This is a genomic window from Salinispora vitiensis (genome assembly GCF_000378825.1).
Lineage (GTDB): Bacteria > Actinomycetota > Actinomycetes > Mycobacteriales > Micromonosporaceae > Micromonospora > Micromonospora vitiensis.
Genome location: NZ_KB900388.1, coordinates 1,951,365 through 2,007,148, shown reverse-complemented (window position 1 = coordinate 2,007,148; position 55,784 = coordinate 1,951,365). Strand labels below are relative to the sequence as shown.

Sequence of the window (55,784 nt, the reverse complement as noted above, 5' to 3'; positions counted from 1 at the left end):
CGGACTGCTGGACCTGGTCCTCACCGGAACCCTGGTCAGCTTCTTGGCCACGGTCGCGTTGGCCCGTCTGGTGCATCGGCGGCGGCCATGATTCGAATGCTGGTCGCCTCCGCGCTGCTGGTCATCGGCGCCGGCCTGATCGTGATCAGCTCCATCGGGCTGATCCGACTGCCCGATGTTTACAACCGGATGAACGCCGTCGCGAAGTCCGGCAGCCTGGGCCTGATCTGCGTCCTGCTGGCGGTGTTGGTGTTGCTGCCCGACCCCCGGACGGTGCTGGTGGGTCTGGTCGCCATCGGACTGCAGCTCGTCTCGGCGCCGGTCGGCGGGTACGCCCTGGCCCGCGCCGCCTACCGGGCGGGTAGCCCGCTGGCTGACAGCACGCGCTACGACGAACTCGGCGGACGGGTCCAGCGGCACGCCGACGACCGGGGTCCGGGATGACCGGTCTGGCCGACGGGCCCGGGGGGATGACCAGCTCGGGTGGCCGCGGGCGCGCTCCCGGGTGTCGGCGGGGTACACTCCGGGGCATGGCCGGAGTCTTCGTGCTTCTTACCGGGCCGTGCTGATGCGCTGAACGCGCGACAGCACGGCGGCCCCTCCTGTGTGAGGGGCTTTTTTGTGCCCGTCGCCGGCCCGGTCCCGCCGGCGGGTGGCGAGCACCAACCGACACGCACGAGACCATCCGCGCCGACTGAAGCGAGGAGAGCCATGACTGAGGCAGCCGCACCGGCCAGCGAGATCCCCCCCTTCCGCTACACGGCGGCCCTGGCCGACGAGATCGAGCGCCGTTGGCAGGACACCTGGGAACGCGAGGGCACCTTCCACGCTCCCAACCCGACCGGCCCGCTGGCCGACCCCGAGCATCCGCGGGCGGGAGCGGAGAAGCTGTACGTACTGGACATGTTCCCGTACCCGTCGGGTGCCGGGCTGCACGTCGGCCACCCGCTGGGCTACATCGGCACCGACTGCTTCGCCCGCTACCAGCGGATGGCCGGGCGCAACGTGCTGCACGCGATGGGCTTCGACGCCTTCGGGCTCCCCGCCGAGCAGTACGCGGTGCAGACCGGCACCCACCCGCGTACCACCACCGAGGCGAACATCGCCCGGTACAAGGCGCAGCTGCGCCGGCTGGGGCTGGCGCACGACGAGCGCCGCTCGGTGGCCACCATCGAGGCCGACTTCTACCGCTGGACCCAGTGGGTCTTCCTGCAGATCTACAACGCCTGGTATGACAGCGAGGCGAAGCGGGCCCGCCCGATCACCGAGCTGATCGCCGAGTTCTCCGGCGGTTCCCGGCGTACCCCCGACGGGCGACCGTGGGGTGAGCTGACCGCCGCCGAGCGGCGGGCCGTCGTCGACCAACACCGGCTGGCGTACGTCTCGCAGGCACCGGTCAACTGGTGCCCGGGGCTGGGTACCGTGCTGGCCAACGAGGAGGTCACCGCCGACGGCCGCTCCGAGCGGGGGAACTTCCCGGTCTTCAAGCGGAACCTGAAGCAGTGGATGATGCGGATCACCGCGTACGGTGACCGGCTCCTGGACGACCTGGAGCAGCTGGACTGGCCCGAGCCGATCAAGCTGATGCAGCGGAACTGGATCGGCCGCTCCATCGGCGCGCACATCGAGTTCCCCACCTCGGCCTCGGATTCTCACCCGGGCGGCGAGCAGCGGATCAGCGTCTTCACCACCCGGCCAGACACGATCTTCGGCGCCACCTACCTGGTGCTGGCGCCCGAGCACGACCTGGTGGACGAACTGGTACCGACGGCCTGGCCGGCGGGGGTTCCGCAGGCCTGGACCGGCGGGCAGGCCAGCCCACGGGCGGCGGTGGCGGGCTATCGCAAGGTGGCCGCGGCAAAGACGGACCTAGAGCGGCAGGCCGAGACGAAGGAGAAGACCGGCGTCTTCACCGGGGCGTACGCCACCAACCCGGTCACCGGGGCCCAGATTCCGATCTTCATTGCCGACTACGTGCTGGCCGGCTACGGCACCGGCGCGATCATGGCGGTGCCCGGTCAGGACGAGCGGGACTGGGCCTTCGCCGAGGTGTTCGACCTGCCCATCGTCCGTACCGTCCAGCCGGCCGAGGGTTTTGCCGGCAAGGCGTACACCGGTGAGGGCCCGGCCATCAACAGCGCCGTGCCCGAACGCGGCCTGGACTTGAACGGCCTGGGCGTCGTCGAGGCCAAGGCCCGGACCATCGCCTGGCTGGAGGCGGAGGGCCACGGCTCGGGTGCGGTGACCTACCGGCTGCGGGACTGGCTGTTCAGCCGGCAGCGCTACTGGGGTGAGCCGTTCCCGATCGTGTACGACGAGACCGGCGCCGCCATCGCCCTGCCGGAGGAGCTGCTGCCGGTCGAGCTGCCCGAGGTGGACGACTTCTCGCCCCGCACCTTCGATCCGGCGGACGCGGATTCGAACCCGGAGACGCCGCTGTCGCGACGTCGGGACTGGGTCGAGGTGGAGCTGGACCTGGGCGATGGTCCGAAGCGCTACACCCGGGAGACCAACGTGATGCCGCAGTGGGCCGGCTCCTGCTGGTACGAGCTGCGCTACCTGGATCCGACCAACGCCGACCGCTTCGTCGACCCGGAGACCGAGCGGTACTGGATGGGTCCGCGCGGCGAGGGCGACTGCGGGGGCACCGACCTGTACGTCGGCGGCGCCGAGCATGCCGTACTGCACCTGCTCTACGCCCGGTTCTGGCACAAGGTGCTGTACGACCTGGGGCACGTGTCGAGCTTCGAGCCGTTCCGCAAGCTGTTCAACCAGGGCTACATCCAGGCGTACGCGTACACCGACGCGCGCGGGGCGTACGTGCCGGCGGAGGAGGTGGTCGAGCGCTCCGGTGCGTACTACCTGGGCGACGACCAGGTCAACCGCGAGTACGGCAAGATGGGCAAGTCCCTACGGAATGTGGTGACACCGGACGAGATGTGTGCCGCTTACGGGGCGGACACGTTCCGGGTGTACGAGATGTCGATGGGCCCGCTGGAGGTCTCGCGCCCCTGGGAGACGCGGGCTGTGGTGGGGTCGTTCCGGTTCCTGCAGCGAGCCTGGCGGGCGATCGTGGATGAGCGCAGCGGCGCGTCCCGGGTGGTGGACACCCCGGCCGACGAGGCGACCCGTCGACTGCTGCACCGAATCGTGGACGGGGTCCGGGGCGACATGGACGCGATGCGGTTCAACACCACGATCGCGAAGCTGATCGAGCTGACCAACGCGGTGACCCGGCTACCGGCGACGCCGCGCGAGGTGGCCGAACCGCTGGTGCTGATGCTGGCGCCGTTTGCTCCGCACATCGCCGAGGAGCTGTGGCGCCGGCTGGGTCACGAGACCTCGTTGACCTACGTTGACTTCCCGGTGGCCGATCCGGCCCTGCTGGTGGCCGAGTCGGTTACGTACCCGGTGCAGGTCAACGGCAAGGTGCGGGGTCGGATCGAGGTGCCGGCCGACGCGGCGGAGGAGACCGTCCGGGCGGCGGCGCTGGAGGCGGTCACCGCCTCGCTGGCCGGCAAGGAACCCCGCAAGGTCATCGTGGTCCGGGGTCGAATGGTCTCCGTCGTGGTCTGAGGTCCACTCCTCAGCCCACACCGCCGATCACGGAGTTGTGGTGCCGGGTAGGTGCCGGCCCGGGAGAGCGCCGCCCCACCACAACTCCGTGCTCGATGTGCATTGGGCAGTCCTGCTGGTCGATCTGGTCAGCGCCGGCTACGAGTCCGTCCTGGGCTGCCTGCCCCGCTCGGCGCGCCACCAGCGGTGGAGGAGCACCGCGCTGGCGATCAGGCCGAGCCCGGCCGGGGCGGCGGCGAACCAGTTGACCTCGCCGGGGGAGGTGACCGCGGCGCCGACGGCGGCGTATCCGAAGGCGGTCGGCGCGGAGGCGACGACGCTGCCGACCAGGAACGGCAACACCCGCGCCCCGGTGGTGCCGTAGCCGTAGCTGACCAGGCCGAAGCCGGCGATTGGCAGCAGCCGTACGGTAACGACACCGAGCACGTTCTGCCGGGTGAACCAGCCGTCCAACCGGGCGAGGCGACCACGAATCCGGTCGGCGACGAACTCCCGACCGAGGAACCGGCCGATGGTGAAGCCGATGGCGGCTGCCAGCAGTGCCGCGCCGAGCGCGTACGCGGCCCCCTCCACGGCGCCGAAGAGCGCACCGGCGGCCAGGGTGATGAAGGTACGGGGGACCAGCGCGACGAGCAGGAGCGCGCCGCCGCCGATCGCGGTGATCGGGGCGTACCCGCCCAACTGGTCGGCTAGGTGGGGCAGGGTCGCCGGGTCCGGGCGGGGAACCACCAGCAGCGCCACTCCGAACCCGGCGAGCAGGAGCAGTAGCAGGCCAAACCGGCCGGCCGCCGGGTCTTTCCCCCGCCACCAGCGGGGCTGGACAGCGGGGGGGTCCCAGCGGTGGGGGGTGCTCGGATCGTGGTGGCCGCCGCGGGGGGTGAGGTCGCGGCGGCCGTCGTGGGTCATGGTCGGGCGGCGGCAGCCACTGCGGCGTGGCGTTCGGCGCGGAGTCGGTTCGACCAGGTGTCGTCCAGCGGGGGGAGCTGGTTGACACCGACTGCCCAGCGCAGCAGCAGGTCGGCCAGGGCCGGGTTACGAGCCAGGGCCGGTCCGTGCGAGTAGGTGCCGAGCAGTTTGCCCCGCCAGGCCCCTTCGGTCCGGGTGTCGTTGCCGATCCCGGCGGTCACCTGGGCCAGCGGTGACACCTCCGGGCCGAGGCGGGTACGCCCACCGTGGTTTTCGAAGCCGGACAGCGGTGGCAGGCCCAGCCGCGGGTCGATGTTGCCGGCCAGTTCGCCGATGGCGCGGGTGGGGCCTCGGTCGGAGGAGAGGTCCAGTAGTTCCAGGCCGGCGTACTCGGTGCCCTTGGCGAAGAAGGAGGAGCCGAGGAGCTGGTAGCCGGCGCAGACACCGAACACCACCGCGCCCTGCGCGGCGGCACGGTGTAGGCCGCCGTCGGCGATGAGCCGCTGTGCCCCGAGCGCCTGCGGTCCGTCCTCGCCGCCACCGACCAGGTAGATGTCGGCGGTGGCAGGCAGCGGTTGGTCGGAGCGGACCTCCAGCACCTCGACCGGGTAGCCGCGCCGCTGGGCGCGGCTGGCCAGAATGAGGGCGTTGCCCCGGTCACCGTAGGTGGAGAGCAGATCCGGGTAGACCCAGACGATGCGCAGGCTGTCAGAGAACACGGTCCAACTCCGCTCGAATGTCCTGGAACGCGGTGTAGTTCGCGATGACCTCCAGTCGGCCTGGTGGGACCGACTGGATCGCCTCGGTGAAGGTGCGTACGTGCTGGAACGGCACGCCGTTCACGTCGAGTCGGACGGCCAGGTCGAACGCTCGGTCGCCGGTGATGAGCACCTGCCGGCCCCGCAGTGGACTGAAGTCGACGTCAAAGAGCCAGGAGGTGTCCAGCCCGTCGGGATCGCGGGCGTTGATGGACAGCAGGGTCGGCGCCTCGTCGGCCATGTCGAACGCCTCCAGCCAGCTGGCCGGGTTCTTCGCCAGCAGCAGGCGGATCAGCCGACCGTCTCGCTCGACCTGCGCGTACCGGCCGGCGATCGAGGTGACCGAGCCGAGCTTGAGTACGGCGTCAACCGGTCGTACGCCGAACTCGGCCGCGACGGCGAGGGCGGTGGCGGCGTTGCCGAGATTGACCGTGCCCGGGAGTTGGAGCTGGACCTTGTGCCAGGCACCGGTCGGATCGATCACGCCGTCGTCCTCGACGGACCACTGCGGCTGTGGCCGGCGCAGCGGGCAGCCGGTGCACCACCACTGGTTGTTCTGCCGGGCGATGGTCGAGCCGCACTCGGGGCAGACCCAGGAGTCGTCGTGCCAGCGTTGGCCCGCGCTGAACCAGGTGACCCGGGGCGGGGTGAGGCGCTGATCGTGATTGGCCGGCGGGGTGGCGGCCCAGACCACCATCGGGTCGTCCGCGTTGGCGATGACCCGTAGCTCGGGGTGGCGGATCAGCGCCGCCCGCCAGAGCTGCGCCATCATGGCGACCTCCCGGGCCCGGTCCAGCTGGTCGCGGGAGAGGTTGAGCAGCGCCACCACGTGGGCATCGGTGGCGTCCAGCACCTGCGCGAGGTAGTGCTCGTCCACCTCGAGCACCGCGTACGGGGTGCTGCCGGCCTTGGCGAGCGCCGAGGTGTGCCCGGTGGGCATGTTCGCGCCGAACGAGTTGGTGGCGACCTTGCCGAGTACGCCGACCGCGGCGGTGGCGAGGCGGGTGGTCGTGGTCTTGCCATTGGTGCCGGACACCAGGGCGATGGCGCGGCCCGCGGCGAGGTGCGCGAGTAGCTCCGGGTCGATCTTCAGGCCAATCCAACCACCGATAACCGAGCCGTCCCCGCGGCCCGCGGCCCGCGACAGGGCCGCGGCGGTCCGCGACACAGAGCTGGCCACCTTCGCCCGTAGGGGCATTCTCGCGTCCGTCACGCGAGCGAGGTTACTCCACGCCCGGGCTCCCCAGATCGCTGCTGGCGCGGAACGCTTCGACTCGTTGCCCGACGCGGCCGAGCCGATCGGGGCTGGGAGTTGAGTCGATCTATGTCGGACGGTTGGCGGCTCCCGGCGTGGTACTGCCCTCCACTCCGCTCCACCCGCTTTGACGTGCGGTTTTGGTGGGACGGTCGCCGCGCCGCGCGGGCGATTCTGGTTGCAGGTGGAGGGAAGTGGAGTAGAGTGGGGCCCGATGGTGCGGCCGGGAGGGCCCACCGGCCCGGGGGTCAGCGGCGCCGCGAACGCCGCTTGAAGGGGCGAGGGGGTTAGGGCCGTGTTCCTCGGCACCCACACTCCGCGCCTGGACGACAAGGGTCGGCTGATCCTTCCGGCGAAGTTCCGGGATGAGCTGGCGGGGGGTGTCGTGATCACCAAAGGGCAGGAGCGTTGCCTCTACGTATTTCCGACGCCGGAGTTCCAGCACATCGCGGATCAGTTACGCGCGCAGCCGATGACGCACAAGGCGGCCCGGGCCTACAGCCGGGTCTTCTTCGCCAGCGCGCACGACGAGGTCCCTGACAAACAGGGGCGGGTGACCATCCCGGGCCATCTGCGGGAGTACGCCGCGCTCGACCGGGATCTGGTGGTGATCGGTGCGCACACCCGGGTGGAGATCTGGGACCGGGTCGCATGGGAGAGCTACCTTGCCGAGAGTGAAGACGAATTCGCGGACATTGAGGAGGGGGTGCTGCCCGGCCTGTAGGCGCGACGGCGCCTGGCGTACCGCGAGATCTCCAGCCGCTTTCGAGTTCCTGGCATCCCTTCCCCGGTGCCAGGCGCACGATCCGATCGGGGGCCGTTGCCCGAAGGCGGGCGGGAGCGGATGGGGATCTGGCGGTACGACGACGGGGCGCCGTCCGAGGACAGGCACGGCACGACAGACGGGACGGGATCAGTGGGGGGCGACATGGGGGAGTTGCGCGGCGCGCACGTGCCGGTGCTGCTGGAGCGTTGTCTCGAGCTGCTGTCTCCCGCGCTGGACCGGCCGGGGCAGACGGTCTACGTTGACGCCACGCTGGGGCTGGGTGGGCACGCCGAGGCGATCCTGACGGCGCATCCGCGGACCGTGCTGGTGGGGCTGGACCGGGACACCGAGGCGCTGGCGCACGCCCGCGTACGACTGGCCCGCTTCGCTGACCGGGTTCACCTGGAGCACGCCGTATACGACGAGTTGCCCGAGGTGCTCGATCGGCTCGGCCGTCCGGTGGTGGATGGGATCCTCTTCGACCTCGGGGTCTCCTCGTTGCAGCTTGACGCGCCCGACCGCGGGTTCGCCTATGCGCAGGACGCCCCGTTGGACATGCGGATGGACCAGAGTCGGGGAGTGACCGCCGAAGAGGTGGTCAACACCTATTCGCATCCGGACCTGGCCCGGGTGCTGCGGGTCTACGGCGAGGAGAAGTTCGCGCCGCGGATCGCCTCGGCGATCATTCGGGAGCGGGACCGGGCCCCGATCACCTCGTCGGCGCGGCTGGCCGAGTTGGTCCGGCAGACCATCCCCGCGCCAGCCCGGCGTACCGGTGGGCATCCGGCAAAGCGAACTTTTCAGGCGCTACGGATTGAAGTGAACCGAGAGCTGGCGGCGCTGGAGACGGCACTGCCGGCGGCGCTCGACCGGCTCACGGTCGAGGGCCGGATGGTGGTCCTGTCCTACCACTCGTTGGAGGACCGGCTCACCAAGGTGGCGCTCGCGGACCGGGTTCGTAGCAAGGGCCCGATCGACCTTCCGGTCGAGCTACCGGGGACCGGCCCGACCTTCCGGCTGCTCAGCCGTGGGGCGGAGCTGCCCGGCGAGGCGGAGGTCGCAGTGAACCCACGGGCCGCCTCGGTGCGGCTGCGGGCCGCCGAACGGCTCGATCCGACCACGCAGCAGCGCCAGCGTACCGACCGCGAACGGTACCGGGGGCGGGTCCGGGCGATGCACCAACCGGGGACGGGGTCGGCCGTGCGGCGGTCGGCCTCGGGGGATGACGGGACAGGGGCGGATGACGAGGGGGAGGGACATGACGATTGACAAGCGCGACCGCCGGAACGGGGCCGGCGGCGGGCAGCGCGCACCGCGGTCGGGGGGCCGGATCGCGGCGGAGCGGGCCACGCGCACCGGCACCCAGCCGCGGCCGGGGGCGACCCGCGCGCGGGGCACGCGTGCGTTCCCGACCCAAGGCACCGCGGCGCTGCGCCCGAGCGCGCGGACTGCCAGCACCCGAACGACCCGACTGCGGGTGGCGCCACCGGCTCCGGTGTCGGTGCCGCGCGCACCGTTTGCCACGTTGGTCGTGGCACTGGTGGTCGGTGGGGTGCTCGGCATCCTGTTGGTGAACACCAAGATTAACGAGAACGCGATTCGGCTCAATGAGCTCCGGCAGGAGCAGACCACCCTCAACCTGCAGCAGCAGCAGCTGAACCAGAAGATCACCGAGGCGGAGGCACCGGGCAATCTGTTCGAAGCCGCTCGCAAGCTTGGCCTCGTCGAGCTCAAGCCGGGTTACATCCAGCTCCCCGACGGCGGCGCGGCCATCCATGTGCCGCAGCCGGGCAGCGGGCCCGCGTCGGGGGCCGGCCAGCCGGGTAGCGGGGGGTAATCGTGCCGCCTAGATCGGAGGAGCCGCGCCGGGACGCCAAAGGGTCCCGGCGCGGCCCGTCCCGCGCCGACAGTTCAGCCGACCCCCGCCCGGCGGAGTCGGGTGGTGGCATCTCTGGTGCCCGGGCCTACACCCCCCGCGGCCGTAGCATCGGCGAGCAGCGGCTGGGGGAGGCCCGCGCCGGTAGCGCCGAGCCCCGCCGGGCACCGCAGGGAGGTCGCGGTCGCTCCGGTGACCCGTTCCGTCCGGCACTCCAGGTGCTCAGCGGTGGGCGGGCCGGCGCTGCCCGGCGGGCGAACCCGCCGCGTCGCACCTCGGTGGTGCGCACCGTGCCCCGGCGTCCACCGGCGGAGGAGCCACCGCCACGGCGACGCCCGCCGCGGCCGACCTCAGCTCGACCGAAGCGACGCCGCCGACTGAGGCCACCCCGCCTGGCCGACCCCGGCCGTCGGCTGCGGCTCGGCACCGCGCTGGTGCTGACCCTTTTCACCGTCATCGGTATCCGGCTCGTCGTGCTGCAGGTCGTGGAGAATCCGGACTACGCCGGTGCCGGAATCGACGACCGGCTGAAAGTCGTGGTTCTGCCGGCGCCTCGTGGTTCGATCCAGGACCGGAACGGGGAGGTGCTGGCGCACAGTGTCGAGGCTCGGTACATCTTCGCCGACCCGACCCAGATCGACGATCCGGTGGCCACCGCGCAGGCGCTCTCCGAGCCGCTCGGTATCCCGGCGTCGGAGCTGGCCGATCGGATGCGGAAACGCGACGGGCCCAACGGCAACGCACTGCAGTTCGTATACCTCAAACGGGGGGTGGACATTGACCTGGCTGAGCAGATCGAGGACCTTGAGCTGAAGGGCATCGGAAACCACCGAGATGAGCGACGGGAGGTCCCCGGTGGGGACCTGGCCGCCAACCTGATCGGCATCACCAACCAGGAGATGAACGGGCTGGAAGGGCTCGAGGCCGGCTATGACAAGGTGCTCGCTGGCAAGGACGGCCTGGAACGCTACGAGGCGGGGTGGGGTGTGCAGATCCCCGGGGGCTTCAGCGAGACGACCGAGGCGAAACCGGGCAGCTCGCTGTGCCTCACCCTCGACCGGGACCTGCAGTACATGGTCCAGGCCAAGCTGGCCGAGGCGATGGAAGCGGTCAACGGCTCGACCGCCACCGCGGTCGTCCTAGAGGTGGGCACCAGCGAGGTTCTGGCCCAGGCCTCCTACCCCACCTACGACGTCGCGAACTGGGGGGAGAGCGACCCGGCCGACCGGGACGACGTGGCGACCACGTTCGTGGTCGAACCGGGGTCGGTGCACAAGGCGATCACGTTCGGCGCCGCCCTCCAGGAAGGCGTCATCAGCCCGGACACCACGCTGCCCGTCCCCAACGTCGTTCGCCTCGGCGGCGTCCCGTTCACCGACACCACCAAGGCGGACGGTCAACGGATGAGCCTGGCGGGGATGATGGCGCACTCCTCCAACGTCGGCACCATCGCCATCGCCGACCAGCTCGGTCCGGACCGGCTCATCGATTACCAGAAGCGCTTCGGGCTGGGTGAGCCGACCGGTGTCGGGCTGCTCGGCGAGGCGAGCGGCGCGCTGCTGCCCGCCGACGAATGGAGTGACTCGTCGTACGGGTCGGTGCCGATCGGGCACAGCGTGGACGCCACCGCGATCCAGATGGCTGCCGTGTACGCGACCATCGCCAACGACGGCACGTACGTCGCGCCACGGCTGGTGAAGGAGATCGTCGGGCCGGGGGGAGAGCGGACGACGCCGGAGGCGCCGACGACCCGGGAGGTGCTGACCCCGGAGACCGCCGCCGAGCTGCGTACCCTCATGGAGGCGGTGACCACCGTTGACGGCGCGACCGGCCGGGCCGCGGCGGTCTCCGGCTACCGGGTGGCGGGTAAGACTGGCACGGGCTGGCGGCTGGTAGACGGGCAGCGGCAGCCCGGTGACGTGGCGTCGTTCATCGGGATGGCCCCGGCCGAAAAGCCCCGCTTCGTGATCGCTGTCTTCGCCCACACCCCAAATGGCGGGGGTGGCGACATCGCCGCGCCGGTGTTCGCCGACCTGATGCGGTTCACCCTGCAGCACTATCGGGTGCCGCCGTCGCAGGTCCCACCGCCCAACTTTGACGTCTTTCCCCGGTGAGCAGCGTAGACGGGACATCATCGGTGCGTGCCGACGAACCACCGGGGCGGCTGTTCGGCCGGAACCGGACGACCGGGTAGGGTCTGACGCCGTGTCCGGCAAACCTCGCCCTCGTAGCGTGACCGGAATCCGGCTCGGTAACCTCGCCGCTCGGCTCGCCGCCGAGTCCGGCGCGGACGCCGTTGAGCTCCGGTCCGGTTCAACGGAACCGACGGTCACCGGGGTGACGCACGCCAGCCAGGAGGTCCGCCCCGGCGACCTGTACGCGGCCCTGCCCGGTGCCCGGCGGCATGGTGCCGAGTTCGTCTCGGCCGCGGCCCAGGCTGGTGCGGTGGCCGTGTTGACCGACCCGGACGGCGCGGCAGCGACCGCGGAGGCCGGGCTACCCATGTTGGTGGTGCCGGACCCGCGGGCCGTGCTGGGGGACCTGGCCAGTGTGGTGTACGGCGATCCGACCGCCGGGTTGACGGTGATCGGGGTGACCGGGACCGCGGGCAAGACCTCCACGGCGTACCTGGTCGAGTCGGGGCTGCGGGCGGCCGGGCACACCACCGGCCTGATCGGCACCGTGGAGACCCGCATCGGCGATCTGGTGATCGACAGCGTCCGGACCACGCCCGAGGCGACCGACCTGCACGCCATGCTCGCCGCTGCCCGGGAGCGCGGCGTCACCGCCGTGGTCATGGAGGTGTCCAGCCACGCCCTGGCCATGGGGCGGGTCGGCGGCGTCCGGTTCACCGTCGGCGGCTATACCAACTTCGGCTCCGACCACCTCGACTTCCACGCCGACTCCGCGGACTACTTCGCCGCCAAGGCGAAGCTCTTCGACGGCCGCTGCGCGGTGGAGGTGCTCAACCACGACGACCCGGCGCTGATGCCACTGCGTCGACCCGCCACCGTGACCTACTCCGCGGCGGGTGACCGCTGCGCCACCTGGTGGGCCGACGAGGTCGGTGGCGAGGGGTACGCGCAGCGCTTCACCCTGCACGGCCCGGACGGGCTGACCCTGCCCGCCGGGGTGGCCCTGCCCGGTCGACACAACGTCGCCAACGCGCTGCTCGCCGTCGCCGTGCTGGTGGCGGCCGGGGTGGCGCCACGGGCCGCCGTCGCGGGGGTGGCCGACTGCGGCGGCGTTCCCGGTCGGCTGGAGCTGGTGCCGTCCCCCGGCCCGGTGCGCGGCGTCGTCGACTACGCGCACAAGACCGATGCGATCGTCGCCGCGCTGGCCGCCCTGCGGGAGTTCAGCACCGGGCGGCTGATCTGCCTACTCGGCGCCGGCGGCGACCGGGACCGGGGCAAGCGGCCCCTGATGGGCCTCGCCGCCGCCCAGGGAGCGGATGTGGTGCTGGTGACCGACGACAACCCGCGGACCGAGGATCCCGCCGAGATCCGGGCCGAGGTGCTCGCCGGCGTGCGGCGGGCCGACACCGAGGTGCAGGTCCTGGAGGTGCCCGGTCGGCGTACGGCGATCACGGAGGCGGTCGAGCTCGCCGAGCCCGGGGACGTGGTGGCGCTGTTGGGCAAGGGGCACGAGCAGGGGCAGGAGGTTGGCGGGCAGATGCATCCCTTCGACGACCGCACGGAGCTGGCCGCCGCACTGCGGGCCCGCTTCGGCGACCGGCCGGGGCAGTCGTGATCCGGCTGAGCCTGGCCGAGGTGGCGGTAGCGGTTGATGGCCGGTTGGTCGCCGCCGACCCGGGCGTGCTGGTCACCGGCTCGGTCGAGTTCGATTCCCGCAAGGTAGGCCCAGGCGGGCTCTTCGTCGCCTTCCCCGGGGAACGGGTGGACGGGCACGACTACGCCGACGGGGCGATCCGGGCGGGCGCGGTGGCGGTGCTCGGCACCCGGGTGCTGCCCGGCGTGCCGATGGTGCTGGTAGCCGACGCCCAGCTGGCGCTGGGGCGACTGGCCCGCGCGGTGACGGATCGGCTGCCCGAGCTGACCGTCGTCGGCCTCACCGGCTCCTCGGGTAAGACCAGCACCAAAGATCTGATCGCTGCCCTCACCGCTCGACTCGGGCCGACGGTCGCCCCGCCCGGCTCGTTCAACAACGAGCTGGGGCACCCCTACACGGCACTCCAGGCCGACCCGGGCACGCGTTACCTCGTGTTGGAGAAGGGGGCCCGCGGGGTGGGGCACGTCAGCTACCTCTGCGAGGTGGTGCCGCCGCAGATCTCCGTGGTACTCAACGTGGGGGTGGCCCACATCGGTGAGTTCGGTTCCCGAGAGACCATTGCCCTGGCGAAGGGGGAGCTGGTGGCGGCGCTGCCGGCGGAGGGGCTGGCCGTACTCAACGCCGACGACGACCTCGTCGCCGCGATGGCGTCGCGAACCCGGGCCCGGGTGGTCCGCTTCGGCGAGGCCGCTGATGCGGAGGTGCGCGCCGTTGACGTGGTGCTGGACGAGCGGGGCCGGCCCTCGTTCACGCTGGTGACTCCGGAGGGGCGCGCGCCGGTGCGGCTCGGGCTGACCGGCCGGCACCAGGTGTCCAACTCGCTCGCCGCCGCCGCGGTCGCCCGGGAACTGGGAATGCCGGTTTCTGAGCTGGCGACCGCCCTGGGTGAGCTCGGGTTGGTCTCGAGTCGTCGGATGGACGTCTTCGAGCGGGTGGACGGGGTCACCGTCATCGACGACTCGTACAACGCCAACCCCGCCTCCATGGCCGCCGCCCTGCGGGCGCTGGCCGGGTTCGAGCGGCGGCGCACCATTGCGGTGCTCGGCTACATGGCCGAACTGGGGCCGTACGAGCAGGAGGGGCATGCCGAGGTCGGGCGACTCGCCGCCGACCTCGGGGTGGACCGGTTGCTCGTGGTGGGCGAGGCGGCGGCCCCGATCCATCAGGGCGCAACATCGGTACGTGATTGGGAAGGAGAATCGGTGCAGCTCACCGATCAGGCGGACGCCGTCGAGGTGCTGCGGGGAGACCTGCGGCCCGGTGACGTCGTCCTGGTGAAGGGCTCGCGGTACCGCACCTGGGAGGTGGCGGACGCGCTGCGCGCCGACGCTGGGACCGATCGGGGCGCGGGAGCGGACGGTGACCTGGCATGAGGTCAGTCATCGTCGCGGTCGGGGTGGCCTTCCTGGTCTCGCTGTTCTGCACCCCGATCGCGATCAAGGTCTTCACCCGGTTGAAGGCCGGCCAGCCCATTCGGGCCGAGGGGCCGGTGATGCACCAGGGCAAGAAGGGCACGCCGACGATGGGTGGGGTGGTCTTCATCCTGGCCACCGTCATCGCGTACGTCGCCGGCCACCTGGCCCTGACCACGCTGCCGGACGCGCAGATCGCTCAGGTCGAACCGACCATCACGGCGCTGGTGCTGCTGGGGCTGATGGTGTTCTCCGGCGCGGTGGGTTTCATTGACGACTTCCTGAAGGTCCGCAAGCGGCACAGTGGTGGCCTCAACAAGCGCGGCAAGCTGCTCGGCCAGATCCTGGTCGGCGCGGTGTTCGGGGTGATCGCGCTCTACTTCCCGAGCACCATGACCGACTCTCAGGGCACGTCGACCAACACCGAGACGGTTGGCAGCACGACGTTGAGTTTCATCCGGGACATCCCGGCGCTGGAGCTCACCAAGGTCGGTGCGGTCATCCTCTTCATCTTCGTGGTGATGGCCGCCACCAACGGCGTCAACCTCACCGATGGTCTGGACGGTCTGGCCACCGGCGCCTCGGTGATGGTGCTCGCGGCGTACGCGCTGATCGCCTTCTGGCAGTACCGGCACTGGTGCGCGGACCCGAACTACACCCAGGAGTACTGCTACGCGGTCCGGGACCCGCTGGAGATCGCGTTGATCGCTGGCGCGGCGGCCGGCGCCTGCGTCGGCTTCCTCTGGTGGAACACCTCGCCGGCCCGGATCTTCATGGGAGACACCGGGGCGCTGGGCCTGGGTGGTCTGATCGCCGGGATGGCGATGTCCACCCGAACGATCCTGCTGCTGCCGATCATCGGCGGACTCTTCGTCATCATCACGATGTCCGTGGTGATCCAAATCATCTCGTTCCGGACCACCGGTAAGCGGGTCTTCCGGATGTCACCGCTGCAGCACCACTTCGAGCTCGCCGGCTGGAGCGAGGTCAACATTGTGGTGCGGTTCTGGATCATCGCCGGCATCGGGGTGGCGATCGCCCTGGGCCTGTTCTACAGCGAGTTCCTCGCCAGCGTCGGTTGACCGGACCCAGCGTTTCGACACGCCGAGGAGACGGTTGCGAGGGCCACGCGTCCCCCACCCGCGATGATGTGCGGGTGGGGGAGGGACCAGATCAAGAGGACAGCCCGGGGGCGGGGCGGCGCCGGCCGTCGGGGGGTACGCGTACCGCCGAGGCCCCGCCGGTGGCGCGGGCACCGGAGGCGCCACCGGACGCTCCGCCCCTGCGCGGTCTGAGCGCCGCCGGCGGGTTGGCCGCGCTGCGTGGCCTGCTGGACCGGCCGCTGGCCTCCTACTACCTTCTGATGTTCAGCGTCGGCCTGCTGCTGCTGATCGGTCTCACCATGGTCTTCTCGGTGACCAGCGTGGAGGACTTCGCCGAACGCGGCGATGCCACCGCCTCCCTGACCGAGCAGGCCATCTTCGCGGTGTTCGGGATCGTGGCCTTCTGGGCGTGCCAGCGGCTGCCGGTCCGTACCTTCCAGGCGGTCGCCTGGCCGGCCCTCGGGGGCGCGGTGGGGTTGTTGCTGTTGCTGAATCTGGTGCTGGTGCTCGGCTCGCTGGCCGGCGTCAACCAGATCGGCCCGTTCGCCGCGGACCGGAACTGGTTGTACCTCGGGCCGTTCCAGCTCCAACCCTCCGAGCTGGCGAAGTTCGCCCTCGTCCTGTGGGGGGCGGACGTGCTCGCCCGAAAGGGCGCCCGGCTCGGCTGGTGGCGAGAGTTGGCCACGCCGCTCTTCCCGGTGCTGGGGCTGCTGTTCGTGCTGGTCGGCTACAACGACCTCGGCACGCTGCTCTGTCTGCTGGCCCTGGTCATCGGGCTGCTCTGGGCGGCTGGGGTGCGGCTGCGGGTCTTCGCGGTGTTGGGCGCGATCGGCCTGCTTGGTGTCGGTCTGCTGGTGGCGGTCGCCTCGTACGGCGCCGGGTCGAAGGGGTCGGGCGAGAAGGGCGAGGGAAATTTCCGGCTGGAGCGGCTGACGAATTTCTTTGACCCGCCACCGCTCGACAAGTGCAAGATCGACGAGTGTTACCAGATGCTCCAAGCTCGGTACGCGATCGAGCACGGGGGCTGGTTCGGCACCGGGTTGGGCAAGGGTTCCCTGAAGTGGGGCGCGCTCCCGGCGGCGGAGAACGACTTCATCTTCGTGATCATCGCTGAGGAGTTGGGTGTTGTCGGGTCCGGCGTGGTCGTGGCGCTCTTCGCGGTGCTCGCGTACACCGGGCTGCGGATCGCCCGCCGGGTGTCCGGTCGGTTCCGGCAGCTCGCCGCCGCCGGGGCGACCGCCTGGCTGATCGGCCAGGCGGTGATCAACATTGGGGGCGTGATCGGGTTGCTGCCGCTGACCGGCGTGCCGCTGCCATTCATCTCCGAGGGCGGGTCCGCTCTGGTCGTCACGCTCGCCGCGGTCGGCATGCTCGCCTCGTTCGCCCGGGCCGAACCTGATGCGGCGAGAGCCCTGCATGCCCGTCCGCCGGCCCGATGGGTCCGACTAGTCTGGGCCCCGTTGCCGCCGCTCCCCGGCCGGCGCCGCCCGGGTTCCCCACCAGCTCCCCGGGCCCGGGTGCCCCGGGGGCGGAATGAAGACGACCAGGCCGCACCGCGTGCCGTCCGGGCGAACCGGGCCCGGCGTGGGTCGGCCGAGGAGAGGAGACGGTGATGGGTCCGCTGCGTTCGGTGGTGCTTGCGGGAGGTGGCACCGGGGGGCACATCTACCCGCTACTCGCCTTCGCCGACTGCCTGCGCCGGCACGACTCCGGTGTCCGGATCACCTGCCTGGGCACCCCCAAAGGGCTGGAGAACGAGCTGATTCCACCCGCCGGGTACGACCTACGTCAGATCCCCGCGCACCAGCTGCCCCGCTCGATCAACCTGGACCTGGTGAAGACCCCGGGCCGGATGTGGACCGCGGCCCGGGCGGCTGGCAAGGTCATTGATGAGGTGCAGGCCGACGCGGTGGTGGGGTTCGGCGGGTACGTCTCGGTTCCGGCGTACCTCGCCGCCTGGCGACGTGAGCTGCCGATCGTCATCCACGAGGTCAATGTGCCGCCGGGGGTGGCCAACCGGCTGGGCATGAAGTTCACCAAGCACGTCGCGGTGGGCTTCCCGCACCAGCCGGCGCAGGCCGAGTCGCTGCGCCGGGCACGGGTGGTGGGAGTGCCGCTACGCCGGGGTATTGCCGGTCTGGACCGAGCCGCCATGCGTACCGCCGCCCGCGCCCACTTCGGGCTCCGGCCGGACCTGCCGGTACTTTTCGTCGCTGGCGGATCGCAGGGCGCCCGCTCGATCAACCTGGCGGTTGTCGGGGCGGCCAAGGAATTGGCCCGGAACGGAGTGCAGGTGCTGCACGTGGTCGGTGCCCGGAACGAGGCGGTGTCGGTGCCGACCGACCTGCCCGCACCGTACGTGACGGTGCCGTACCTGTCGCAGATGGAGCTGGGGTACGCCGCGGCCGATCTGATGCTCGGCCGGGGCGGGGCGATGACCTGTGCCGAGGTAGCGGCGGTCGGGCTGCCGACGGTCTACGTGCCGTACCCACACAGCAATCAGGAGCAGCGACGAAACGCGGTGCCGGTGGTGGAGGCCGGGGGCGGACTACTCGTTGACGACGCCGAGCTGACACCGGCCTGGGTGGAGAGTACGGTGATCCCGCTGATCCGCGACCCGCAGCGGCTGGCCACGATGGGGAGTGCCGCGGCCGCTTACGGGCATCGGGACGGCGATGAGGCGTTACTCAACTTTGTTTACGAGGCGGTGGCCCGGTGAGCGGGAACAGTACGGCGAAGTCCTCTCCGGCCGGTCAGCTGACGGCGGAGGATCTCGGCGCCATCCATTTGATCGGGGCCGGTGGCATCGGGATGAGCGGCCTGGCCCGGCTCTTCCTCACCCGCGGAATCTCGGTCTCCGGCAGCGAACTGCGCGAGTGGCCATCCCTGGCGGGGCTGCGGGCGCTGGGTGGCACGATCTACATGACTCACGAGGCGGCCAACCTCGACGGTGCGGACACGGTTGTCTACTCCTCTGCGATCCCGCCCGACCACCTGGAGCTGGTGGAGGCGCGTCGGCGTGGCCTGCGGGTGCTGCACCGTTCCGAGGCGCTCGCCGCGGCGATGACCGGCCGCCGGACGGTCGCGGTGGCGGGCACCCACGGTAAGACCACCACCACCTCAATGGTGACCATGGTGCTTCAGCAGGCCGGGGTGGATCCGTCCTTCGTGATCGGCGGGGAGATTTCCGAGGTCGGTTCCGGTGCGCACCATGGCACGGGTGAGTACTTCGTGGTGGAGGCGGATGAGAGTGACCGTTCATTTCTGAACTATCGACCGTTTGTCTCGATCATCACCAATATTGAGGCCGACCACCTGAACACCTACGGTGACCTGGCCAATCTGGAAGCGACCTTCGCTGACTTCGCCCGCCTCACCGACCCGGACGGCTTCATCATCACCTGCGCTGACGACGCGGGTAGCCGGCGACTGGCCGAGACGCTCCGCGCCGAGGGACGGCCGGTGTACACGTACGGCACCTCGGCCGACGCGGATCTACAGCTGACCGAGATGGCCTCCTCCACCCGCGGCATCCGTTACCTCGCCGAGATCGACGGCCGGTCGCTGGGCGAGTTCCGACTGCCGGTGCCGGGGCGGCACATGGGGCTCAACAGCGCCTCGGCGGTGCTCGCCGAGTACCTGTTGGACCTGCCAGTGGAGGCGGCGCAGGCCGCGCTGGCGGCCTTTCCTGGTGTTCGGCGGCGCTTCGAGCGGAAGGGCATCGCGGACGACGTGCTGGTCTATGACGAGTACGCGTATCACCCGACACCTATTGAGCTGGCGCTGCGGACGTTGCGGGAGGTGGCCGGCGACGGACGGTTGCTCGTGGTGTTCCAGCCCTATCGGCTTTACCGCACCCGCGACCTGCAGGCGGAGATCGCCGAGGCCCTCGCCATCGCCGACGAGTTGGTGCTGTTGGAGGTCTTCGGGCCGGGGGAGCTCCGGGGGCCGGGGGAGGGCTCGGCGGAGCTGATCGAGGCGGTGCCGCTGCCGGCCGACCGGAAGATCTTCGTGGACTCCTGGGAGGCGGCGCCGGTCGAGGTGGCCCGCCGGGCCAGGTCGGGCGATGTCGTGGTGACGATGGGCGCGCCACCCAGCTCGCTCCTGGGCGACCAGCTACTCGACGCGCTGTCGCAGCGGGGTGCGGCGGGTGCCGCCGGCGCCGTTCCCGGCGGTGACGTCGGGGGTGCGACGACGATTGGGGGCACGGTCCCCGACCTCCCGGGTAGCTCCACTCCCGGTGCTACCGCCGGATGACCTCGCGGCCTAGGCGTCGGCGTACCTCCGGGGTGGAGGGGGGAGCCGGCCGCCGAGGGCCGGCCCGCCGCTGGCAGCTGGTTCAGGCCGGCCGGGACGCGGTGCCCGCCTCAACCCGACGGTTCATGGCCCGGGCTCGGCGGCGTCGAATGCGCGCGGTTCTGCCCTGGGCGCTCATGGCTGGCGGGCTGGCGCTGGCGGGGCTGGTCGGCTGGGTGCTGGTCGGCACTGGCCTGTTCGGGGTGCGTGAGGTGCGGGTGGAGGGGGCCGAGTTGGTGACCGCGGTCGAGGTGCGTGCTGTCGCTGGTGTGCCCGACGGCACGCCGCTGGCCCAGGTGGACCTTGCAGCCACCGCGGAGCGCATCGGTGGCCTGCCGGCAGTGGAGCAGGTTGACGTGACGCGGGACTGGCCGGATGTCCTTGTGGTCCGGCTGACGGAGCGGACCGGTGCGGCGGTGGTGCCGCAGGAGGGCCAGTTTCTCGTGGTGGATGCTGCTGGGGTCGTCTTCCGTCGGCTGTCGGCTCCTCCCGACGGCTTACCGGTGATTCGGCTGGCGACGCCGGGCCCGGCCGATCCGGAGACCCAGGCCGCCCTGGCGGTGCTCGCCGAGCTCACCCCGCAGCTGCGGGCCGAACTCGTGGACGTCACGGTGGAGGGGCTGGCCCGACTCACCCTTCACCTGCGCGATGAGCGGCGGGTGGTGTGGGGCGACGCGACCCGGGGGGCAGACAAGGCACGGGTCGCCACCGCGTTGCTGAAAGGGGCGGCGGCCACGATCGATGTCAGCGCTCCGGACGTGGTGACCGTTCGGTGATGTGTGATCTGCCCGCCGGGGCGACACGCCGCCGGGTTGCTTGGCACATTGGGCGGAGGCGCTTACGTTGCCCCGAAGAGGATCAGTGGTTGACATAAATGTAACCCTCTAGTAGAGGGTGAGGGTTTACACCCGAGCCCTGGTGATGGCCGCGTCGTCAACCGTTGATCCTGGGCAAGCCGAGTGGCGCGGCCCATGCCAATCTCGAGGGGGAAAGGACCTTCAGATGACACCTCCGCACAACTACCTGGCGGTCATCAAGGTCGTCGGTATCGGTGGCGGCGGCGTGAACGCCGTCAACCGAATGATCGAGGTTGGGCTCAAGGGCGTCGAGTTCATCGCGATCAACACCGATGCGCAGGCACTGCTGATGAGTGACGCCGACGTCAAGCTCGACGTGGGGCGGGAACTGACCCGTGGTCTGGGCGCTGGTGCCAACCCAGATGTCGGTAAGAACGCGGCCGAGGACCACCGCGACGAGATCGAGGAAGTCCTGAAGGGCGCCGACATGGTCTTCGTGACCTGCGGTGAGGGCGGTGGCACCGGCACCGGCGGCGCTCCGGTGGTGGCGAACATCGCCCGTAAGCTCGGCGCGCTGACCATCGGCGTGGTCACCCGGCCGTTCTCGTTCGAGGGTAAGCGCCGCCAGGTGCAGGCAGAGGCCGGCATTGACGAGTTGCGGAACCAGTGCGACACGCTGATCGTGATCCCGAACGACCGGCTCCTTGCGCTCGGTGACCGGAACATCTCCATGATGGACGCCTTCCGCACCGCGGATCAGGTGCTTCTCTCCGGTGTCCAGGGGATCACCGACCTGATCACCACTCCCGGTCTGATCAATCTGGACTTCGCCGACGTCAAGAGCGTGATGAGCGGTGCCGGCAGCGCGCTGATGGGAATCGGTAGCGCCCGGGGTGAGAACCGGGCGGTGGAGGCGGCCGAGGCGGCCATCTCCAGTCCGTTGCTGGAGCAGAGCATGGACGGTGCGCGCGGCGTGCTGCTCTCGATCGCTGGCGGTTCTGACCTGGGGCTGTTCGAGATCAACGATGCGGCGCAACTGGTCACCGACGCGGCCCACCCGGAGGCAAACATCATCTTCGGTGCGGTGATCGACGACGCTCTCGGTGACGAGGTGCGGGTCACCGTCATCGCCGCGGGCTTCGACGGAGGTGCGCCTGCGTACAAGGCGGCCGAGCCGGCCCGCAAGACGAATCAGAATCAGCCGGCGCCGGCGACGCCCGCGGCACCGGCGCCGCCAACCACCCCCGCACCGCAGCAGTCGCCGCGTCGGGTTCTCTTCGACGACGTCGATGTTCCCGACTTCCTCAAGAACGGTTCCTGAGTCCTGCCGATGACCAACACCCCCGCCGCGGCGCCCACCGACCGGAGCGTCGATCTCGCAGCTGGCCTTGCCCGAGTCCGTACCCGAATCGCCGACGCCTGTGCGGCGGCCGGTCGGGAGCCCGGGGAGGTGACCATGATCGCAGTGACCAAGACGTACCCGGCGAGTGACGTGGTCGCCCTAGTGGGGCTCGGGGCCACCGAGGTCGGGGAGAACCGGGACCAGGAGGCCGCAGCGAAGGCGGCCGAGGTAGCCGCGGCGGGGGTGGCGCCCCGGTGGCACTTCGTCGGCCAGCTGCAGCGGAACAAGGCGAAGTCGGTGGTCCGGTACGCCGACGTGGTGCAGTCGGTCGACAGTGTCCGGTTGGCCCGGGCGCTGGATCGGGCTTCGGCGGCCGAACGGGACCACCCGTTGGAGGTTCTCCTTCAGGTAAGCATTGACGGGGCGCTGGGCCGCGGTGGTGCGTTGCCCGGCTCCGCCGACCCGGACGCGGGGCTCGATCCGGTGGCCGAGGTGGTGGCGGGTGCGGACGGGCTGCGGCTTGGCGGGTTGATGGCGGTGGCGCCGCTGGGCTGGGAACCGGACCGGGCGTTTGCCCGGTTGGCGGAGGTGGCAGCCGGGTTCCGGGCCCAGCATCCGCAGGCGACGTCGTTGTCGGCTGGCATGAGTGGGGACCTGGAATCGGCGATCCGGCACGGTGCGACACATGTCCGGGTCGGCAGCGCGTTACTCGGAATGCGCCCCACGCTGCGGTAGCCTGCCGACAGGAGCAAATTACATCGGTGTTGTTTGGTAGGAGTGGCATTCCACTCGTCGGGTTGTGGTGCGTGGCGCGAAACGCGCACCAGGGGGATGCCGACCTGGCGGGCAGATTTGATCCACCTGCGACAGGCGACACGGCACGGGTGGATGCCGCAGGGCGGACGGGAAGGGCGCGGGATGGGTGCGCTGCGCAAGGCGGGGGTCTGGCTCGGTCTGGTCGAGGAGGACGACGAGCGGGCTTACGACGACGGTGGCTACGACAAGGGTGACTACCGCGAGTCGCGGTATCGGTCGAGCCGATACTCCGAGGACTTCGGAGACGACGACGATGAGGAGACCGCTCCGCCCCGTTCGCGGCTTGGCGACCGGGGGCGTCTGGAGCGGGCTGCGGCGCGGGCTGGTGATGCGGACCAGGACGAGGAGAGCGAGCAGCCGGAGCGGGTGGAGCGTTCCAGTGTCCGGTCGATCACTCGGTCCGTTCCCGAGTCGTCTGGTGCCCTGACCTACCACACCCGCGACAACCTGGCCCTGGCGCCGCAGGCGGCGGTTCGGGAGCGGGTCTCGGTGGAGGAGGAGCAGCGCTACCAGATCACCACCCTGCACCCGACCACCTACCGGGAGGCGCGGACCATCGGCGAGCACTTCCGAGACGGGGTCCCGGTTATCATCAACCTGACGGAGATGGACGAGGCGGATGCGCGGCGACTGGTTGACTTCGCCGCTGGGCTCGCGTTTGGGCTGCGTGGTGGGTTCGAGCGCGTGACCAATCGGGTGTTCCTGCTTTCGCCGGCCAATGTCCAGGTCACCGCGGAGGACAAAGCCAAGATCGCTGAGGGCGGTTTCTTCAGCCTCAGTTGATCAGCCCGAGTGCAAGGGACGTCGCCAGCCGTGTTGTCAATCCTGCTCCAGGTTCTATATCTGGTCTTGTTTGTCTTTCTTCTCATCCTGTTGTCCCGATTTGTGTTGAGTGCTGTGCTCCAGTACGGTCGGCGTTGGCAACCAGGGCGTGGGGCTTCGGCAGGGCTGGAAACCGTGTGGAGCGTCACTGATCCCCCGCTCCACGCGTTGAGGCGTGTGATCCCTCCGCTGCGAATTGGTACCGTGAGCATCGACCTGGCCTCCCTTGTGCTCCTGGTTATCCTGTTCGTGCTGATGGAGTTCGTGTTAGGGCCGTCGATCATCAGGACCGCTGGATGACCGATGCGCTTTCGCGGCCGCAACTGACCCGAGGAGTTTCGATGCCGCTGACCCCGGCCGACGTCCACAACGTCGCCTTCAAAAAGCCGCCGATCGGCAAGCGGGGGTACGACGAGGAGGAGGTCGATGCCTTCCTGGACGAGGTCGAGCGTGAGCTGGCCCGTCTGATCGAGGAAAACAACGAGCTGCGCGCTCAGGTGGAGCGCGGTGGCCGTGGCGGTGGCCCCGCCGGTCCGGTCGGCCCCGGCGGTGACGCGCGGCTCGCCGCCGAGCTCAACGACGTGAAGGCCCAGCTCGACCGGGTCCAGCGGGACAAGGCCGGAGCCGAGCAGGCCGCCCGTGCGATGCAGGCGGAGCTGGAGCAGGTCCGTGGCGCTGGTGCCGTGCCCGCTGGCGGCGACGGCGAGCAGCAGGCGCTCCGGGTGCTGATGATGGCCCAGCGGACCGCCGACGAACACGTCACCGACGCCCGCCGCGAAGCCGACCAGGTGCTCTCCGAGGCTCGGTCCAAGGCCGAGGAGGTCACCCTCGAGGCGCGGGCCAAGGCCGACGCCCTGGAGCGGGATGCCCGTCAGCGACACCAGGAGGCCATGGGTGGCCTGGACACCAAGCGCACCGCGTTGCAGGAGCACATCGAGGGGCTCAAGCAGTTTGAGCGCGAATACCGCACCCGCCTCAAGGCGTACCTCGAGAGTCAGCTGCGTGACCTTGACAGCCGTGGGCAGGGCCCAGATGTCGAGCTTGACCGGACCGACGGTGGGGGACGCGCCGGTGGCGGCAACGGACTTGCCGCAGCCGGCCTCGCCGGCTCCTACGGCGGCGGCCGCTCCGGTGCGCTGGAAGCCGGTCGCTGACCACACCGGCCGGCGGTCGTCGCCCTGACGGTTGCCCGGTCTCGCTCAGAATCGGAACGAGACGCGGGGGTGGGCTTTGATAGTCGCCAGTATCCTGCTCATTCTCGTTGCAGTGGTGCTGCTGGTGGCGGGCCTCGCTGATGGATCCAGCAGCCTGCTGGTCGTCTCCATCGTGGCCAGCCTGCTGGCTGCCGTAGCGCTTGTCATGGGTGCCCGCCAGGCAGCCGCGGCCCGGGCAGCGGCGGAGCAGAACCTGTCCGCGGCGGATCAGGGCGGTGAGGGGAGAGTCGACCGGCAGCCGGACGGCCACCTGCTTCCCGGTCAGCAGGTTCCCCCGCCGATCGACCATGGCGGCACCGGGTGGCGGCAACCACCCGGGCCGCCGGTCGTAGGCCCCACACCGGTTGCGGACGGGGAGCCAACTCCAGCGGCGGTTTCCCCGGCGGACGCGGCCCGGCTGGCCCGACTCGACCGGGAGGTGTGGGTGGTCGACGCCCACCCCCGCTACCACCTTGCCGGCTGCGGGGAACTACTCGGCGAGCCCGAGCCGCTTCCGGTCGCCGAGGCGATAGACCTCGGCTTTACCCCTTGTGCCCACTGCGCCCCGGTCGCCGCCCTGTTGACTGCGGAAGGGCGGATCGGTAGCGGCGGTGCCGGTGCCTGAGGCACCAGCCGCCCACGGCGGTGACTCGTTGACTGTCGCGGTCCGGATTAAGCCGGGATCGTCTCGGTCCCGAGTAGGGGGTCGCTACCCGGGCCCGTATGGCCCTGCTCTGATCATCGCGGTAACGGCACCACCTGTGGACGGGCGGGCCACCGAGGCGGCGCGCCGTGCCCTCGCCGAAGCGCTCGGTGTCCGGCGAGGAGCGGTCTTGCTGGGCGCTGGGGCGGCCAGCCGAAACAAGATCTTTTATGTCGGTGGGGTCAGCGCCGAGATCACCCAGATGCTGCGCCAGCTCCGCGACGGATAAGGCGGGCCGGCCACCACGCGCCCATGCCCTGCACCGGGGCACCTGCCCCGGCCCGCTGGCGTTGCCCCGGCCCCCTGGTACCTGCCCCGGCCTCGTTTCTGAGCCATCGCCCTGCCCGGCCAGACCTGCTGGGCTCTGGGCCGCGGGTGCTGCTGGTTGGGTGCGGTGGCTACTTTCCACCCGGGCCGGCAGCAGCCTGCTCCCCGTCCGCCGCGGCGGGACACTTCCGCGGCGGTGGACCGAGGTGCAGCGGTGGCTGCGGCCCGTCTGGCAGCGGCGGATGGCGTGCGGGTTTGGCGATTACGGCGAGGGCCGGAGCGATCAGTCTGCTAGCGTTCCTTTTGCCCGAGATGTGTTAATTCGGGGTGGGCGTCAGGGGGTCGGTGCGCCACATTGTCCGACGCCTGTACGTTCCGTATCCTTGCGAACCTCCGGAGTGCGCGGCCATGTGGCTGCGCGCCCGTTTTGTACCTGGGGGCGCCGAACGCGGCGGCCTCTGTCCAGGTGCCGCGGCCCTCCGCGGCTCCGCGGCTAAGGGAGCGACGATGGCGAAGCCAGCCGACACCAGGACCGCCGGCCGTAAGCCGGCGACCAAGTCCACCCGCAGCGCGGCGGAGACCGAGAAGATCCGGGCAGCCCTGGCAGCACGGCGGGACGAGCTACGTGCCGAGTATGATCAGACGTTGAGCGAGATCACCGAGCTGCAGCGCGACCGGCTGACCGACTCGGCCGGGGATGACCAGGCCGACACCGGCACCAAGACGTTCGAGCGGGAGCAGGAGATTTCCCTCGCGAACAGCATCCTGGAACGGATCACGCAGGTCGAGCGGGCACTGGAACGGCTCGATGAGGGTGGCTACGGCTGGTGCGAGCGGTGCGGCACCCCGATCCCGGTGGAGCGGCTGGCTGCCTTCCCATCGGCGACCCTCTGCGTGACCTGTAAGCAGTTGGCGGAGCGGCGCTGAGACCTCGCTCTCCAGCAGCCCGGTGAGGCGGCATCCGCCGCCGCGAGCGTCGATGGGGAGTAGATGACCGCAGGACCGACCCCGGGGCCCGGCCGTGCCGAGGCGACCGGGCCAACCGGGCCCGTCGAGGGTCCTCCAGGCCCCGGGCCGGATGGCGCTGTCGAGGCGGACGGGCCGCAGGGCGCCGTGGAGTCGCAGGGCGCTATCGACGGCGCGACCACCCGGCGCCGCGCCGCGTCGGTCCTGTTCGGCATCGGCCTCGCCGTGCTGGCGCTCGACTTCGGGACCAAGCATCTGGCACTTCAGGCCCTGGAGGGCCGGGAGCCGGCCAAGCTCCTGGGTGGCCTGGTCTATTTCAGCCTCACCCGCAACAGCGGCGCGGCGTGGAGTATCGGCGCCGACCACACCTGGATCTTCTCGCTGATCACCATGCTCGTGATCGGCTGGATCCTCTGGACGGCGCTGCGCCTGCGCTCCCTGCCCTGGGCGGTGTCGTTGGGGCTGGTACTCGGCGGGGCACTCGGAAACCTGATGGACCGAGTCTTCCGTGCTCCGGGCTGGTTCGTCGGTCACGTGGTCGACATGATCAGTGTCCTGGAGCCGTACGGCCGGGCGTTTCCGGTGTTCAACGTGGCCGATAGCGCCTTGGTCTGCGGCGTCTTCCTCGCGGTGTTCCTGGAACTGACCGGCCGGCAGCGCGACGGCAGCCGGCTCGGTCGGGACGGACGACCGGTGACCCCGACCGCGCCGCGGGAGCGGGCATGACGGCGGCGTACGCGGCCAGCGGTGACCAACGATCGCTGCCAGTCCCGGACGGGCTCGACGGGCTTCGCCTCGACCAGGCTGTGGCGCGGCTCTTCGGGCTCTCCCGGACGACTGCGGCGGCCCTGGTTGACGCAGGCGCCGCACTGGTCGATGGCACGGTGCGGGCCAACTCCTACAAGATCCGTGCCGGGTCCTGGCTGGAGGTCACGCTGCCGGCGCCGGCAGCGCCGGCAGCCGTCGTGCCGCAGGCGGTGTCCGGCCTTGGCGTCGTGTATGCCGACGACGACATCGTGGTGGTGGACAAGCCGGTCGGCGTGGCCGCTCACCCCAGTCCCGGTTGGACCGGACCGACGGTCATCGGCGGGCTTGCCGCGATCGGCCACCGGATCGCCACCAGCGGCGCGGCCGAGCGGCAGGGCGTGGTGCACCGGCTCGATGTCGGCACGACCGGGATCATGGTGGTGGCCAAGAGTGAGCAGGCCTATACCTTCCTGAAGCGGGCGTTCAAGTACCGCGAGGTGGAGAAGCGTTACCACGCCGTGGTGCAGGGGCACCTCGATCCGTTGCGGGGCACCATCGATGCTCCGATCGATCGGCACCCACACCACGACTACCGCTGGGCGGTGGTCTCGGGCGGTAAGCCCAGTATCACCCACTACGACACCCTTGAGGCGTTTCCGGCGGCCAGTCTGGTGGACGTACGGCTGGAGACAGGCCGGACCCACCAGATCCGAGTACATTTTTCGACGCTGCGCCACCCCTGTGTGGGCGACCTCACTTATGGGGCCGATCCCACCCTCGCCAAGCGGCTCGGCCTGGATCGGCAGTGGCTACATGCCCGGGAGTTGGGCTTCCGCCATCCCCGAACAGGGGAGGAGGTCTGCTTCGTCAGCGACTACCCTGACGATCTGGACCGCGCTCTGGGAATCCTGCGGGACTGAGCGCGGCCATGACCTGACCGATCCAACGCGACGAGGGGGTCTCCGTCCGTGCGCTCCGGTGACCTGCTGCGCCAGCTGGACCAGCGGCTGTTACCCCACCTCGTGGGCGTGGCGAACCGGCTGGCCCAGGGTTCTGCTCAATCCGGGCTCCTCCTCGGGGCTGTGCTGCTTTCCTGCCTTGCGGTGACGGTCACTGCGGTGTGGGGTACCGGCGCTCCGCCGGCCGGTGCCCCCACTGCAGACGAGGTGACCCGGGTCGGGGTGGCCGCCGGGGAGTCAATTCCTGGCTATCTACGGGATGCCACGGACGACCTGGCAGCGCTGCCGACGGCGGTCCCGTCTCCGGAGGACGGCACCTTCGCGCTGGTCTCGCTGTCGGCGTATCTGACGCCGGATCAGGCAGCCAACGTCTTCGGTGACGTGCCGGTCGCCGCTGTCATCGGCCGGGTGCCGTTACCGGAGCGGCAGACGGAGGTTGTCCGGATCGACGTGCCAGGCCTGCACGAAGACGTGATCACCGCCATAGCTGACCTGGCGGCCCGCAAGGAACGGGAGGCGGGTGCCTATCGGGCCCGGGCCGCTGCGGTCACTGATGGGAGACCGGAGCAGCGCGAGCAGCGCGAGTTGTACCTCAGCGCAGCACAGATGGCGGACGCCGAGGCAACGGCATACCGTGGCGGGTGTGCCTGCGTCTACGCGGCGGTGGTTCGGGCGGAGCCGGTCGAGTTGCGCCAAGTGGCGTCCCAGCCGGACGTGCGGGTCGTTGATCCCGCGCCGGAGGTGCGTCGGCTGGACCGCACCGTCTTCACCCCGCCCCTGCCAGAGCAGGATGTGGTGGCGCACCCCCTTGCGGACTCCGATCTGACCACCCCCGATCCGGTGTTCCCTGACCCGGACGTTCCTGACCCGGTGGTCCCGGATCCAGCGGTTTCCGATCCGGTTGTTCCCGATCCGGTGGTCCCGGATCCGGTCACCACCCCCACGCCGGTGCGCCCCACCCCGGTGGTCCCGGACCCGGTCACCCCCACCCCGAGCCCCGAACCGGTCACTCCCAGCCCGCCGCCGACGGAGGAACCAGTTCCCGGCCCAGCCTCGGAGGCGAAGAAGCCACTATCAATTTCACCGACCCCCGACCTTGCGTCCGAAGCGCCGCCCACGCCAGCCACCTTGGCGAACATGGTCGGCAGCGGTGCCTCCGAGCCGGTTTCGGAAGCTGAGGTCGGCCCGGTGGCAGGCGGATCGGTATAGCCCTAATAGGCTTTCGTTCGTAGCCTGTCAGACGGGGCAGCAGCATGGAGCTGGGAGGGCAAGCCGTGGAGGGCAGCGAGACCGGCTGGGGTCAGCCGGCCGAACCGGCACCGCGGTGGCGGGCGTTGCTCGACCGGGCGCGGCTCGGTAGCCGCGCGGCTGAGCCGGCCGGGCCGGAGGGGTCGGGGCAAGCGGTCCAGGCCGAGCCGTTGCCCCGACGGGCCGAGGGCAACGGCTACGCGGCCCGCGTGCCGGCAGTTGGGTCGCCGCACGTGCCAGGCTCCGGCTTGCCACCCGCCGCAGTGTCGTATGGCGCGGAGGCGCGAACCTACAGGGCTGACCCGTGGGACGCGGGGCACCGGGGTGAGCCGGCATACCGGGCCGAGCGGGGATCGCCAGCCGAGCTGGCGTATGGGGCGGATCCGGGCTACCGGGCCCCGTTGGCGCCGGTTCCGGAGCCCCGCTACTCCGAACCGCCAGCACCGCCGGCACCGCCGGCGCCGTCGCGCTATGCCTTGCTGGACAATGGCTACCGGCATGCGCCGCCGGCAGAGAACGGCTATCGGACTCAGCCGGCGCATCAGGCTGATCCCGGGAGTAGATCGGGGACCGACTACCGGCCTGAGCCGGTCCATCGGTCTGAGCCGGTCCATCGGCCTGAGCCGGCCAATCCGCCTGAGCCGGCGTACCAGCCCGCGGCAGGCCGCGGCTACGCCCGGCTGGAGTGGCGGCCGCCGTCAGCCCCGAGTGGTTCGGAGCGCGCGGCAAACGTACTCCGGAGGGAGCTCGGCGGCCCCCGGGTGCTGGCCTTCGCGAATCCCAAGGGTGGCGTGCACAAAACCACTGCGACCGTGCTGGCCGCCGCGACCGTCGGCAGCGTGCGCGGCCGGGGCGTGCTGGCCTGGGACGACAACGAGCTACGGGGCACGCTCGGGTTGCGTGCGGGCAGTGCCCGGCACGCCCGTACCATTCGGCACCTGATCAGCGACCTCGCGCACATCGAGATCAAGGATGGCCCGGAGCTGCTGGAGCAGCTCGACGACTATCTCCGGCACGCCTCAGACGGCTCGTACGACGTGCTGGCGGGTGAGGAGAGTCCCCGGTTCGCCCAACGGCTGGACCAGTTCACCGTCCGGCGGGTGCTGGAGCTGCTCCGCCGCACCCACGACGTGATCTGTGTGGACACCGGCAACAACGTGGAGAGCCCCAACTGGCGTACGGTCATGCAGGCCGCCGACCAACTCGTGGTCACCACGGTGCCACGAGAAGATGCCGCGTTCAGCGCGGACTGGATGCTCGACCTGCTACACGAGGTGGGCATGGGGGAGTTGGCCGACAACGCGGTGACCCTGATCTCGTGCCCGACCCCGGGGCACAGTGAGCTCCGGGCCGACCTGGAACGACACTTCGCCACCCGGACTCGGGCGGTGACTGTGGTGCCTTATGACCCGATCCTGGAGTCCGGCTCGTCCATCGAGTACCACCAGCTCCAGCCGGCGACCCGGGAGGCGTGGTTGAGCGCCGCCGCGGTGATGCTGGAGTCATTCGCCCGCTGAGTGGCGTGTCGTCCACCGGCGCCCCATGGCGCCGCCACTCCTGAGAGGATCACCGGGTGAGCGCGGACACCCCCGACCCCGACCGGCCCAATTCCGGGGCCGTGCCGCCGTACGTCGAGTCGCCGGGCGACGGCCGCACGTCGCCGTACCCAGATCGTGCTTCGGCCGTCGGGCCGGTACCGCCCGCCTCGTTGACCTGGTACGAGGCGCCGCCCGTTGCCGAGGCGCCGCGGACCCGGCTTCGGCCGCAGCTCGGGTGGGCGGTGGTGGGAGCGTTCGGGGTGATGATCCTCGGGGTCCCGCTGGGGTTACTCTGGGCCACGCTGGCCCCCGACACCCCGGTGCTGCAGACCGAGTCGGGCGCTGTCTACGGCGAGTCGCAGCCGGAACAGCCGATCGCTGCCGACGGTTGGTTCAGCCTGCTCGGTCTCGGCTTCGGCGTCTTGGTCGCGGTCGGCCTCTGGTTCCTGCTGCGCCGTTACCGGGGCCCGATCGGACTGGCTGCCGCCGTGCTTGGGTCGCTGGGCGCGGCGCTGGTCGCCTGGCAGGTCGGCCAGCAGGTGGGGCTGGCCACCTTCGAGCACCTGTTGGCGACCGCGCCGGAGGGGCAGACCTTCGGCCAACCCGCGCAACTGCGGGCCGGGGGCGTGGGGTGGTGGGGTCCACTGCCGGTGCCGTACGGCAACGTGCTGTTGCCCGCGTTTGGCGCGGCGGTCGGTTACACCCTGCTGGCGGGCTGGTCCCGTTGGCCGTCGTTGCGTCCGGAGCCGACACCGGAGTGGTCGACCGGGCCGGGCGTCAGTTGGGCGTCGGCGGAGACGCCAGCTCCTTCAGCGGCACCGGAACCGCCCGGACCCGGCGCAGCAGAGCCGCCTCGCGGCTGAGCAGTCGCAGCTCGGCGCGGAGCCGGTCAGCGGTGTCGTCGATGGCGAGTAACCGCTGTCGGTCGGCGAGGGTCAGCGCGGCCGTCGCGGCGACCAGGTGCGACAGGACCGTCGGATCCTCGGGGAGCTGCTCCGAGGCATCCTCCGGGTCGGCGCGGATCAGGCCCAGGTACTGCCGGAAGACCGCGGTCACCCGGGCGGACAGCTCCCCGGCCTGGTCCGGGGGGTCCGGGTCGGGCAACCACTCGACCTCGGCGGTCAGGTAGGGCGCGCTGGCCCGGTTGATGCTGTCAATCCGAAACCGCTGCCGACCCACGGTGACGATGTCGTAGCCGCCGTCCGGGAGCTCGGTCACCTGGCGCAGCTCGGCGGTGCAGCCCACCTCGTGCAGCGTGACGTCGCCCTCGGGCAACGGGCGGCCGTCCGGCGCGGTGGGGGCGACCTCCCAACCGGTACGGATCGCCACTACGCCGAACTCGCGTGGGGGCTGCTCCGGCAGGGTGAGTAGGTGGCGCACCAGCGCCCGGTATCGGTCTTCGAAGATGTGTAGCGGCAGCACCAGGCCGGGGAAGAGAACGGTCCCGAGCGGGAACACCGGCAGCCGCGCAGTCACGGGTCGAGGGTAGCCCGATCCGGCTCCGGGAGGTGTGTCTCGGCTCATTGTCTCGTCGTGTGGGCGGTGCCGGTAAGCCTGGACCCGAGCCGCCTAGACTCGCAGGGGTGTTGCACCGGATCGACCTACGTGGCGGGGTTCGTGACCCGCGCCGCCTGCTGCCCCGTGCCCGGCTCGATGTCTCCGCGGCGGTCGAGCAGATCCGTCCGCTCGTGGCGGCGGTGCGGGAGCATGGCTACTCGGCGATCCGGGCGGCGAGCGAGCGGTTCGACGGGGTCTCGCCGGAGGTGCTGCGGGTCCCGGCGGAGGCGATAGCCGAGGCCGAGGGCACGCTCGATCCGCAGGTCCGCGCCGCGTTGTTGGAGTCGATCAACCGGGCCCGCCGGGTGCACGCCGCGCAGCGTCGCAGCGACCACACCACGCAGGTCGTACCGGGTGGCACGGTTACCGAGCGCTGGGTGCCGGTCGACCGGGTCGGGCTCTATGTGCCCGGTGGTTTGGCGATGTACCCGTCAACAGTGGTCATGAACGTGGTGCCCGCGCAGGAGGCCGGGGTGCGTTCGCTGGTCGTGGCCAGTCCACCGCAGAAAGACAACGGCGGGTTGCCCGACCCGCGGGTACTCGCCGCCTGCGCCCTGCTCGGGGTGACCGAGGTGTACGCCGTCGGCGGCGCGCAGGCGGTGGCGATGCTCGCGTACGGCAGTGCGGTTGACCCGGATGGCACCGCCTTCTGTCCGCCGGTTGATCTGATCACCGGCCCCGGCAACATCTGGGTCACCGCCGCCAAGCGGTTGCTGCGGGGCGTGGTCGGCATCGACGCCGAGGCCGGCCCCACCGAGATCGCGATTTTGGCCGACCACACCGCCGATCCGGTGCACGTGGCCGCCGATTTGATCAGCCAGGCCGAGCACGACCCGCTCGCGGCGAGTGTGCTGGTCACCCCGTCGGTGGAGCTGGCCGACGCGGTGGACCGGGAGTTGGCCCGGCAGGTACCGGCGACCCGGCACACCGAGCGGGTGAGCACCGCGCTCACCGGAGAGCAGAGCGGCGTCGTCCTCGTTGTGGACCTGGTGACGGGGCTGCGGGTGGTGGACGCCTATGCGGCCGAGCATCTGGAGATCCAGACCGAGAATGCCCGCGAGTGGGCGCTGCGGGTGCGTAACGCCGGAGCGATCTTCGTCGGGGCCTGGTCGCCGGTGTCGCTCGGCGACTACTGCGCCGGCTCCAACCACGTGCTGCCCACCGGGGGCTGTGCCCGGCACTCGTCGGGCCTGTCGGTGCAGTCCTTTCTGCGCGGTATCCACCTGGTGGAATACACGCGGGACGCGCTGCGGGACGTGACGCCGCACGTGGTCACCCTGGCGACGGCGGAAGACCTGCCGGCGCACGGCCAGGCGGTCACCGCCCGGCTGCCGGAGGGAGCGTCGTGACCGGCCGGGACGACCTGCCGATCCGGGCGGACCTGCGCGGGCTGACCCCGTACGGGGCGCCGCAGCTGGATGCGCCGGTTCGGTTGAACACGAACGAGAACTCGTACCCGGTGCCGGATGCGGTGGCCGAGACGATCGGCCGGGCGATCGCCGCTGAGCTGCGGGACCTCAACCGGTACCCGGACCGGGACGCGGTGGCGCTCCGTGGCGACTTGGCGGCGTACCTGGGCGCCGGGTTCAACCTGGATCACATCTGGGCGGCCAACGGCTCCAACGAGGTCCACCAGCAGCTGCTCCAGGTCTTCGGCGGGCCGGGACGGACCGCGCTCGGTTTCCTGCCGGCATATTCGATGCATCCGCTGCTGGCGCTCGGCACCGGCACCCGGTGGGCGCCGGCCCGGCGCGGCGTCGACTTCGGGCTGACCGTCGCCGAGGCGGTGGCGCAGGTCCGTGAGTACCGCCCGGACGTGGTCTTTCTCTGCTCACCGAACAATCCCACCGGCACCGTCCTGGACTTGGCCGTGGTCACCGCGGTGCTGGCCGAAGCGCCGGGGATGGTGGTGGTCGACGAGGCGTACGCGGAGTTCGCCCGGGCCGGCACGGTCAGCGCCCTGTCGCTGTTGGGTGACCATCCGCGGCTGGTGGTGACCCGTACCATGAGTAAGGCGTTCGGTTTCGCCGGCGGCCGGCTGGGCTACCTGGCCGCCGACCCGGCGGTGGTGGAGGCCGTGCAACTCGTCCGGTTGCCTTACCACCTGTCGGCGCTGACCCAGGCGGCGGCGCGGGCCGTCCTGGCGCATCGCGACGAGTTGCTGAGTACCGTCTCGGCGATCAGGGTGCAGCGGGACCGGATCGTGATGGAGCTGCGGGCCCGCGGTCACCGGGTCGCCGACAGCGACGCCAACTTTGTGTTGTTCGAGGTCGGCGGGGACCAGCGGGCCGCATGGCAGGTCCTGCTCGACGCCGGGGTACTGGTTCGCGATGTCGGCCTGCCCGGCTGGTTACGGGTCACCGCCGGCACCCCCGCCGAGACCGATGCCTTCCTGATCGCTGTGGAGAAGCTTTCGTCATGAGTCGCACCGCCCGGGTCGAGCGGGTCACCCAGGAAACCAAGGTCCTCGTCGAGATCGACCTCGACGGTAGCGGCAAGGCCGACATCGAGACCGGCGTTGGCTTCTATGACCACATGCTGCACCAGGTCGCCCGGCACGGCGGGTTTGATCTCACCGTGCACACCGTCGGCGACCTCCACATCGACGCGCACCACACGATGGAGGACACCGCGTTGGCGTTGGGCGTCGCGGTTGATCGCGCGCTGGGGGACCGGGCCGGCATCCGGCGGTACGGCTCGGCGACCGTCCCGATGGACGAGGTGTTGGTGCGGGCCGCCGTTGACCTTTCGGGTCGGCCGTACGTCGTGCACGACGAGCCGGCGCTCGCCCCGTACATCGGGCCGGTCTACCCGACCAGCATGACCCGACACATCTGGGAGTCGTTCGGTCAGTCGGCCCGGGTCACGCTGCATGTCGACGTGCTGCGGGCGGCCCGGCCGGGCGGACATCCGGACGCCCACCACGTGGTGGAGGCCCAGTTCAAGGCGGTGTCCCGGGCGTTGCGCGAGGCGACGGCCGTGGACCCGCGGACTGCCGGCGTGGTACCCAGCACGAAGGGGAGACTGTGAGGACCGTGGTCGTGAGTGGAGGGTGGCGCTGATGGGTGGGGTGCTACCGACTCTGTTGCTGATTCTGGCCGGGGTACTGGTCGGCGGGGTGGTCTCGTTGCACCGGCAGGGGGCGCCGCGTGGTGCGGTGCTGACCACCGCGGCGCTGGCCATGTTGGCGGCGGTCGCCGGGGGCCTGTGGTTGCTGCCGGGGGAGGGCGCGTGAGCAGGGTCGTGGTGTTGGACCACGGGTCGGGGAATCTTCGCTCCGCGGAGCGTGCCCTCGCGGCGGCCGGCGCGGAGGTGACGGTGACCGACGATCTGGCCGCCGCTGCCGAGGCGGACGGCCTGGTGGTCCCCGGGGTCGGGGCTTTCGCCGCGTGCATGGCGGGAATAGCGGCGTTGGGCGCCGGTCCGGTGATTGTCGAGCGGGTCGCCACCGGCCGTCCGGTGCTCGGCATCTGCGTCGGGATGCAGGTGCTCTTCGAGCGCGGTGCCGAGCACGGTGTGGTGACCGATGGTCTTGGGTTGCTGCCCGGGCAGGTGGGGCAACTCCCCGCCGCGCGGCTGCCGCACATGGGCTGGAACACGGTCGCTCCGCCGGCCGATTCGGTGCTCTTCGCCGGCCTGGCCGAGAGCCGGTTCTATTTTGTGCACTCATACGCGGCGGCCGGGGTGGCCGCGTTGGCCGCTGCCGGTGTCACCGTGACTACCGCCCACCACGGGGCGGAGTTCGTGGCGGCCGTGGAACGGGGTCCACTCAGCGCCGTCCAGTTCCATCCGGAGAAGTCCGCCGATGCTGGTGCCGCGCTGCTGCGCAACTGGTTGAGCACGCTTTCGTCGAGCGTCCAGCCGGCGACCGGCCCTGCTGCTGGGGGGCGTCGGTGAGTAAGGAGCGGGCGCGGCGTCGGGCTGCTCGGGAGGCGGAGGCAGCGCAGCGGCGGGCGGTGCGGGAGCGGCGGCTCGCCCGGCAAGCCCGGCGGCGGGCGCTGCTTCGTCGGCTGACTCCGACGGTACGCCGGGGGCGGATCGGCCGGCTGCCCCGGCGAACCCGGGGTGAACGCGCCGCGATCGTGCTGTCGACGGTGGCCGTGATCCTGATGATCTGGACCCTAGTAGATGATATTGCGTTGCGGTTCGGGCTGGTCGTGCTCCTGCTGCTCGTACTGCCGGCGATCGTGGTGATCGCCCTGGACCGTCGTTCCTGATCCGAGGAGATGTGCTGTGAGCCTCACCCTGTTGCCCGCCGTTGATGTCGCTGACGGGCAAGCGGTCCGGTTGGTGCAGGGCGCCGCCGGTAGCGAGACCAGCTACGGTGATCCCTTCGACGCCGCGTTGGCCTGGCAGCGGGACGGGGCGGAGTGGATTCACCTGGTTGACCTGGATGCGGCCTTCGGTCGGGGCTCAAACGCGGAGCTGCTCGCCGAGGTGGTGCGTCGCCTGGACGTGCGGGTGGAGCTCTCCGGTGGAGTCCGGGACGACGCGTCGTTGCGGGCCGCGCTGGCCACCGGGGCCGCTCGGATCAATATCGGTACCGCCGCGCTGGAGGATCCCGAGTGGTGCGATCGGATCTGCGGCGAGTACGGCGACCGGGTGGCGATCGGCCTCGACGTGCGCGGGCAGACCCTCTCGGCCCGGGGCTGGACCCGGGACGGCGGCGACCTGTGGGAGGTGCTGGCGCGGCTGGACCGGGCCGGCGCGTCCCGGTACGTGGTTACCGACATCACCAAGGACGGCACGATGCGCGGGCCGAACCTGGAGCTGCTTCGGGAGGTCTGCGCCCGCACCAGCGCTCCGGTGATCGCGTCCGGTGGCGTCTCGACCCTGGCCGACCTGCGTGCGCTGGCCGCCCTGGAGCCGGTCGGGGTGGAGGGGGTCATCGCCGGTAAGGCGCTGTATGCGGGTGCCTTCACGGTGGCCGAGGCGTTGCGGACCTTGGCCGACGCCTGATCTCATCCCGGCGCCCCTGCCGCGCAGCGGCCCGCCGGCTTCGTTGGCCCGGCGGCTTGGTGTGTCGACCCTCGAACCGGTGGTTGCGGAGCCAGCAGGGTGCGTAGCCCGCAGTTTAGTTGTGCACAACTAAACTGCGGGCTACGCTTTTGCGGTGACCGATGATCTGGTGCTGCGGCGGCAGGTGTGCTTCGCGCTCTACACCGCCTCACGGGCCATGGTCGATGTCTACCGGCCCATCCTCGCCGAGTTCGGGCTGACCTATCCGCAGTATCTCGTGCTGCTGGTGCTCTGGGAGGGCGAGCAGGAGCAGCCGCCGACGGTCTCCGGCCTCGGCGCCCGGCTGCAGCTGGACTCCGGAACGCTCTCCCCACTGCTCAAGCGGCTGGAGGCGGCGGGCCTGGTAATCCGGCGGCGGTCGCCGGCCGATGAACGACGGGTGGCGGTGGAGCTGACCCCGGCGGGGCGGGCCCTGCGTGGGCGGTTGGCCGACGTTCCCCGCCAGCTGGCCCAGGCGACCGGGCTCAGCGCGGACGATCTCGTCGTCCTGCGCGACACCCTCACCCGGATCACCAGCGCGATCCACCAACACAAGGAGCAGTAGCGACCATGAGTAAGACCGCCAACCGTGAGATTCAGCTGGCCTCGCGGCCGCAGGGGTGGCCGACCGAGGAGAACTTCCGGTTGGTCTCCACCGAGATCCCCACCCCGGGCCCGGGCCAGCTCGTGGTGCGGAATACCTTTATCTCCGTCGACCCGTACATGCGGGGGCGGATGAATGATGTCGCCTCCTACGTACCGCCGTTCGCGCTGGACGCGCCGCTCGAGGGTGGGGCGGTCGGCGAGGTGGTGGCGAGCGAGGCCGACGGCTTCGCCCCCGGCGACACGGTGTTCCACTCGCTCGGCTGGCGGGAGTACGCGCTGCTGGACGCAGCGACCGTCCGGAAGGTCGACCCGGCCCTCGCCCCGGTCAGCACCTACCTCGGGGTGCTGGGAATGACCGGGCTCACCGCGTACGCCGGACTCCTCGAGGTCGCCGCGATGCAGCCGGGGGAGACCGTCTTCGTCTCCGGTGCGGCCGGTGCGGTGGGGAGCATGGTTGGCCAGATCGCCAAACTTCGCGGCGCCGGCCGGGTGGTCGGCAGCGCCGGCTCGCCGGCCAAGGTCGAGCGGCTGCGGGCGCTCGGCTTCGACGCCGCCTTCGACTACCACGACGGCCCGGTACTGGAGTCGCTGCGCACCGCCGCGCCGGATGGGATCGACGTCTACTTCGACAACGTGGGTGGCGAGCACCTGGAGGCGGCGATCGGTGCGATGCGGCCGAACGGCCGGGCCGCGATCTGCGGGATGATCGCGCAGTACAACGCGGCCGAGCCGCCGGCAGCCCCGCGAAACCTGACGATGATCATCAGCAAGCGGCTCACCCTGCGCGGTTTCATCGTCTCCGACTACGGGCAGTTGGGCAAGCAGTTCGCCGAGGAGGTCGGCGGTTGGCTGCGCGACGGCAAGCTCAGCTACGACGAGACGATCATTGACGGCATCGAGAACGCCCCGGCCGCCTTCCTGGGCATGCTCCGCGGTGAGAACCTCGGCAAGATGCTGGTCCGGGTGTGAGCCGGCGTCCCGCCGCGGCTCGGCGGTAGGGCAGACCTTCGGCAATGCGATCCGCCGGTGGCCGGCCGCACACGACGACCACCGGCGGATTGGGTTGGCTAGGCTGGCGACATGTCCCTGGCCGTACGCGTGATTCCCTGCCTTGACGTGGACGCCGGGCGGGTGGTCAAGGGCGTCAACTTCCGCGACCTGCGGGACGCGGGTGACCCGGTGGAGCGGGCCGCGGCGTACCACCGGGCCGGCGCGGACGAGCTGACGTTTCTGGATGTCACCGCCTCGGTGAGCGACCGCGGCACGATGCTGGATGTGGTCCGCCGTACCGCGGAGTCAGTCTTTGTGCCGCTCACCGTCGGTGGTGGGGTGCGGCAGGTCAGCGACGTTGACGCGCTGCTGCGCGCGGGCGCGGACAAGGTCGGCGTGAACACCGCCGCGATCGCCCGCCCCGAGCTGATCGCTGAGGTCGCGGAGCGGTTCGGCCGGCAGGTGCTGGTGCTCTCCCTCGACGTGCGGCGCGCCTCCGCCGACGCCACCACCAGCGGGTTCGAGGTGACCACGCACGGCGGCCGGCGTGGCACCGGCATCGATGCCATCGACTGGGCGCGGCGCGGCGCCGAGCTGGGCGCGGGTGAGATCCTGCTCAACTCGATGGATGCCGACGGCACCAAGACCGGGTTTGACCTGGAGCTGATTCGCGCGGTGCGGGCGGTGGTCAACGTGCCGGTGGTCGCCAGCGGGGGCGCGGGGGAGGCGGGTCACTTCCCGCCGGCGATCGACGCCGGGGCCGACGCAGTGCTCGCCGCGAGTGTGTTCCACTTCGGCCAACTCACCGTAGGTGAAGTCAAGGACGCGCTGCGCGAGGGCGGTCACCCGGTCTGCTGACCCGCCTCGCCGGCAGGTGCGCGGGCTGCGCGGCCACCGAATCGGGCTGGGTGCTGGCGCCGGTCAGCGGGCGGGCCACGGTCGGTCAGCGGGCGGGCCACGGTCGGTCAGTGGGCGGGCTGCGTTGGTCAGTGGGCGGGCGGTGCCGGTCAGTCCCGGCGGGCGTGGTCCTTGGGAGATTCTCGCCGCGTCGGCATGGAACGTACCGCGTACTCCTGGACCGCCGCCGCGTGCTCGGCTTCGTCCAGCTGCCAGTCCGCGTCACCCGGGGTGTGCCGGCGGCTCAACACGCCCTGCACCGTGTCGACCGTGGTGGCCAGGCCGGCGTGGGGACGGGTGCGCCAGAGCTGTTCCCCCGCCGGTGTGATCCGGAACCAGCCGTCGGTGACACTGACCAGGCCGGTGCCGACCAACCGGCGGACCGCCACCTCGACCTCCTGCCGGTCGGGGATCGCGCGGTTGAGGTGGTCGGCGGTGGAGAGAACATCGGTGAGCCGGACCCCTAACGGCCGCCGGCTGGATGCTGCGCGACGGTGCCGGCCGGCACCGTGTGCGATCACCAACGAAACGAAGATCCAAGCGTCCGTCCACTGCCATTGCTTCTCCCCCATGGCCAGATTGTGCCGACCCCGCGCTGGAAAGGAAACACCTCCTCCCATTGGGCTACAACGGGTCCTCCTTTGCGTCGCTAGCGGTGAGCCGGACAGCCGCTGGGGGTCGGGCGGGACGGGAACGGTGCGCGGGAGCACACGGCTCAACCGGGAGCCGGGACTGGGGCGGGGTTGGGCGGAGGAGGGACCGTCACGCGGGGCAGCACGAACTGGGTCAGCGGGCCGATGGTCAGGGCATACGCCACCGTGCCGGGGCCGACCGCGCCGCCGAGCAGCCAGCCCAGCCCCAGTACGGCGACCTCGATGGTGGTGCGGACCAGCCGGATCGAGAATCGTGGCCGGCGGGCGACGAAGCCGGTCATCAGGCCGTCGCGGGGGCCGGGTCCGAGCCGGGTGCCGAGATAGAGTCCGCTCGCCGTGCCGTTGGCGACGATCCCGCCGACGAGTAGGGCGGTTCGGGTGGCGAGTGGCAGGTCCGCCGGTAGTAGGGCGAGGGTGGCGTCCACCACGAGCCCGACCACCACCACATTGCTGACCGTGCCGAGGCCCGGCCGCTGCCGTAGCGGGATCCACAGCAGCAGCACCAGCGCCCCGACCGCGATGGTCACCGTGCCGAAGGAGAGCCCGGTGTGCCCGGCGATCCCTTGGTGGAAGACGTCCCAGGGGTCCAGGCCGAGGCCGGAGCGGATCAACAGGGCCATGCTCACGCCATAGAGGCCGAGCCCAGCGTAGAGCTGGGTCAGCCGTCGCGCGGGCCGGTAGCTGAGATTGCCAATCTGTTGCACGGATGCCAATCTAGTAACCAGTCAGGCAACCAGTAGAGCCAATTTTGGTGGAGTGGCCCCATGGCGAGTCAGATCCGCGGAAACCAATTAACCCGGCTGCTCGGCCAGTGGCATGCGCTCCCCGGTCGCCGGCGCAGCCCCGACTACGCGGCACTGGCCGCCGCCGTCCGGGGGCTGCTTGCCGACGGGCGGCTTCCGCTGGGCTCCCGCCTGCCGGCCGAGCGCGAGTTGGCCGAGGCCCTCCAGATCAGCCGCACCACGGTCACCGCGGCGTATCGGGAACTCCGGGACAGCGGCCACCTCGCCAGCCGGCGAGGTGCCGGCAGCTGGACCATGCTCCCCGGTAACCATCGGATGGCGGGGAGCGGCCTCTGGACCCCGCTCGACGACCGCGAAATGCTCGATCTTGGCGTTGCGGCCCTGGCCGCCCCGCCTGAGCTGCTGCCCGCCGCCCAAGCCGCCGCCGCGGACCTGCCCCGCTATCTGGGTGGGGCGGGCTACCACCCGACCGGTATCAGCGAACTGCGGGAGGCCATCGCCCGCACGTACGACGAACGGGGCCTACCCACCTCACCCGAGCAGGTCATGGTCACCAACGGCACGCAGCACGCCCTGGACCTGGTGCTTCGTCTCACCCACGGTCCGGGCGGCAGCGTCCTGGTGGAGGCGCCCAGCTACCCGAACGCCCTGGCCGCGCTGCACGCCCGCCGGGCCCGCATCAACACCCACGGACTCGCCCCGGATTCCCCCGGCTGGGACGCTGAGCTCCTGCTCGGCGCTCTCCGGCAGGGGCGACCCAAGCTGGCCTACCTGATCCCCGACTTCCAGAACCCGACCGGCCACCTGATGTCGGCCCAGCTGCGGGAGCGCGTGGTCGCCACCGCTCACGCCGTCGGTTCCGAACTGGTGATCGATGAGTCCTTCGTGGACTTATCTCTGGCCGGTGGGGTGATGCCTCCGCCCACGGCCAGCTTCGACCGACACTCCCGGGTGCTCACCGTCGGGGGGATGAGCAAGGCGTACTGGGGCGGGCTGCGGATCGGCTGGATCCGTGCCTCCGCGCCACAGGTGCAGCGGCTCGCCGCCGTGCGAGTCGGGGTGGACATGGCGAGTCCGGTACTGGACCAGTTGGTCGCCGTCCACCTACTGGCGCAGCGGCCGGCGATCGTGGCGGCCCGGCGAGCCCAGCTCACCGCCCAGCGGGACGTCCTGCTCGGTGCCCTCGCCGAGCGCCTGCCCGAGTGGCGGGTGACCGTACCGCACGGCGGAGTCACCCTCTGGGCGGAGCTCGACGGTCCGGTGTCCAGCGCACTCGCCCGCGCCGCCGAGCAGGCGGGCGTACGCCTCGCCCCCGGCCCCCGGTTCGGCCTGGACGGGACGCTGGAGCGCTTCCTGCGGTTGCCGTTCACCCTGCCCGGCGCGGAGTTGGTGGAGGCGGTTAACCGGATCGCCGCCGTCCGCTACGACCTGGACCGCGGCGGCCGGCCGCAGTGGTCGGAGCCGGCGGTCATCGCCTGAACCCGCGCAGCGCCCGCGCGAACGCGTCCCGGCCTCGGTGCGGTCAGGTACGGCTGGTTGGTGGAATTCTCGGCCCGCGCGGAGGCGGTCAGAGCCCCAACCGGGCGTCGCGCAGCCGGTCAGCCGGGCCCGCCGGGCCGTCGAGCTGCACCCGCGCCGCCCGTTGCCGTCCGCTCAGGAAGAGCACCAGCTCACCGGGGGCACCCACCAGCCGGAGCTGCTCGCCACCCCGACCGGCGGCTCGTTGCCCGTACCCCGGAGCCTGGACCCGCACCTCGGCTGGAAAGCGGCGCAGCGTCAGCCGGGCCAGCCCCGCTGCCCGCTTCCACAGCGCCTGTTGCAGCCCCGCCGGCAGGTCGCGGGGCTGCCAGTCGGCTTGTGCCCGGCGAACGTCCTCATGGTGGATGAAGAATTCCATCGTGTTGACCGCCTCGTCGAGCAGCGGATTGCTGATCGGGCTCCACACCGGCGGCCGGCGTACCTGGTCAACCAGGCTCTCCCAAGGGCGGGCGGCGAGCTTCTGGCGGACCTGTTCGGCGTACCTGCGCAGCGGCGGCAACAGGATGCCGCCGGCCGCGTCTGGGCGGCGTTCCCGCAGCACCAGGTGGGCGGCGAGATCCCGGGTGGTCCAACCCGCGTTGAGCGTCGGTGCGTCCGGTCCCAGCGTCTGCATTAGGTCGGCGAGCGTCTTCCGCTCCGATCGGGCGTACTGCGGCATCCCTTGATGGTAGGCCCATCACCTCCGGATGCCTCGGTCGCGCTGCATGAGAATGGCCTCCGAGTCGTCGGACCTGCTTCCGGCAGGTAAGGATGGGGGAGATAGCGGCGACTTACGGCGGGGGAGAACGTGGCGAGCGGGACGAGTCGGGACGTGCTCTGGCAAGGGCTGGTCGTCCTCGGCCGGGCGATTCGGGAGCAACCCAGGATCTTCGCGGTCGCGGCGAGCTCCAGTGTGCTCTTCGGGCTGCTGGTCGTCACCAGCGCATTCGTGGTGGGCGCGGTGGTCGGCGACGTGGTCGTACCGGCGATCGCCGAGGGCTCGGTGCCCACCGCTGCGCTCGGCCTGGCCGCCGCCGCGCTGTTCGGGCTCAGCGTGCTGCGGGTGGTCGCCATCCTCGGCCGCCGGCTCGGGGCCGGCTACATGCAGTTTCGGCTCCAGGCCGCCTACCGCCGTCGGGTCACCCGCCGCTATCTCGACCTACCGCTCTCCTGGCACCAGCGCAACGCCACCGGCACGCTGCTGTCCAACGCGAACTCCGACGTCGAGGCCGCCTGGCACCCGGTGGCCCCGCTGCCCTTCGCCGTGGGCACCCTGGTGATGCTGGTCGGTGCGGTGATCTCGCTCTTCGTCACCGACTGGGCGCTCGCCCTGGTCGGATTGGGGGTTTTCCCGGCGCTCTTCGCGCTCAATGTCGTCTACTCCCGCCGGATGGCCCCCCGGCAGGCCCGGGCCCAGCGGCTGCGGGCCGAGGTCAGCGCCATCGCCCACGAGAGCTTCGACGGCGCGTTGGTGGTCAAGACGATGGGCCGGGAGGCGCAGGAGACCGAGCGGTTCGCCGCGCGGGCCCGCGACCTGCGGGACGCGCTGGTGTCCGTGGGGCGGCTGCGCGGCGTCTTCGATCCCATGCTGGAGACCCTGCCCGGCCTCGGGACGCTCGCCGTGCTGGTGGTCGGCACCCTCCGGTTGCGGCAGGGCGCGATCAGCGTCGCCGAGCTGGTCAGCGTCGCCTTCCTCTTCACCGTGCTGGCGTTCCCGGTCCGGGCGATCGGCTGGGTCCTGGCCGAGCTGCCGCGCAGCGTCGCCGGCTGGGAACGGGTCCGGCGGGTACTCGACGCCACCGGCCGGATGCCGTACGGCCCGATGAGGTTCGACTCCGCCGACGCCGGCCCGGCAACGCTCACCTTCCGCGACGTCCACTTCGCGTACGAGCCGGCCGAGGCGCACCTGCCCGGCGCCGAGGTGCTGGGTGAGGTCGGCTTCACCGTGCCGGCGGGGCGGACGGTCGCCCTGGTCGGGCCGACCGGCGCGGGGAAGTCCACCATCACCTCGCTCGCTGTTCGGTTGGTCGACCCGCGGGCGGGCGCCGTCGAGATCGACGGGATGGACGTACGCGACCTCACCGCGGAGTCGCTGTCCCGTACCGTCGCGCTCGTCGCGCAGGTGCCCTTCGTCTTTGACGACACGGTGCGGGCGAACATCACCCTGGACCGGCCCGGGCTCGGTGATGACCACGTCTGGGCGGCGTTGCGGTTGGCGGGGGCGGATGGCTTCGTCGCCGCTCTCCCGGAGGGCCTGGATACCCGGGTCGGCGAACGGGGCACATCGCTGTCCGGGGGCCAGCGACAGCGGCTTACCCTGGCCCGAGCCCTCGTCGGCCGGCCGCGTCTGTTGGTGCTGGATGACGCCACCAGCGCGGTCGATCCCCGGGTGGAGGCGGCGATCCTGGCCGGGCTGCGCGCCGCGGAGCCGGGGAGCGCGGCGACGTCGATCCTCGTGGTCGCCTACCGGCGCGCCACCATCGCCCTCGCCGACGAGGTGGTCTACCTGGAGCACGGGCGGGTGGTGGCCCGGGGCACGCACACCGACCTGCTCGCCACCGTGCCCGGCTACGCCGACCTGGTCACCGCCTATGAGCAGGCCGATGAGGAGCAGGCCAAGCAGCAGGGGTACGACGAGGTTCCGCCGCCGCTGACAACCGGCCTCGAACTGGAGGTGGACCGGTGAAGTCGGTCGCGAAGGGAAGGGTGGACCGGTGAGTAGTAGCACCATGGCGCCGGAGGCGGCGGCTGAGTCGACTTGGCGGACGCTGCGGCGCGGCTTGGCGCTCTCCCCGGAGCTGCGGGTCGGGTTGGCGGGCACGCTCGGCCTGGCGCTGGTCTACATGGTCGGTCGGGCGGCCGTGCCGGTGGCGGTGCAGCAGGGCATCGACAACGGTATTGCCGGTGGTCTCCGCCTGGATGTGGTCTGGACGGTGGTGACCGTCACCACGGCGGTGCTCGTGGTGACCACGACCTGTGGCTATCTCATGATGCGGCGGTTGTTCACGGTCAGCGAGACCGCCCTGTCCAACGTGCGGGTTCGGGCCTTCCGACACGTCCACGACCTGTCGATGCTGCACCAGCAGTCCGAGCGGCGTGGTTCGTTGGTGTCCCGGGTGACTAGCGACGTCGATCAGATCACCCAGTTCCTCCAGTGGGGCGGCGTGATCCTGCTGATCAACCTCGGTCAGCTGGTGGTCACCACCGGGGTCATGCTCGCGTACTCCTGGCAGCTGACCCTGGTGGTGTACGCGGCGTTCGGCCCGGCGGTGTTCGCGATCCGGCTGATCCAGCGGCGGCTCGCCGGCGCGTACGGGGTAGTGCGGCAGCGCACCGGCGCGCTGCTCGGCGCGATCGCCGAGAGCGTGGTGGGTGCGTCGGTGATCCGGTCGTACGGTATTTCCGGGCGTACCGCGCGCCGGCTGGACGAGGCGATCGACAACCAGCGGCGGGCCCAGCAGCGGGCAATCCGGATCAGCATCCTGGGTAGCTCGGTCGGGGAGATCGCGGCCGGGTTGGCGTTGGCCGGCGTGGTGGTGCTGGGAGTGCTCCTCGGCGCTGACCGTACGTTGAGTGTCGGTGAGGTGACCGCCTTCCTGTTCCTGGTGACCCTCTTCGTGCAGCCGGTGCAGATCGCCACCGAGGTACTCAACGAGGCGCAGAACGCCATCGCCGGCTGGCGACGGGTCCTCGATGTGTTGGATGTCGAGCCGGATGTCGCGGACCCTGGCGAGTCGGGGCGGGAGCTTCCACCGGGTCCGCTGGATATCCGCTTCGTCGGGGTGGACTTCGCCTATCCGGGCGGTGCGCCGGTGCTGCACGACATCTCGGTGGAGATTCCGGCGAAGAGCCGGGTGGCGGTGGTCGGCGAGACCGGCAGCGGGAAGACGACGTTCGCGAAGCTGCTCACCCGGCTGATGGATCCGACCGAGGGGGACGTGCTGCTCTCCGGGATGCCGTTGCGGCAGGTGCGGTTCGGCTCGCTGCGTTCGCGGGTGGTGATGGTCCCGCAGGACGGGTTCCTCTTCGACGCCACGGTCGCCGAGAACATCCGTTTCGCCCGGCCGGACCTCACCGCGGAGCAGCTCACGGCCACCTTCGGGGAGTTGGGGCTGGCGGACTGGCTGGACAGTCTCCCGGCGGGCCTGGACACCCCGGTGGGGGAGCGCGGTGAGGCGTTGAGTGTGGGCGAGCGGCAGCTGGTCGCGCTCGCCCGCGCGTACGTCGCCGACCCGGATCTGTTGGTGCTCGACGAGGCCACCAGCGCGGTGGATCCGGCGACCGAGGTGCGTCTGCAGCGCACCCTGGACGCGGTGACCCGGGGCCGGACCACGCTCGCCATCGCGCACCGGCTCTCCACGGCACAGGCCGCCGACGAGGTGATCGTGGTGGATCACGGGCGGATCGTGCAGCGGGGTGCGCACGAGGAGCTGGTCCGCGACGTCGAGTCGGTCTACGGGCAGCTCTACGCCTCCTGGCTGGAGCAGACCCGGTGACTGCGGCGGGGCGAGTCGACCCTCAGCCCTCCAGCGGCGCGGTGAGATAGCGCTGCATGGTGGGGCCGACGGAGCTGATGAGCGTTTTGGGGGCAGCGCTGGCGATCGGCTCGAGCCGGAGCACGTGGCGCGCCATCGCCAGGCCGAAGAGTTGGCTGGCCACCAGCGAGCCGCGTAGTGGTGCCTGCGCCGGGTCCACGTCGAGGTGGTCGAGGACCGGGCGCAGTACCTGCGTGGTGAGGAATTCGCGCAGCAGCCGAGCGGTCCACTCGTTGCTGACCGCCGAGCGCAGCAGCGCCACCGCGGGGGTACCGGCGGGGGAGTCCCAGATGCCGAGGAAGGCGCGGACCAGCCGTTCCCCGATCTGGTCCGGGTCCCCGGCGAGTACGGTCGGCACCACCTCGGCCGGGTCGGCGGGGGCGTTCATCGCGGCGAGGAAGAGCTTGTCCTTACTGCCGAAGTAGTGGTGCACCAGCGCCGGGTCCACGCCGGCGGTGGCGGCGATGGCACGGATGGAGGCATGGTCGAAGCCCCGTTCGGCGAAGGTGGTTCGGGCCGCCGCCAGGATCGTCGCCCGGGTGTCCGGGTTGCCGGGTCGCCGTCCGATCCGTCGTGCCATCGTCGCCCTTCGTTCGTCGCCGTCGCCGGGTAGCCGCTGCGTCGTCGCCGGGTCAGCCGCTGCGTCGTCGCAGGGTGGCGGCGGCGAGTACCAGTGCCAGCACCGCGGCGCCGCCCACGATCGCAAGGTCGCGCCACATCGTTGCGGTCGGTTCGGCGTGCGAGCCGACTTCCTGCAACGCCTCGACCGAGTACGACAGGGGCAGGACGTCGCTGACCGCCTGGAGCCAGCCGGCCATCTCGGTGCGGGGGACGAAGAGCCCGCAGAGCAGTAGCTGTGGGGCGACCACGACCGGCATGAACTGTACGGCCTGGAACTCGGTTCGGGCGAAGGCGCTGCAGAGGAGCCCGAGCGCGACGGCGAGCACGGCGTTGACCGCCGCGATCAGGATGACCAGCCCGCTGCTACCGGCGGTGTCGAGGTCGAATAGCCAGTAGGCCACCGCGGCGGCGACCGCCGCCTGCACCACGGCGGCCAGGCCGAACGCGATGCCGTACCCGAAGAGCAGGTCGAGTTTGCCCAATGGGGTGGTGAGTAGTCGTTCCAGCGTGCCGCTGGTGCGTTCGCGCAGCATGGCGATGCTGGTCACCAGGAACATGATGATGAAGGGGAAGAACCCCAGCAGCACCAGCGCGATCCGATCGAACGGCGCCGGCTGGCCCGGCGGTGTCGGCTGGTCGACGTACATGTAATAGACCACGGTGAGAAGCGCCGCGGGTACGACTACGAGCAGCGCGACCGTGCGCCGGTCGTGACGCAGTTGGCGCAGGATGCGACCGGTGGTGGCGGCGAGGATCCGGGGATTCACGATGCCTCCTGCCCGGCCGTGCCGGCCTCGCCTGCCTGGATCATTCGTAGGAACGCCTCCTCCAGGTCGTGCACGCCGGTCGCCGCGCGTACCGCCGCAGGTGTGTCGTTCGCGATCAGCCGCCCTTCGCGGATTAGCAGGAGTCGGTCGCAGCGGGCGGCCTCGTCCATCACGTGGCTGGAGATGAGCAGGGTGGTGCCGGCTGCGGCCAGCGCGTGGAATCGGGCCCAGAGCTCCGCTCGTAGCACCGGATCCTGACCGACGGTCGGCTCGTCCAGTACGAGTAGCTCGGGGTCGCCGACCAGCGTGCAGGCCAGGGCGGCGCGGCTGCGCTGGCCGCCGGAGAGGGTGGCGACCAGCTGGCCGGCGGCTGCCCGCAGCCCGACGTCGGCCACGGCCTGGTCGGCCTGGGCGGCGCCGCGCCCCTGTAGGGCGGCGAAGTAGCGGGCGTTTTCCCGGACGGTCAGGTCCGCGTAGACGCTGGGCGTCTGGGTCAGGTAGCCGACTCGGCGGCGTAGCTGTGCGGCGCCGGCCGGGTGGCCCAGGACGGTGACCGCGCCAGCGGTGATGACCTGCACCCCGACCAGTGCCCGCAGGAGCGTGGTCTTTCCGCTGCCGCTCGGCCCGAGCAGGCCGGTCACCGTCCCGCACGGCACGGTGGCGTTGATTCCGGACAGCACCCGTCGCCCGCCTCGGTCGACAACCAGGTCACGAAGGGCGATGGCGTCCCGCATCGCGCACCTCCGGTTAGAAGCTCGACTGGTTAAACTCAACGGTAGTTGAATTATGCGGGGTGAGCAAGGCGCACGGGTGCCGTACCACCCGCCGGTCGGGTACCGGAGAATGGGTGACTATGCCCGTACCTGACGCGCCGTCGCCCGGCGCCCTGCCCGGCTCGGACCCCAGTGGTGGTCCGGCCCGGCCGTCCCACCTGGACCCGGCCATCGCCGCGCGCCTGCGCCGTACGTCGGACGGGCTCCTCGCCGCGGTGGTCCGCCAGTACGGCTCCGCTGAGGTGCTGATGCTCGCCTGGATGGACGACGAGGCACTACATCAGACGCTGACCACCGGCCGGGCCACCTACTGGTCCCGTAGCCGCGGCGAGTACTGGGTCAAGGGCGCTACCTCCGGACATCACCAGTACGTCCGCGCCGTCGCCCTCGACTGTGACGGAGACGCCCTGCTGGTCGATGTCGATCAGGTCGGCCCCGCGTGTCACACGGGTCAGCGGAGCTGCTTCCACAACGACCTGCCGGTCACCGGCGGGTCCGGCGAAGGGCGGGCCCGGTCATGACCGACGGCACCGTCCGTCCGGACGAGACGAGCTTCGCCGAGCAGGCCGCCGGGAGGCGGGTCGTGCCGGTCACCCGGCGGCTGCTCGCCGACGCGGAGACGCCGGTCGGCGTCTACCGCAAGCTGGCCGGCGGTCCGGGCACCTTCCTCCTCGAATCCGCCGAGCAGGGTGTCGGTTCAACCGGCATGACCTGGTCCCGGTACTCCTTCATCGGGGTCCGCAGCGCGGCCACCCTGACCGAACGCGACGGCGTCGCCGTGTGGATGGGGCAGCCGCCGGCAGGGCTACCCACGGGCGGCGACCCGGTCGCGGTGCTTCGGGACACCGTCGCCGCCCTCGCCGGGTCCCCTCCCGATGGCACCGTCGGGCTGCCGCCGCTGACCGGCGGCATGGTCGGCTACCTCGGGTACGACCTGGTCCGGCAATTCGAGCGGCTGCCCGAGCGCACCGAAGACGACCTCGGCCTGCCCGCGCTGGGCATGATGCTCGCCACTGATCTGGTGGTGCTCGACCACTACGACGGCTCGGCGCTCCTGGTGGCCAACGCCGTCCTGCCACCGACTGAGGCACCGGATCGGGCGGCGGCGGTAACCGCCGCGTACCACCACGCGGTCGGGCGGCTGGACGCGATGACCGCCGCGCTGTCCCGGCCGATCCCGCCGATGGCCTCCACCGTTGGCGCAGCGCCCGTCGGGGACGTTAGCTGCCGTACGCCCAAGGGCAGTTACCAGAAGGCGGTGGTGGCGGCCAAGGAGGCGATTAGCGCCGGCGAGTGCTTCCAGATCGTGCTGTCGCAGCGCTTCGAACGGGAGACCGACGCCGACCCGCTCGACGTGTACCGGGTGCTGCGGACCACCAACCCCAGCCCGTACATGTACCTGCTGCGCTTTGATGGCTTCGACATCGTCGGTTCGTCTCCCGAGGCGCACCTGAAGGTGGCCGCCGAGTTGGACGGAGAGCGGCGCGCCCTGCTGCATCCGATCGCCGGCACCCGGCCGCGTGGTAGCTCGCCAGAGGCCGACGCCCAGCTCGCCGCCGAACTCCTCGCTGACCCCAAGGAGCGCTCGGAGCACGTGATGCTGGTGGATCTGGGTCGCAACGACCTGGGACGGGTCTGCCGGCCCGGCACGGTCGAGGTGCCCGAGTTCGCCACGATCGAGCGGTACAGCCACGTGATGCACATTGTCTCCACTGTGGTTGGTGTACTCGCCGAGGACCGCACCGCCTTCGACGCGCTCGTCGCGACCTTCCCGGCGGGCACCCTCTCCGGTGCCCCCAAGGTGCGGGCGATGGAGTTGATCGAGGAGTTGGAGCCGGTACGGCGTGGGCTCTACGGCGGCACCGTCGGCTACCTCGGCTTCGGCGGTGACCTCGACATGGCGATCGCGATCCGGACCGCGCTGATCCACGGTGGGCGCGCCCACGTGCAGGCCGGTGCGGGCGTGGTGGCGGATTCGGACCCGGCCGCCGAGGAGCAGGAGACGCGGAACAAGGCGGCCGCCGTGCTGGCCGCCATCGCCGCGGCCGAGACCCTGCGTGCGGCCCGGTGAGTGCCGGGGACGAGGCGGGTCCGGTGAGCGCCGGGGACGAGGCGGGTCCGGTGAGTGCCGGGGACGACGCCGGTCCGGGGCGGCCCCGGAGCGGCCGGCGGGAACTGCGCTACGCGGTACTCCTCGGGGTGGCCGGAGCCGGCCTCTCGATCTGGGCGGTGAGCCGGTCCTGGGTGGTCGAGCTGGCACCCCGCCCGGCCCCGTTGCCGCCGGTCCGCGTCGCCCGCACCGGCGCGCAGCTGCTGCCCTGGCTGCCCGCACTGGCCTTGGTCACCCTCGCCGGGTGGGGCGCGGTGCTGGCCACCCGCGGGCGGGTACGGCGGCTCCTAGGCGGTGTGCTGACCGGGCTCGCGGTGGCGGTGGCCGCCGGTGGTGGGTATGGCCTGGTCGCGGGGTTCAACGGCGAGATCAGTCGGCAGTGGCCGCTACTCTGCCTGCTCGGTGGCGGGTGCGCCGCGGCCGCCGGCGTGCTGACCGCTCTCCGGGGGGACCGGTGGTCGGTGATGGGTGCGCGATACGAGCGGTCGGCGGGGGCTGCGACCGGCCCGGTGTCGGGTCGGAGCGCCAGGGACGCGTGGGACGCCCTGGATCGGGGTGCGGATCCGACGGACGACTGACGCCGCCCGCCGCCGGTCCGGTTGCCCTACCGACTCAGCTCATCGGTCGCGGGTCGCGGGTCGCGGTTCGTGGTGAACTCGGCGACGATCCGGTCCAATTCGGCCCGCTGGTCGGCGCGGGCCTGGTCGGCGCAGACGGCTTCCCACGCGTTGCCCCGTGCGGTGCGCGTCTGCGCCTCGCCGACCACGGCGCGTTCGAGCGTGTGCACCACGCCGACGGCGAGCGAGGCGACCGTACGGGAGATGGTGGTGAGGCCGATGCTCTCAGTGCTCATGATCAATCCCGGAGATTGTGGGGTGGCGCGGGCGGATGCCGAACCGAGTCTGCCCGAGAGGAATCCTCAGCGACTCACGTTTCGTGGGGGTAGCCGCCGGGTCAACTCTGACTCCGCGGCGCTGACCTGGGAGGAGTCCGCTGGCCTTGAGCTTGCTCACAGCCCTGCCTCCGGGCTTCCGACCGGCGGTTCGCCTGCCGGATAGCATTACATCAATGCTCAGGATGACGATCGTCGGCCACGACCGACGACCGGGAGGTGATGGCTGTGTGTGAGCTCGCCTTCACTGGAGGTTGGGCATTATGCCGCAAGCCGATTCGTGAGGAGCGCCATACCCCCGGCGGCCGGCATCGGTTAGGCCGCCTAGCATCGGTCCATGACGCCCGGAGAGGGGAGCGTTGGTGACTGCGGAGCATGCGCACGCGGGAGGGAGCGACGCCAGTTCGGCGAAGCCCAGCGTGCTCGATGAGATTCTGGCCGGAGTACGCGAGGACGTGGCTCGGCGGCAGGACCAGGTCCCGCTGGAGCGCATTCGAGAGCTGGCCGCCGCGGCCCCGCCGCCGCTGGATGCGTACGCGGCCCTGCGTCGGCCCGGCGTGGCGGTGGTCGCCGAGGTGAAGCGTTCCTCGCCGTCCAAGGGACGGCTGGCGGAGATCGCTGACCCGTCCGACCTGGCCAGCGACTACGCCGCCGGTGGTGCCCGGGCGATCAGCGTGCTCACCGAGGGGCGCTGGTTCGGTGGTTCGCTGGATGACCTCGCCGCCGTCCGGGCCGCGGTTGACGTTCCGGTGCTGCGGAAGGACTTCGTGGTCTCCAGCTACCAGGTGCACGAGGCGCGGGCGCACGGCGCCGACCTGGTGCTGCTGATCGTGGCGGCGTTGGAGCAGAAGGTGCTGGTCGGCCTGCTGGAGCGGATCGAGTCGCTGGGCATGACCGCCCTGGTCGAGGTGCACGACGAGGAGGAGGCGGACCGGGCGTTGGAGGCCGGCGCCCAGGTGATCGGAGTGAACGCGCGCGACCTGCGTACGTTGGAGGTCGACCGTTCGGTTTTCGAGCGGATCGCGCCCGGCCTGCCCAGCAGCGTTGTCAAGATCGCTGAGTCGGGGGTGCGCGGGCCGCACGACCTCATCCGGTACGCGTCGGCCGGTGCCGACGCGGTCTTGGTCGGCGAGGGCCTGGTTACCCAGAAGAGCCCCCAGGAGGCGGTGGCCGAGCTGGTCAACGCCGGTAACCACCCGGCCACGCCCCGTCCGGTGCGCTGAGCGCGCGCTGGTCAGAACGAAGGAAGCCGCGATGAGCGTCGACACACCCGCCGCGACCGGCCGATACCCGGACGCCGCCGGTCACTTCGGCCGGTTCGGCGGCCGGTTCGTCCCCGAGGCCCTGGTGGCCGCGTTGGACGAGCTCGACGACGCCTGGCGTACCGCGATGGGGGACGAGTCGTTCCAGACCGAATTCGCCGCCCTGCTCCGCGACTACGCCGGCGCCCCCTCGTTGCTCTACCCCGCCCGGCGACTCTCCGCCAAGATCGGCGCACAGGTGCTGTTGAAGCGGGAGGACCTCAACCACACCGGGGCGCACAAGGTGCGCAACGTGCTCGGCCAGGCGCTGCTGACGAAGCGGATGGGCAAGCGGCGCGTCATCGCCGAGACCGGCGCCGGCCAGCACGGGGTGGCCACCGCCACCGCTGCCGCCCTGTTCGATCTCGAGTGCGTGGTCTACATGGGGGCGGTGGACACCCAACGACAGGCGCTGAACGTGGCGCGCATGCGGATGCTGGGCGCCACCGTGGTGCCGGTCACCACCGGTTCCCGCACGCTCAAGGACGCGATGAACGAGGCGATGCGGGACTGGGTCGCCAACGTCGACAGCACCCACTACCTGATCGGTACGGCGGCCGGCCCGCACCCCTTCCCCGCCCTGGTCCGCGATTTCGTCCGCGGCATCGGCGACGAGGCCCGCCAGCAGTGCCTTGACCTGGTCGGTGCGCTGCCCGACGCGGTCACCGCCTGCGTCGGCGGCGGCTCCAACGCGCTCGGTGTCTTCCACGCCTTCGTCGACGACCCGGGCGTGCGCCTGTACGGCTTCGAAGCCGGCGGGGACGGGCCGGCGACCGGCCGGCACGCGGCCAGCATCACCGGTGGCTCGTCGGGCGTGCTGCACGGGACCCGGACCTACGTGCTGCAGGACGCCGATGGTCAGACCGTCGAGTCGCACTCGATCTCGGCCGGGTTGGACTACCCGGGCGTCGGGCCGGAGCACGCCTGGCTGCACGACACCGGCCGGGCGACGTACCGGCCGGTGACCGACGCCGACGCGATGGCCGCCTTCGAGTTGCTCTGCCGTACCGAGGGCATCATCCCCGCGATCGAGAGTTCCCACGCGCTGGCCGGCACGGCCGCGATCGCCCCGGAACTCGCCGCCGAGTTGGGCCGGGAGCCGGTCGTGGTGGTCAACCTCTCCGGCCGTGGTGACAAGGACGTGCACACCGCCGGGGAGTACTTCGGCGTCCTCGACAAGGAGTGACAGCGTGAGTCGCATCGGGGTTGCGTTCGACCGGGCTCGGGCCGAGGGCCGGGCCGTCCTGGTCGGCTGTATGCCCGCCGGGTTCCCGACCGTCGAGGGCAGCATCGCCGCGATGACCGCCATGGTCGAGGCGGGCGTGGACGTCATCGAGGTGGAGATCCCGTACTCCGACCCGGTGATGGACGGTCCGGTGATCCAACGGGCCAGTGACATCGCCCTGGCCGGCGGGGTCCGGGTCGCCGACACGCTACGCATCATCGACGCGGTCGCCGCCACCGGCGCGCCCGTGGTCACGATGACCTACTGGAACCCGATCGAGCAGTACGGCGTTGACGCCTTCGCCCGGGACCTCGCCGCAGCGGGCGGCACCGGGCTGATCACGCCCGACCTGATTCCGGACGAGGCGCAGGAGTGGCTGGCCGCCTCCGACGCGTACGGGCTGGACCGGACCTTCCTCGTCTCGCCCTCCTCGACTGACGCCCGGCTGCAGATGACCGTCGAG

Annotated in this window: 57 protein-coding genes (2 of these 57 cut by a window edge); 46 read left to right on the top strand and 11 right to left on the bottom strand. The window is 71.1% G+C overall.

The window, feature by feature from the left end; genetic code table 11:
• The 3 genes from SALPAC2_RS0109260 to leuS all read left to right on the top strand — a co-directional run.
• Positions 1-91 carry the 3' end of a monovalent cation/H+ antiporter complex subunit F gene (locus SALPAC2_RS0109260; RefSeq protein WP_018216379.1) on the top strand. 167 nt of this gene lie to the left of the window's left edge, so only the last 91 of its 258 coding nucleotides appear in the window; its start codon lies beyond the left edge, outside the window; the stop codon is at positions 89-91.
• On the top strand, positions 88-444 hold the full coding sequence (gene mnhG / locus SALPAC2_RS0109255) for a monovalent cation/H(+) antiporter subunit G (RefSeq protein WP_018216378.1): 357 nt from the start codon (positions 88-90) through the stop codon (positions 442-444). Before SALPAC2_RS0109260 ends, mnhG begins: the two co-directional genes overlap by 4 nt.
• A gap of 267 nt (positions 445-711) precedes the next feature.
• Positions 712-3,576, top strand: a complete 2,865-nt coding sequence (leuS, locus tag SALPAC2_RS0109250) for a leucine--tRNA ligase (protein WP_018216377.1) — start codon at positions 712-714, stop codon at positions 3,574-3,576.
• Positions 3,577-3,714: 138 nt separating this feature from the next.
• Here leuS and SALPAC2_RS0109245 read toward each other — a convergent pair whose 3' ends face one another.
• Genes SALPAC2_RS0109245 through SALPAC2_RS0109235 form a run of 3 tightly spaced genes read right to left on the bottom strand, consistent with a single transcriptional unit; the run spans position 3,715 to position 6,438 of the window.
• Entirely contained in the window at positions 3,715-4,482 is a 768-nt protein-coding gene (locus SALPAC2_RS0109245) for a TVP38/TMEM64 family protein (protein WP_018216376.1), read from the bottom strand.
• On the bottom strand, positions 4,479-5,201 hold the full coding sequence (locus tag SALPAC2_RS0109240; protein ID WP_018216375.1) for a type 1 glutamine amidotransferase: 723 nt from the start codon (positions 5,199-5,201) through the stop codon (positions 4,479-4,481). The genes SALPAC2_RS0109245 and SALPAC2_RS0109240 overlap by 4 nt, the downstream gene beginning before the upstream one ends.
• Positions 5,191-6,438 (bottom strand): MurT ligase domain-containing protein, encoded by a 1,248-nt coding sequence (locus SALPAC2_RS0109235; protein WP_018216374.1) that lies wholly within the window; start codon positions 6,436-6,438, stop codon positions 5,191-5,193. Before SALPAC2_RS0109235 ends, SALPAC2_RS0109240 begins: the two co-directional genes overlap by 11 nt.
• A gap of 352 nt (positions 6,439-6,790) precedes the next feature.
• On the opposite strand from SALPAC2_RS0109235, the gene mraZ reads away from it, so the two are divergent.
• From mraZ to SALPAC2_RS0109115, 24 genes are all read left to right on the top strand, one after another.
• Positions 6,791-7,219 carry a division/cell wall cluster transcriptional repressor MraZ gene (gene mraZ / locus SALPAC2_RS0109230; protein ID WP_012014432.1) on the top strand — a complete coding sequence of 143 codons (429 nt, stop codon included), beginning with the start codon at positions 6,791-6,793 and terminating at the stop codon, positions 7,217-7,219.
• 204 nt (positions 7,220-7,423) lie between these two features.
• Positions 7,424-8,530, top strand: a complete 1,107-nt coding sequence (gene rsmH, locus SALPAC2_RS0109225) for a 16S rRNA (cytosine(1402)-N(4))-methyltransferase RsmH (RefSeq protein WP_018216373.1) — start codon at positions 7,424-7,426, stop codon at positions 8,528-8,530.
• Entirely contained in the window at positions 8,520-9,098 is a 579-nt protein-coding gene (locus SALPAC2_RS0109220; protein WP_018216372.1) for a hypothetical protein, read from the top strand. The genes rsmH and SALPAC2_RS0109220 overlap by 11 nt, the downstream gene beginning before the upstream one ends.
• 2 nt (positions 9,099-9,100) lie before the next feature.
• Positions 9,101-11,251, top strand: a complete 2,151-nt coding sequence (locus SALPAC2_RS0109215) for a peptidoglycan D,D-transpeptidase FtsI family protein (RefSeq protein ID WP_026184566.1) — start codon at positions 9,101-9,103, stop codon at positions 11,249-11,251.
• Positions 11,252-11,342: 91 nt separating this feature from the next.
• Positions 11,343-12,887, top strand: a complete 1,545-nt coding sequence (locus tag SALPAC2_RS0109210; protein ID WP_449619023.1) for a UDP-N-acetylmuramoyl-L-alanyl-D-glutamate--2,6-diaminopimelate ligase — start codon at positions 11,343-11,345, stop codon at positions 12,885-12,887.
• A complete protein-coding gene (locus SALPAC2_RS0109205) occupies positions 12,884-14,299 on the top strand; it encodes a UDP-N-acetylmuramoyl-tripeptide--D-alanyl-D-alanine ligase (RefSeq protein WP_018216369.1) in 1,416 nt (471 codons plus the stop codon). Before SALPAC2_RS0109210 ends, SALPAC2_RS0109205 begins: the two co-directional genes overlap by 4 nt.
• Positions 14,296-15,420: a phospho-N-acetylmuramoyl-pentapeptide-transferase gene (gene mraY, locus SALPAC2_RS0109200; RefSeq protein ID WP_018216368.1), complete on the top strand. Its 1,125-nt coding sequence runs from the start codon at positions 14,296-14,298 to the stop codon at positions 15,418-15,420. The genes SALPAC2_RS0109205 and mraY overlap by 4 nt, the downstream gene beginning before the upstream one ends.
• Positions 15,421-15,647: 227 nt before the next feature.
• Positions 15,648-17,054, top strand: coding sequence for an FtsW/RodA/SpoVE family cell cycle protein (locus SALPAC2_RS0109195; protein ID WP_080636999.1), 1,407 nt, complete (start codon positions 15,648-15,650; stop codon positions 17,052-17,054).
• Positions 17,054-18,160 (top strand): undecaprenyldiphospho-muramoylpentapeptide beta-N-acetylglucosaminyltransferase, encoded by a 1,107-nt coding sequence (gene murG / locus SALPAC2_RS0109190; RefSeq protein ID WP_020493362.1) that lies wholly within the window; start codon positions 17,054-17,056, stop codon positions 18,158-18,160. The genes SALPAC2_RS0109195 and murG overlap by 1 nt, the downstream gene beginning before the upstream one ends.
• Positions 18,157-19,698: a UDP-N-acetylmuramate--L-alanine ligase gene (murC, locus tag SALPAC2_RS0109185; protein WP_018216364.1), complete on the top strand. Its 1,542-nt coding sequence runs from the start codon at positions 18,157-18,159 to the stop codon at positions 19,696-19,698. Before murG ends, murC begins: the two co-directional genes overlap by 4 nt.
• Before the next feature lie 32 nt (positions 19,699-19,730).
• Positions 19,731-20,513, top strand: a complete 783-nt coding sequence (locus SALPAC2_RS0109180) for a cell division protein FtsQ/DivIB (RefSeq protein WP_018216363.1) — start codon at positions 19,731-19,733, stop codon at positions 20,511-20,513.
• 226 nt (positions 20,514-20,739) lie between these two features.
• A complete protein-coding gene (gene ftsZ / locus SALPAC2_RS0109175) occupies positions 20,740-21,855 on the top strand; it encodes a cell division protein FtsZ (protein WP_018216362.1) in 1,116 nt (371 codons plus the stop codon).
• Positions 21,856-21,864: 9 nt separating this feature from the next.
• Positions 21,865-22,611, top strand: a complete 747-nt coding sequence (locus tag SALPAC2_RS0109170; protein WP_018216361.1) for a YggS family pyridoxal phosphate-dependent enzyme — start codon at positions 21,865-21,867, stop codon at positions 22,609-22,611.
• A gap of 183 nt (positions 22,612-22,794) precedes the next feature.
• A complete protein-coding gene (locus SALPAC2_RS0109165) occupies positions 22,795-23,475 on the top strand; it encodes a cell division protein SepF (protein ID WP_018216360.1) in 681 nt (226 codons plus the stop codon).
• A gap of 30 nt (positions 23,476-23,505) precedes the next feature.
• On the top strand, positions 23,506-23,814 hold the full coding sequence (locus tag SALPAC2_RS0109160; protein ID WP_012014418.1) for a YggT family protein: 309 nt from the start codon (positions 23,506-23,508) through the stop codon (positions 23,812-23,814).
• A 41-nt stretch (positions 23,815-23,855) separates the two neighbouring features.
• Positions 23,856-24,668, top strand: a complete 813-nt coding sequence (locus SALPAC2_RS0109155; protein WP_018216359.1) for a DivIVA domain-containing protein — start codon at positions 23,856-23,858, stop codon at positions 24,666-24,668.
• A gap of 112 nt (positions 24,669-24,780) precedes the next feature.
• Positions 24,781-25,332, top strand: coding sequence for a hypothetical protein (locus SALPAC2_RS0109150; RefSeq protein WP_018216358.1), 552 nt, complete (start codon positions 24,781-24,783; stop codon positions 25,330-25,332).
• Positions 25,319-25,639, top strand: coding sequence for a DUF167 domain-containing protein (locus tag SALPAC2_RS0109145; protein WP_026184564.1), 321 nt, complete (start codon positions 25,319-25,321; stop codon positions 25,637-25,639). Before SALPAC2_RS0109150 ends, SALPAC2_RS0109145 begins: the two co-directional genes overlap by 14 nt.
• Before the next feature lie 545 nt (positions 25,640-26,184).
• Complete coding sequence (locus SALPAC2_RS0109140; RefSeq protein WP_018216356.1) at positions 26,185-26,604, top strand: TraR/DksA family transcriptional regulator; 420 nt, start codon at positions 26,185-26,187, stop codon at positions 26,602-26,604.
• A 63-nt stretch (positions 26,605-26,667) separates the two neighbouring features.
• Positions 26,668-27,369 (top strand): signal peptidase II, encoded by a 702-nt coding sequence (gene lspA / locus SALPAC2_RS0109135; RefSeq protein ID WP_026184563.1) that lies wholly within the window; start codon positions 26,668-26,670, stop codon positions 27,367-27,369.
• A complete protein-coding gene (locus SALPAC2_RS0109130) occupies positions 27,366-28,310 on the top strand; it encodes an RluA family pseudouridine synthase (protein ID WP_018216354.1) in 945 nt (314 codons plus the stop codon). The genes lspA and SALPAC2_RS0109130 overlap by 4 nt, the downstream gene beginning before the upstream one ends.
• A gap of 48 nt (positions 28,311-28,358) precedes the next feature.
• On the top strand, positions 28,359-29,558 hold the full coding sequence (locus tag SALPAC2_RS0109125) for a hypothetical protein (RefSeq protein WP_018216353.1): 1,200 nt from the start codon (positions 28,359-28,361) through the stop codon (positions 29,556-29,558).
• A 44-nt stretch (positions 29,559-29,602) separates the two neighbouring features.
• Positions 29,603-31,114 (top strand): AAA family ATPase, encoded by a 1,512-nt coding sequence (locus SALPAC2_RS0109120; RefSeq protein WP_026184562.1) that lies wholly within the window; start codon positions 29,603-29,605, stop codon positions 31,112-31,114.
• A gap of 56 nt (positions 31,115-31,170) precedes the next feature.
• Positions 31,171-31,998 (top strand): DUF2567 domain-containing protein, encoded by an 828-nt coding sequence (locus SALPAC2_RS0109115; RefSeq protein ID WP_018216351.1) that lies wholly within the window; start codon positions 31,171-31,173, stop codon positions 31,996-31,998.
• Here the strand turns inward: SALPAC2_RS0109115 and SALPAC2_RS0109110 are convergent.
• The gene (locus tag SALPAC2_RS0109110) at positions 31,913-32,611 is read right to left on the bottom strand and encodes an LON peptidase substrate-binding domain-containing protein (protein ID WP_018216350.1); all 699 of its coding nucleotides are present in this window, start codon (positions 32,609-32,611) and stop codon (positions 31,913-31,915) included. The genes SALPAC2_RS0109115 and SALPAC2_RS0109110 overlap by 86 nt on opposite strands.
• A gap of 107 nt (positions 32,612-32,718) precedes the next feature.
• On the opposite strand from SALPAC2_RS0109110, the gene hisD reads away from it, so the two are divergent.
• The 10 genes from hisD (at position 32,719) to hisF (ending at position 40,144) form a co-directional block, all read left to right on the top strand.
• On the top strand, positions 32,719-34,041 hold the full coding sequence (hisD, locus tag SALPAC2_RS0109105; protein ID WP_018216349.1) for a histidinol dehydrogenase: 1,323 nt from the start codon (positions 32,719-32,721) through the stop codon (positions 34,039-34,041).
• Positions 34,038-35,114 carry a histidinol-phosphate transaminase gene (locus tag SALPAC2_RS0109100; RefSeq protein WP_018216348.1) on the top strand — a complete coding sequence of 359 codons (1,077 nt, stop codon included), beginning with the start codon at positions 34,038-34,040 and terminating at the stop codon, positions 35,112-35,114. Before hisD ends, SALPAC2_RS0109100 begins: the two co-directional genes overlap by 4 nt.
• Entirely contained in the window at positions 35,111-35,722 is a 612-nt protein-coding gene (gene hisB / locus SALPAC2_RS0109095; protein ID WP_018216347.1) for an imidazoleglycerol-phosphate dehydratase HisB, read from the top strand. The genes SALPAC2_RS0109100 and hisB overlap by 4 nt, the downstream gene beginning before the upstream one ends.
• A gap of 31 nt (positions 35,723-35,753) precedes the next feature.
• Positions 35,754-35,927 carry a hypothetical protein gene (locus SALPAC2_RS27515; protein ID WP_018216346.1) on the top strand — a complete coding sequence of 58 codons (174 nt, stop codon included), beginning with the start codon at positions 35,754-35,756 and terminating at the stop codon, positions 35,925-35,927.
• The gene (gene hisH, locus SALPAC2_RS0109085) at positions 35,924-36,589 is read left to right on the top strand and encodes an imidazole glycerol phosphate synthase subunit HisH (protein WP_018216345.1); all 666 of its coding nucleotides are present in this window, start codon (positions 35,924-35,926) and stop codon (positions 36,587-36,589) included. Before SALPAC2_RS27515 ends, hisH begins: the two co-directional genes overlap by 4 nt.
• Positions 36,586-36,909 (top strand): hypothetical protein, encoded by a 324-nt coding sequence (locus tag SALPAC2_RS0109080; protein WP_026184561.1) that lies wholly within the window; start codon positions 36,586-36,588, stop codon positions 36,907-36,909. The genes hisH and SALPAC2_RS0109080 overlap by 4 nt, the downstream gene beginning before the upstream one ends.
• A gap of 16 nt (positions 36,910-36,925) precedes the next feature.
• On the top strand, positions 36,926-37,651 hold the full coding sequence (gene priA / locus SALPAC2_RS0109075; protein WP_018216343.1) for a bifunctional 1-(5-phosphoribosyl)-5-((5-phosphoribosylamino)methylideneamino)imidazole-4-carboxamide isomerase/phosphoribosylanthranilate isomerase PriA: 726 nt from the start codon (positions 36,926-36,928) through the stop codon (positions 37,649-37,651).
• A gap of 154 nt (positions 37,652-37,805) precedes the next feature.
• The gene (locus SALPAC2_RS0109070; protein WP_018216342.1) at positions 37,806-38,255 is read left to right on the top strand and encodes a MarR family winged helix-turn-helix transcriptional regulator; all 450 of its coding nucleotides are present in this window, start codon (positions 37,806-37,808) and stop codon (positions 38,253-38,255) included.
• 5 nt (positions 38,256-38,260) lie between these two features.
• The gene (locus tag SALPAC2_RS0109065) at positions 38,261-39,265 is read left to right on the top strand and encodes an NADP-dependent oxidoreductase (protein WP_018216341.1); all 1,005 of its coding nucleotides are present in this window, start codon (positions 38,261-38,263) and stop codon (positions 39,263-39,265) included.
• A gap of 111 nt (positions 39,266-39,376) precedes the next feature.
• The gene (hisF, locus tag SALPAC2_RS0109060; RefSeq protein WP_018216340.1) at positions 39,377-40,144 is read left to right on the top strand and encodes an imidazole glycerol phosphate synthase subunit HisF; all 768 of its coding nucleotides are present in this window, start codon (positions 39,377-39,379) and stop codon (positions 40,142-40,144) included.
• A 149-nt stretch (positions 40,145-40,293) separates the two neighbouring features.
• Here the strand turns inward: hisF and SALPAC2_RS0109055 are convergent, their stop codons facing one another.
• Together SALPAC2_RS0109055 and yczE are read right to left on the bottom strand one after the other, a co-directional pair.
• The gene (locus SALPAC2_RS0109055) at positions 40,294-40,755 is read right to left on the bottom strand and encodes a hypothetical protein (protein ID WP_018216339.1); all 462 of its coding nucleotides are present in this window, start codon (positions 40,753-40,755) and stop codon (positions 40,294-40,296) included.
• 143 nt (positions 40,756-40,898) lie between these two features.
• Entirely contained in the window at positions 40,899-41,540 is a 642-nt protein-coding gene (yczE, locus tag SALPAC2_RS0109050) for a membrane protein YczE (protein WP_018216338.1), read from the bottom strand.
• A gap of 60 nt (positions 41,541-41,600) precedes the next feature.
• Here yczE and yczR point away from each other — a divergent pair, with 60 nt between their 5' ends.
• Positions 41,601-43,058: a MocR-like transcription factor YczR gene (gene yczR / locus SALPAC2_RS0109045; protein ID WP_018216337.1), complete on the top strand. Its 1,458-nt coding sequence runs from the start codon at positions 41,601-41,603 to the stop codon at positions 43,056-43,058.
• Positions 43,059-43,146: 88 nt separating this feature from the next.
• On the opposite strand, the gene SALPAC2_RS0109040 is transcribed toward yczR, so the two are convergent.
• Positions 43,147-43,776, bottom strand: a complete 630-nt coding sequence (locus SALPAC2_RS0109040) for a TIGR03085 family metal-binding protein (RefSeq protein ID WP_018216336.1) — start codon at positions 43,774-43,776, stop codon at positions 43,147-43,149.
• A 129-nt stretch (positions 43,777-43,905) separates the two neighbouring features.
• Here SALPAC2_RS0109040 and SALPAC2_RS0109035 point away from each other — a divergent pair, with 129 nt between their 5' ends.
• Together SALPAC2_RS0109035 and SALPAC2_RS0109030 are read left to right on the top strand one after the other, a co-directional pair.
• Positions 43,906-45,783 carry an ABC transporter ATP-binding protein gene (locus SALPAC2_RS0109035; protein ID WP_050563092.1) on the top strand — a complete coding sequence of 626 codons (1,878 nt, stop codon included), beginning with the start codon at positions 43,906-43,908 and terminating at the stop codon, positions 45,781-45,783.
• Positions 45,784-45,826: 43 nt separating this feature from the next.
• The gene (locus SALPAC2_RS0109030) at positions 45,827-47,593 is read left to right on the top strand and encodes an ABC transporter ATP-binding protein (RefSeq protein ID WP_018216334.1); all 1,767 of its coding nucleotides are present in this window, start codon (positions 45,827-45,829) and stop codon (positions 47,591-47,593) included.
• A 22-nt stretch (positions 47,594-47,615) separates the two neighbouring features.
• On the opposite strand, the gene SALPAC2_RS0109025 is transcribed toward SALPAC2_RS0109030, so the two are convergent.
• Genes SALPAC2_RS0109025 through SALPAC2_RS0109015 form a run of 3 tightly spaced genes read right to left on the bottom strand, consistent with a single transcriptional unit; the run spans position 47,616 to position 49,754 of the window.
• A complete protein-coding gene (locus SALPAC2_RS0109025; protein WP_018216333.1) occupies positions 47,616-48,212 on the bottom strand; it encodes a TetR/AcrR family transcriptional regulator in 597 nt (198 codons plus the stop codon).
• A gap of 52 nt (positions 48,213-48,264) precedes the next feature.
• A complete protein-coding gene (locus SALPAC2_RS0109020; protein ID WP_018216332.1) occupies positions 48,265-49,020 on the bottom strand; it encodes an ABC transporter permease in 756 nt (251 codons plus the stop codon).
• Positions 49,017-49,754, bottom strand: a complete 738-nt coding sequence (locus SALPAC2_RS0109015; protein ID WP_018216331.1) for an ABC transporter ATP-binding protein — start codon at positions 49,752-49,754, stop codon at positions 49,017-49,019. The genes SALPAC2_RS0109020 and SALPAC2_RS0109015 overlap by 4 nt, the downstream gene beginning before the upstream one ends.
• Positions 49,755-49,873: 119 nt before the next feature.
• On the opposite strand from SALPAC2_RS0109015, the gene hisI reads away from it, so the two are divergent.
• The 3 genes from hisI to SALPAC2_RS0109000 are packed head-to-tail and all read left to right on the top strand — an operon-like array spanning position 49,874 to position 52,481.
• Positions 49,874-50,314, top strand: a complete 441-nt coding sequence (hisI, locus tag SALPAC2_RS0109010) for a phosphoribosyl-AMP cyclohydrolase (RefSeq protein ID WP_018216330.1) — start codon at positions 49,874-49,876, stop codon at positions 50,312-50,314.
• Positions 50,311-51,864, top strand: a complete 1,554-nt coding sequence (locus tag SALPAC2_RS0109005; RefSeq protein ID WP_018216329.1) for an anthranilate synthase component I — start codon at positions 50,311-50,313, stop codon at positions 51,862-51,864. Before hisI ends, SALPAC2_RS0109005 begins: the two co-directional genes overlap by 4 nt.
• A gap of 23 nt (positions 51,865-51,887) precedes the next feature.
• Positions 51,888-52,481, top strand: a complete 594-nt coding sequence (locus SALPAC2_RS0109000) for a Trp biosynthesis-associated membrane protein (protein WP_026184559.1) — start codon at positions 51,888-51,890, stop codon at positions 52,479-52,481.
• Between the two features lie 26 nt (positions 52,482-52,507).
• On the opposite strand, the gene SALPAC2_RS0108995 is transcribed toward SALPAC2_RS0109000, so the two are convergent.
• On the bottom strand, positions 52,508-52,756 hold the full coding sequence (locus tag SALPAC2_RS0108995) for a hypothetical protein (protein WP_018216327.1): 249 nt from the start codon (positions 52,754-52,756) through the stop codon (positions 52,508-52,510).
• A 458-nt stretch (positions 52,757-53,214) separates the two neighbouring features.
• Here SALPAC2_RS0108995 and trpC point away from each other — a divergent pair, with 458 nt between their 5' ends.
• The 3 genes in view from trpC to trpA are tightly spaced (at most 31 nt apart) and all read left to right on the top strand, a layout consistent with a single transcriptional unit that may run on beyond the window.
• Entirely contained in the window at positions 53,215-54,018 is an 804-nt protein-coding gene (trpC, locus tag SALPAC2_RS0108990) for an indole-3-glycerol phosphate synthase TrpC (protein ID WP_018216326.1), read from the top strand.
• A gap of 31 nt (positions 54,019-54,049) precedes the next feature.
• Complete coding sequence (gene trpB / locus SALPAC2_RS0108985) at positions 54,050-55,282, top strand: tryptophan synthase subunit beta (RefSeq protein WP_018216325.1); 1,233 nt, start codon at positions 54,050-54,052, stop codon at positions 55,280-55,282.
• A 4-nt stretch (positions 55,283-55,286) separates the two neighbouring features.
• On the top strand, positions 55,287-55,784 hold the 5' portion of the coding sequence (trpA, locus tag SALPAC2_RS0108980) for a tryptophan synthase subunit alpha (protein WP_018216324.1). It continues 306 nt past the right edge of the window; only the first 498 of its 804 coding nucleotides appear in the window; it begins with the start codon at positions 55,287-55,289; its stop codon lies off the right edge, out of view.

Coding starts and splice junctions, on each gene's coding strand:
- SALPAC2_RS0109005 (WP_018216329.1), top strand. CDS start 50,311: ATGACCGACGGCACCGTCCGTCCGGACGAGACGAGCTTCGCCGAGCAG.
- SALPAC2_RS0109065 (WP_018216341.1), top strand. CDS start 38,261: ATGAGTAAGACCGCCAACCGTGAGATTCAGCTGGCCTCGCGGCCGCAG.
- leuS (WP_018216377.1), top strand. CDS start 712: ATGACTGAGGCAGCCGCACCGGCCAGCGAGATCCCCCCCTTCCGCTAC.
- SALPAC2_RS0109220 (WP_018216372.1), top strand. CDS start 8,520: ATGACGATTGACAAGCGCGACCGCCGGAACGGGGCCGGCGGCGGGCAG.
- hisI (WP_018216330.1), top strand. CDS start 49,874: ATGCCCGTACCTGACGCGCCGTCGCCCGGCGCCCTGCCCGGCTCGGAC.
- rsmH (WP_018216373.1), top strand. CDS start 7,424: ATGGGGGAGTTGCGCGGCGCGCACGTGCCGGTGCTGCTGGAGCGTTGT.
- SALPAC2_RS0109015 (WP_018216331.1), bottom strand. CDS start 49,754: ATGCGGGACGCCATCGCCCTTCGTGACCTGGTTGTCGACCGAGGCGGG.
- lspA (WP_026184563.1), top strand. CDS start 26,668: ATGACCGCAGGACCGACCCCGGGGCCCGGCCGTGCCGAGGCGACCGGG.
- hisB (WP_018216347.1), top strand. CDS start 35,111: ATGAGTCGCACCGCCCGGGTCGAGCGGGTCACCCAGGAAACCAAGGTC.
- SALPAC2_RS0109130 (WP_018216354.1), top strand. CDS start 27,366: ATGACGGCGGCGTACGCGGCCAGCGGTGACCAACGATCGCTGCCAGTC.
- murG (WP_020493362.1), top strand. CDS start 17,054: ATGGGTCCGCTGCGTTCGGTGGTGCTTGCGGGAGGTGGCACCGGGGGG.
- ftsZ (WP_018216362.1), top strand. CDS start 20,740: ATGACACCTCCGCACAACTACCTGGCGGTCATCAAGGTCGTCGGTATC.
- mraY (WP_018216368.1), top strand. CDS start 14,296: ATGAGGTCAGTCATCGTCGCGGTCGGGGTGGCCTTCCTGGTCTCGCTG.
- yczR (WP_018216337.1), top strand. CDS start 41,601: ATGGCGAGTCAGATCCGCGGAAACCAATTAACCCGGCTGCTCGGCCAG.
- SALPAC2_RS0109040 (WP_018216336.1), bottom strand. CDS start 43,776: ATGCCGCAGTACGCCCGATCGGAGCGGAAGACGCTCGCCGACCTAATG.
- SALPAC2_RS0109140 (WP_018216356.1), top strand. CDS start 26,185: ATGGCGAAGCCAGCCGACACCAGGACCGCCGGCCGTAAGCCGGCGACC.
- SALPAC2_RS0109055 (WP_018216339.1), bottom strand. CDS start 40,755: ATGGGGGAGAAGCAATGGCAGTGGACGGACGCTTGGATCTTCGTTTCG.
- SALPAC2_RS0109170 (WP_018216361.1), top strand. CDS start 21,865: ATGACCAACACCCCCGCCGCGGCGCCCACCGACCGGAGCGTCGATCTC.
- SALPAC2_RS27515 (WP_018216346.1), top strand. CDS start 35,754: ATGGGTGGGGTGCTACCGACTCTGTTGCTGATTCTGGCCGGGGTACTG.
- SALPAC2_RS0108995 (WP_018216327.1), bottom strand. CDS start 52,756: ATGAGCACTGAGAGCATCGGCCTCACCACCATCTCCCGTACGGTCGCC.
- hisF (WP_018216340.1), top strand. CDS start 39,377: ATGTCCCTGGCCGTACGCGTGATTCCCTGCCTTGACGTGGACGCCGGG.
- SALPAC2_RS0109155 (WP_018216359.1), top strand. CDS start 23,856: ATGCCGCTGACCCCGGCCGACGTCCACAACGTCGCCTTCAAAAAGCCG.
- SALPAC2_RS0109245 (WP_018216376.1), bottom strand. CDS start 4,482: ATGACCCACGACGGCCGCCGCGACCTCACCCCCCGCGGCGGCCACCAC.
- SALPAC2_RS0109120 (WP_026184562.1), top strand. CDS start 29,603: ATGGAGCTGGGAGGGCAAGCCGTGGAGGGCAGCGAGACCGGCTGGGGT.
- SALPAC2_RS0109030 (WP_018216334.1), top strand. CDS start 45,827: ATGGCGCCGGAGGCGGCGGCTGAGTCGACTTGGCGGACGCTGCGGCGC.
- SALPAC2_RS0109165 (WP_018216360.1), top strand. CDS start 22,795: ATGGGTGCGCTGCGCAAGGCGGGGGTCTGGCTCGGTCTGGTCGAGGAG.
- SALPAC2_RS0109025 (WP_018216333.1), bottom strand. CDS start 48,212: ATGGCACGACGGATCGGACGGCGACCCGGCAACCCGGACACCCGGGCG.
- SALPAC2_RS0109235 (WP_018216374.1), bottom strand. CDS start 6,438: ATGCCCCTACGGGCGAAGGTGGCCAGCTCTGTGTCGCGGACCGCCGCG.
- mnhG (WP_018216378.1), top strand. CDS start 88: ATGATTCGAATGCTGGTCGCCTCCGCGCTGCTGGTCATCGGCGCCGGC.
- trpB (WP_018216325.1), top strand. CDS start 54,050: ATGAGCGTCGACACACCCGCCGCGACCGGCCGATACCCGGACGCCGCC.